Origin of the sequence: Pseudomonas sp. SWRI179 (assembly GCF_014268705.1) — a bacterium.
GTDB classification, from domain to species: Bacteria; Pseudomonadota; Gammaproteobacteria; order Pseudomonadales; family Pseudomonadaceae; genus Aquipseudomonas; species Aquipseudomonas zanjanensis.
In genome coordinates this window covers 57,672-113,540 of sequence record NZ_JABWRA010000010.1, presented here as the reverse complement: position 1 = coordinate 113,540, position 55,869 = coordinate 57,672, and the positions used below count along the sequence as shown (strand labels likewise).

The following is a 55,869-nucleotide window of genomic DNA, read 5'->3' as shown; positions in this document are numbered from 1 at the left end:
CCAAGTCGACTTCGCTGCGCTGGGCAAAGGGCGAGTCGGCCGGCGTGGCGAGGAAGATGTCATCGGAAAACAGCGCGATCTGCTCGCAATCCGGGTCGTTGACGCTGTCGTCCAGGGACACCAGGATCGCATCGACTTCCATGTTCTTGAGCTTGTACAGCAGGTCGATGTTGGAACCCATGATCAGGTCGATATTGAGTTCGCTGCGGCGGATCTTCAGGCCCATGATCAACTGCGGCACGGTCTTGACCGTCAGCGAATACAGCGAGCCAAGCTTGAAGCGCTCGGCGGAGAAGCCGGCGGCCTCACGGGTCAGGCGCACACTGTCGACCACGTCCTGGATCAGCTTCTGCGCCCGTTCCTCCAGCACATAGGCGCTTTCCAACGGCGTGAGGTTGCGGCCTTCGTGCTTGAACAGCGGGCAGCGCAAGGCGCTTTCCAGCGAGTGAATGGCCCGGTGCACGCTGACGTTGCTGGTCTGCAACTCGGCCGCCGCCCGCGCCAGGTTGCCGGTGCGCATGAAGGCCAGGAACACCTCGAGTTTCTTCAGGGTCAATTCTTCGTCGATCAGCATGGGCGCGGACTCTTATTCGTATGGCTCGATTGTGCCCCATGTCTTCCTGGCGACGCGATTTATGTGGCTGGAGAGCCTTTGTGGCGAGGGAGCTTGCTCCCGCTGGGTGGCGAAGCCGCCCCAAGAATCTTGTGAGCGCTGCGCACTCAAGCGGGAGCAAGCTCCCTCGCCACGGGTTTGTGTCTAGCACGGGTACAAACCATTGCACTTTCAAGCGCCAAGCCTGAGCCTTGGCCCCTGTTTCTAAATGCGAGGTGGTATTGGATGTATCACGGGGAACGACTCAACGCCTGGACGCACCTGGTGGGGGCGGTGGCGGCGTTTATCGGCGCGGTGTGGTTGCTGGTGATCGCCGGAATGGCGGGCGATCCATGGAAGATCGTCAGCGTGGCGATCTACGGGTTCACCTTGCTGGTGCTGTATAGCGCTTCGACGGTCTATCACAGCGTGCGCGGGCGCAAAAAAGAAATCATGCAGAAGGTCGATCATTTCTCGATCTACCTGTTGATCGCCGGCAGCTACACCCCGTTCTGCCTGGTGACCCTGCGTGGGCCCTGGGGCTGGACATTGTTCGGGATCGTCTGGGGGCTGGCCGTGATTGGTATCTTGCAGGAAATCAAGCCGCGTTCCGAGGCGCGGATCCTGTCGATCGTGATCTACGCCGTGATGGGCTGGATCGTGCTGGTGGCGGTCAAGCCCTTGCTAGCGGCGTTGGGCAGCACAGGGTTCGCCTGGCTGGCCTCGGGCGGCGTGTTGTACACCGTCGGCATTATCTTTTTTGCCCTCGACCACCGGTTGCGCCACGCCCATGGCATCTGGCACCTGTTTGTCATGGCGGGCAGTTTGCTGCACTTCGTGGCGATTCTGTTCTACGTGCTTTGAGCCGCGGCGAACAGGCGATCCAGTTGTGCCTGGGCCTGGCTGGCAAAGATCTCCAGCAACGCGCCGAGGGTATGCACCGGCGCCTCGTTGGCCCGGGTCACGGCGTACAGGGAAATCGGCAGTGGGGGCGACAGCGGCCGAATGGCGGTGCGAGTGCTCGAAGCGCCGAGCGCGGTGAACGGGTCGATCACCGCCAGCCCAGCACCGGACTCGACCATGGCCCGGGCCAGTGAATAGGTTTGTACGGCGATGCTGATGCGCGGCGGCGGTTCCACGGCCTTGAGATAGCCGTCCAGCTTGGCGGAAAGCGGGTCGGCACTGGACAGGCCGATCAACGGTGCGCCGGCCAGGGCCTGCAACGGCATCGGCTGGCCCACCTGCGCTTCGGGCCAATGACCGCTCGGCGCCAGGGCGACCAATACGCCGCTGGCCAGGGCCTGGGCCTTGAGTCCTGGATGATCGGGCGGTTGCAGGGTCAGGGCCACATCGATTTCGCGCATCAGCAGGTTTTGCGTCAGTTCGCGGCTGTGGGCGCTGGACAACTCGCAGACGATGTCCGGGTAGCGTCGGGTCCATTGATGGATCGCCGCCGGCAATAGCGACAAGGCCAGGGCCGGTGTCGCGCCGATCCGCAAGCTGTGGCCCGGCTCGCGCCGCAGGCTCTGGGCGAGGCGCCGGACACCTTGCAGGCTCTCGCTGACCTTGTCGACTTCGCGCTCCAGCTCCAGCGCTTCGGGGGTGGCCTGCAACTTGCCGCGCACCCGCAGGAACAAGGCAAAGCCCAATTGCTGCTCGGCATGCTGCAGCACTTTGGTCACCGCCGGTTGCGAAACGTGCAGCAGTTGGGCCGCACCGCTGATGGAGCCGGTCTGGCGGACGGCCTGGAAAATCTCGATATGGCGAAGGCGCATGGCAAGCCCATAACCTTTGTTTATAGGGGGCCCATCTTTATTCATTGTTCGCGGCCTGTCACCTGGCCCTAACCTGAAGCCATTCAAAACAGATGTGAGACGGACATGGCTCAGCGGGTTTGCATCATCGGCGGTGGCGTGGTGGGGCTGGCGACGGCTTATGCGCTGGTGCGCGACGGCATCGACGTGACGGTGGTGGAGGCCCGGGAGACCGTGGGCAGCGAAACCAGTTTTGCCAACGGTGGCCAGCTGTCCTATCGCTATGTCGCCCCGCTGGCGGATGCCGGCGTGCCCTGGCAGGCCCTGGGCTGGATGCTGCGCGGTGACTCGCCGCTCAAGCTGCGGCCACGCCTGGACACGGCGCAGTGGCGCTGGATGGCTGCGTTCATTGGCGCCTGCCGGACTTCGGTCAATCGGCGCAACGGCGCCCACCTGTTGCGCCTGGCGCTATTGAGCCAGGCGACCTTGCAGGGCTGGCGCGAGCAGGACCACCTCGACGGCTTCGAATGGCGACGCAACGGCAAGCTGGTGACATTTCGCGACGCCGGGCATTTCCGGCGCGCGCGGCAGGGGTTGGCGGACAGTGCCTCTCAGCAGGTGCTTGGCCCCGCCGAGTGCGCGACCCTGGAACCGGCCCTGGCCGGCGTGCCGTATGTAGGCGGGATCTACACACCGGATGAGGAAGTCGCCGATTGCCATGGGTTTTGCCAGCAATTGGCGGCACGTTTGCGCGTTTCGGGGCGCTGCGAGTTCCTGTTGGGGCAGCCGGTCAGCGCCATCGAACACGCCAATGGCGCGGTGCAGGCCATCGTGCTGGACGGGCAGCGGCTGCCGGTGGAGCACCTGGTGATCGCTGCCGGCCACCGCAGCGCCGCGCTCGCCTTGCCCGGCGTGCGGATGCCGCTGTATCCGCTCAAGGGCTACAGCTTGACCGTGCCCATTGGTCCCGAGCATCAGGCGCCGGAGTTGAGCATCACCGACTACGACCGCAAGGTTGTCTATGCGCGGATCGGCGAACAATTGCGAATCGCGGCGATGGTCGACATCGTCGGCTTCGACCCGACGCCGGACCCCAAGCGCCTGGCCTTGATCAAGCGCCAGGCCCTGGAAACTTTTCCCCAGGCTGGGGATTATTCCCGTGCTATCGAATGGGCCGGCATGCGCCCGGCCACCCCCAGCGGCGTGCCGCTGATCGGCGCCACCGGCTACCGTAACCTGTGGCTCAACCTGGGCCATGGGGCCTTGGGTTTTACCCTGGCGTGTGGCAGTGCTCGCGTGCTCAGCGAGCTGATCCGCCAGCACACACCTTCCATCGACTTGCAGGGCCTGACGCCCCGCGCCGCCTGACTCACCCAACGGAGAATAACAATGCAAAAAATCACGTTGATCGGCTGCACCCTGAGCCTGCTATTGAGCGCCGCGGCTTTTGCCAATGAGGCGCCAACGGCGGGCACGCTGGGCAAGATCGCTAGCAGCAAGACCATCACCCTGGGCTATCGCGACGCCTCGGTGCCGTTTTCCTATGTCGCGGATAACAGCGGCAAACCGATGGGGTATTCGGTGGAACTGGCGGGCAAGATTGTCGAGCGCATCAAGCAGCAACTGGCGTTACCGCAACTGAATGTGAAGTACAACCTGGTTACCTCCCAGACCCGCATTCCACTGGTGCAGAACGGCACCGTGGACCTGGAGTGTGGCTCCACCGGGGTGACGGCCGAGCGGCAGAAGCAAGTGGCGTTTTCCTATGGTTTTATCTACGTGAAGGGCCAGTTGCTGACGGCCAGGGACAGCGGTATTCACAGCTTCGCCGACCTGCGTGGCAAGAACGTGGTGACCACCGCCGGCACCACCAATGAACGCTTCCTGAAAAGCTACAACCAGGACAACAAGGCCGACATGTTCATCATCAGCGCCAAGGACCACGGCGAGTCCTTCCAGATGCTCGAGACCGGCCGGGCGGCGGCGTTCTACATGGACGATGCGCTGCTCTACGGCGAACGGGCCAAGGCCCGCGACCCGCACAAGTGGGTGGTGGTGGGGCAGGAGCAATCGCGGGAAATCTACAGCTGCATGGTGCGCAAGGACGATCCGCAATTTCTGGCATTGGTCAACGCGACCCTGGCCGATTTGTACAAGTCGGGGGAGATCAACGAGATCTACGACCGCTGGTTCCAGAAACCGATTCCACCCAAGGGCCTGAACCTGGAGTTTCCGATGACCAGCGAGTTGAAGGCGATCATTGCCAAGCCGACGAGTGAGCCGGTGCAGTAAGTGTCATGCACCGCTGAGCCCTTGTGGGAGCGGGCTTGCTCGCGAAGGCGGTGTGTCAGTCAAGATTGATGCTGGCTGACACACCGCCTTCGCGAGCAAGCCCGCTCCCACATTAATTGGCATCTTCAATGGGGCGGAGCCTTAGAAATCCCCCCACAACTGCTGCGCCACCGCCAACGCCACCACCGGCGCGGTTTCGGTGCGCAGCACGCGGGGGCCGAGGCGGGCGGCGTGGTAGCCGGCGGCTTTGGCCTGCTCGACCTCGGCATCCGACAAGCCGCCCTCGGGGCCGATCAGGAAGGCCAGTGTGGACGGTTTGTCATGGCTGACCAGCGGCTCGGCCACCGGGTGCAGTACCAGTTTCAGTTCGGCCTCGGCCTGCTTCAACCAGTCCGCCAGCAACAGCGGCGGGTGGATCACCGGCACGGTCGAGCGTCCGCACTGTTCGCAGGCGCTGATCGCCACCTGGCGCCAGTGCAGCAAGCGTTTGTCGGCGCGCTCGTCCTTGAGGCGCACTTCGCAGCGCTCGCTGAAAATCGGTGTGATCTCGCTGACCCCCAATTCCGTGGCCTTCTGGATCGCCCAGTCCATGCGCTCGCCCCGGGACAGGCCCTGGCCGAGGTGAATACGCAGCGACGATTCAGGCTGTCCGGCGAACTGTTCGTCCAGTTGCACCCGCACGCGTTTCTTGCCGACTTCGGCCAGGGTGCCGCGAAACTCCTGGCCGGAACCGTCGAACACCTGCACCGCATCGCCCTCGGCCATGCGCAGCACCCGGCCTATGTAGTGGGCCTGGGCTTCAGGCAGTTCGTGGTCGCCGAGGCCCAGGGGGGCGTCGATGAAGAAGCGGGACAGTCTCATGTTTTGTTCTCTATTGAATCTGAATTCGACATTGCTGCGAGGGAGCTTTTGTGGCGAGGGAGCTTGCTCCCGCTCGATTGCGCAGCAATCGCCAAGAGGGGCCGCTTCGCCCGAAGCGTCGGACCGGCCCAGCGGGAGCAAGCTCCCTCGCCACAGAGAAATTTGTCGTCAGCCCGGATCGCGATAACCCGGGTGAAAGTCCTTCGGCACCGCCACGCTGACCTTGTCCCGGGTGGCGATGTCGATGCCTTCGCTGGCCACTTCGGCGAGGAAGTCGATCTGCTCGGGGGTGATGACATACGGCGGCAGGAAATACACCACGCTGCCCAGCGGTCGCAACAATGCACCGCGCTCCAGGGCATGCTGGAACACGGCGAGGCCGCGGCGTTCCTGCCATGGATAAGCGGTCTTGCTGGCCTTGTCCTTGACCATCTCGATGGCCAGCACCATGCCGGTCTGGCGCACCTCGGCGACGTTCGGATGGTCGGCCAGGTGGGCGGTCGCGCTGGCCATGCGTTGGGCCAGGGCTCGGTTGTTTTCGATGACGTTGTCTTCTTCGAAGATATCCAGCGTCGCCAGGGCCGCCGCGCAGGCCAGCGGGTTGCCCGTGTAGCTGTGGGAATGCAGGAAGGCGCGCAAGGTCGGGTAGTCGTCGTAGAACGCGCTGTAGACCTCGTCGGTGGTCACGCACGCCGCCAGCGGCAGGTAACCGCCGGTCAGGGCCTTGGACAGGCAGAGGAAGTCCGGGGTGATGCCGGCCTGTTCACAGGCAAACATCGTCCCGGTACGGCCGAAGCCGACGGCGATTTCGTCGTGGATCAGGTGCACGCCGTAGCGGTCGCAGGCCTCGCGCAGCAGTTTCAGGTACACCGGGTGGTACATGCGCATGCCGCCGGCGCCCTGGATCAGCGGCTCGACGATCACTGCCGCCACCGTGTCGTGGTGCTCGGCCAGGGTCTGCTCCATGGCGGCGAACATATTCCGCGAATGCTCCTCCCAACCCATGCCTTCGGGGCGGTGGTAACAGTCGGGGCTCGGCACCTTGATCGTGTCCAGCAGCAACGCCTTGTAGGTTTCCGTGAACAACGGCACGTCGCCCACCGACATCGCCGCGATGGTTTCGCCGTGGTAACTGTTGCTCAGGGTGACGAAGCGCTTCTTGTCCGGCCGACCGCGATTGATCCAGTAGTGGAAGCTCATCTTCATCGCCACTTCGATGCAGGACGAACCGTTATCGGCGTAGAAGCACCGGGTCAGGCCTTCGGGCGTCATTTTTACCAGGCGCTCGGACAGCTCGATCACCGGCTGGTGGCTGAAACCGGCAAGGATCACATGCTCCAGTTGATCGACCTGGTCCTTGATGCGCTGGTTGATGCGCGGGTTGGCGTGGCCGAACACGTTGACCCACCAGGAACTGACGGCATCGAGGTAGCGCTTGCCTTCGAAATCTTCCAGCCACACGCCTTCACCGCGCTTGATGGGGATCAGCGGCAGCTGTTCGTGATCTTTCATCTGGGTGCAGGGATGCCACAGCACCGCGAGGTCGCGTTGCATCCACTGGTTATTCAGGCCCATGTACAGTCTCCTCGAGGCGGCTCGCGGCGGGCGCGGGCAAAACAATCGCGCAAGCCTATGCAATGGCGGCCGTGGGGACAACCCATTGTGTCATTCGCGCTACTTTGAGCCAGGCGATAGACGTCGCTGGCGGCGTTTTGATGGCTGACGTATTCTTCGCCGTTCCCTGGGCCGACTGGCCCGAAGCTGAAATTTCCTAGGTTTTAATCCGGAGTTCGTTGAATGTCTGCTGGTTGGCTGCGCGCCTGTGCGCTGGTGATGATAGGGCTGTTCAGCGTTTCGGCGCTGGCCAAGGACAAGCAACCGACGGCCATCGTCATCGGCGGCGGGTTGGCCGGACTGACGGCAGCCTACGAGCTGCAAAACAAGGGCTGGGCCGTGACCCTGCTGGAAGCCAAGCCGAGCCTGGGTGGCCGTTCGGGCATGGCCACCAGCGAGTGGATCGGCAACGAAAAGACCCAGCCGGTGCTGAACAAGTACGTCTCCACCTTCAAGCTGAGCACTACGCCGGCCCCGGAATTCGTGCGGACCCCCAGCTACCTGATCGACGGGACGTATTTCACCGCCGCGGACCTGGCGACCAAGCAGCCGGCCACCGCCGAAGCCCTCAAGCGCTACGAAACCACCCTGGACGACCTGGCGCGCTCCATCGATGACCCGCAGAACCCCGCGGCCACCAACACCTTGCATGCGCTGGACCAGATCACCGTGTCCAACTGGCTCGACCGCCTGCAATTGCCGGCTACGGCGCGGCAGTTGGTGAACCAGGAAATCCGCACCCGTTATGACGAGCCATCGCGCCTGTCGCTGCTGTATTTCGCTCAGCAGAACCGCGTCTATCGCGGCGTGTCCGACCGCGACCTGCGGGCCTCGCGCTTGCTCGGTGGCAGTCCGGTCCTGGCCCAGGCGTTCGTCAAGCAACTGAAAACCATCAAGACCAACTCGCCCGTGTCGGCCATCTCCCAGGACAAGGACGGCGTGACCGTCAAGGTCGGCAGCGTCGGCTACCAGGCTGACTACGTGGTGCTGGCGGTGCCATTGCGGGCCCTGAACAAGATCCAGCTGACCCCGGCCCTGGATGCCCAGCATCAAGGTGCGATCAAAGGCACCAACTACGGCTGGCGCGACCAGATCATGCTCAAGTTCAAGACCCCGGTCTGGGACAGCAAGGCGCGCATGTCGGGTGAGATCTACAGCAACACCGGCCTGGGCATGATGTGGATCGAGCCGGCCATGAAGGGCGGCGCCAACGTGGTCATCAACCTGTCCGGCGACAACGCCCGGGTGATGCAGGCCTTCGGCGACAAGCAGATGGTCGATCAGGTGCTGATCCGCCTGCACGCGTTCTATCCACAGGCCCGTGGCGCGTTCACCGGCTATGAGATCCGCCGCTACAGCACCGACCCGTCCATGGGCGGCGCCTACCTGGCCTTTGGCCCCGGTCAGATCAGCAAGTACTGGCGCCTGTGGGAAAAGCCGTTGCAGCGCGTAGCCTTTGCCGGTGAACACACCGACACCTTGTACCCAGGCACCCTGGAAGGCGCGTTGCGCAGCGGCGAGCGGGCAGCCAGTCAGGTTCAAGATCTGGCGGCCGGCAAGTCGTTCGAACCGGCCAAGGTGGCACCGGTTGCCGCAGCGGCGGCCGGTGCGGTGGCGGCGAAGAAGGGCAACTTCTTCAGCAACCTGTTTGGCGGTTCGGATGACGACAAGAAGCCGGAGCCGGTGAAGGCGCCAGAGTCGGTAGCACCGCCGCCAGCGCCGACGCCTGCTCCCGCCCCAGCACCGGTCCCGGTGGAACCTCCCGCGCCGGCCCCGGCGAAGGTTGAGCCAGCGAAGAAAGCAGCGACCAAACCCGCGGCGAAAAAACCGGCTGCCAAGGCCCCAGCTAAAAAAGCCCCGGCCAAGGCTCCGGTGAAAAAGGCCGAGCCGGTGAAGAAGCCAGCCGTCAAACCGACGACGGCTACTGAGACCAAGGCTCAGTAACGGTCAGGTGGAAAGAGCGCGGCACAAAGGCCGAATGCTGTTCACTTAAGGCAGTCGACAAACCCGTGGCGAGGGAGCTTGCTCCCGCTGGGTCGCGAAGCGTCCCTGTTTTGGGGCTGCTGCGCAGCCCAGCGGGAGCAAGCTCCCTCGCCACGGCTTGCTGACGTCCTACACGCCTCGGCGATATATCAGAAACTTCCCACCCTTTAACCGGAAGCAGGCGATAGAGCGCGGCAAGCCGGGAATCTAGGCTCTCCTGAACACAGGAGCGCGCGTATGAAAATACTCATAGCAATGGTCGTATTGGTTTCGATGTATGGGTGTGTGTATGGAGAATACCGGGATCCTCTGATGACTCCGATGATTCCAAAACGAGACCCTCAGTTGGCGTACAGGTGCACGTTTGACCCCTACAAGCCTGAATGCTCGGTGAACTGATAATTCAAAGCTTTAAGCTCATAAAAGCTGGAGCGAACATGAAATTGATAACGGCTTTAATTTTATTGGCAGTGTTTGGTGTCGTTGGCTGCACTAACGGCGGTATGGTGCTGAAAAAGCACGACCCTCAATTAACTTATAGATGTGACATGGATCCTTACCGGCCTGAGTGCGTCAATAAGTAAGCAGACTCGCTACCAAACGATTGCAAGGTGTCAGCGTGCTGCCCCACGCTGGCTTTGTTAGGACGCAAGCCCGCTCGCGATGACGCCTTCCAGCCGAGCTGATCTCCTGGTTCCCGCTCGCCATTACGCAGTGCATTCGCTTTAATCTTTCCTTAACCCACCGCCTCCAGACTGATGATCGTATTTCTCGATATTTCAAAGCGAAATTTTCCGCTTTAAATCGATAGATAAGTCGCTAGTCTTGAGCGCAGTTTTTACAGGATATGAGCAATGCAGCTACGCAACTCTTCTTCTCGCTATGGTTGGGTCAGTATCGCTGTGCACTGGGCCGTTGCCCTGGCGGTGTACGGGTTGTTCGCCCTGGGCCTGTGGATGGTCGGCCTGGATTACTACAGCACCTGGCGCAAAGACGCACCGGACTTGCACAAGAGCATTGGCCTGGTGTTACTGGCGGTGATGGTGCTGCGAGTGATCTGGCGTTTTGTCAGCCCGCCGCCACCGACCCTGGAAACCTACGGACGCCTGACTCGCGTCAGTGCCAAGCTTGGCCATGGCGCACTGTATCTCGGGCTGTTCGCCGTGATGATTGCCGGTTACCTGATTTCCACCGCAGACGGTGTCGGGATTCCGGTGTTTGGCCTGTTTGAAGTACCCGCGCTGGTGTCCGGACTGCCCGATCAGGCAGACGTCGCCGGCCAGATCCATTTTTACCTGGCATGGGCGTTGGTAATTTTTTCCGGCCTTCATGCGTTGGCAGCATTGAAACACCACTTTATCGACCGTGACGCGACCCTCAAGCGAATGCTGGGGCGCGAAGCCTGATGTTCAACCTCGACTCCAAAGGAATAGAAAGCATGTTGAAAAAGACGCTCGCCGCCCTGGCAATCGGTTCTGCCCTGCTGTCCGCCGGCCAGGCCATGGCTGCCGACTACGTGGTCGACAAGGAAGGCCAGCACGCCTTCGTCGACTTCAAGATCAGCCACCTGGGCTATAGCTACATCACCGGTACCTTCAAGGACATCGACGGCAAGTTCAGCTTCGACGCCGCCAAGCCTGAAGCCAGCAAGATCGAGTTCAACGTCAACACCGCCAGCGTGTTCACCAATCACGCCGAGCGTGACAAGCACATCGCCAGCGCTGACTTCTTGAATGCGAGCAAATTCGGCAAGGCCACGTTCGTGTCCACCAGCGTCAAGTCCACCGGCGAAAACACGGCCGATGTGACCGGTGACCTGACCCTGCTGGGCGTGACCAAGCCGGTCGTGGTCAAGGCGACTTTCCTGGGCGAAGGCAAGGACCCATGGGGTGGCTACCGTGCCGGCTTCGAAGGCACCACTACCATCAAGCGTTCCGACTTCGGCAAGCAGAAAGACCTGGGGCCAAAATCCGACACGGTCGAACTGTACGTCTCGTTCGAAGGTGTCAAAGCGAAGTAACTTTCGCGCCTGACAAAAAAACGCCCCTGGTCTTGCGATCAGGGGCGTTTTTTGTTGCCACATGAAATCTGACAACAGCGCAGGATCCTTTGTGGGAGCGGGCTTGCTCGCGAATGCGGTGGGTCAGTCGATAAAGTATTGCCTGATAGACCGCATTCGCGAGCAAGCCCGCTCCCACATTTGGAATTGTGTTGGGCTAAAAAATGCCCCAGGTCGTGAGACATGGGGCATTTTTCAAGGCATGGAAAAACTCAGCGATTGCGTGTCAGCAAGGCCGGTTTTTCGCCCCGTGGGCGGCTTGGCAACTGGTCCAATTGCTCAGGCGTCGGGAAACGATCGGCTTTCGATTCCTTGTGCATGATCTTCGGTTGGTTGCCGCGCGGGTTCTGCACGGCGGGTTCCTGGCGAGGCTGGTCGTCACGGGCCGGGCGGCGCGGGCGGGTGTCGTCGCGGCGGGCCTGGCCGTCACGGGGGGCACCGTTGCGTGGACCGTTGCGCTTGGCCGGTGGCGTGCCGGTGGACGAGCCGTTGCTGTTGCGCGGACCGTTCTGGCGACCTTGTGGCGTGCCGGTGCGCGGAGCGCCTGCACCGGCGCCCTGTGCCGGGGCACCTGGGCGGCGACCGCGGCCTTGGGCCGGTTTCTGCTGCGGCACGTAGTCGACGCGGTTACCGAAGTTATCCACATCGTCATCCAGGAACTCGTCCGGAGCACGATCGGCTGCGGCACGCGGTGCTGGGCGCTGCTGTTCACGGGCCGGAGTGCCTTCGCGAGGCTTTTGCTCGCGGGCAGGGCGTTCGCCGCGGCCATTGCTGTTGCTGGCCGATTTTTCCTTGCCCTTGTCCTTGCCTTTGTCTTTGCGACCGCCGCCGCCACCGCCGCCATTCGGACCGTCGCCGCGTGGGCCACGGGCGTTGCGCGGATTGCGCACGTCCGGACGTTCGCGCACTTCAGGCTTCTCGGCCTCGATGGTGCTGGCATCAAAGCCCATCAGGTCGCCGTCGGCGATTTTCTGCTTGGTCATGCGCTCGATGCTTTTGAGCAGTTTTTCTTCGTCCGGCGCGACCAGGGAAATCGCCTCGCCGGAACGACCGGCCCGGCCGGTACGGCCGATACGGTGCACGTAATCTTCATCGACGTTCGGCAGCTCGAAGTTGACCACGTGGGGCAACTGGTCGATGTCCAGGCCTCGGGCCGCGATGTCGGTGGCCACGAGGATGCGCACTTCGCCGGCCTTGAAATCGGCCAGGGCCTTGGTGCGAGCGTTCTGGCTCTTGTTGCCATGGATCGCCACGGCCGGCAGGCCATGTTTGTCCAGGTACTCGGCCAGGCGGTTGGCGCCGTGCTTGGTGCGGGTGAAGACCAGGACCTGTTCCCAGGCGCCGGCGGTAATCAGGTGCGCCAGCAGGGCACGCTTGTGGCTTGCCGCCAGGCGGAACACGCGCTGCTCGATCCGCTCGACCGTGGTGTTCGGCGGCGTGACTTCGATGCGCTCCGGGTTGTGCAGCAGCTTGCCGGCCAGGTCGGTGATGTCCTTGGAGAACGTCGCCGAAAACAGCAGGTTCTGGCGCTTGGCAGGCAGGCGGGCGAGGACTTTCTTCACGTCATGGACAAAGCCCATGTCGAGCATGCGGTCGGCTTCGTCCAGCACGAGGATTTCGACGTGGGACAAATCGACGCTGCCCTGGCCGGCCAGGTCCAGCAGGCGACCGGGGCAGGCCACCAGTACATCGACGCCACGGGACATGGCCTGGACCTGGGGGTTCATGCCAACGCCGCCAAAAATGCAGGCGCTGACGAACTTCAGGTCGCGAGCATAGATCTTGAAGCTCTCGTGTACCTGGGCCGCCAGTTCGCGGGTGGGGGTCAGGACCAGTACGCGCGGTTGGCGCGGGCCATGACGCTGGGATTTGTCTGGGTGACCGTTAGGAAACAACCGCTCCAGGATCGGAAGGGCGAAACCGCCGGTTTTGCCAGTACCTGTCTGCGCCGCGACCATCAGGTCGCGACCTTGCAACACGGCGGGAATGGCCCGCTGTTGCACCGGGGTAGGCTGGGTATAGCCGGCGGCTTCGATGGCGCCGACTAAAGCCTCGGAGAGACCGAGGGAAGCAAAGGACATGAGTAATCCTGTTTTAGTGAGGGCTTGGCCCAATGGGATAGTCTTGCCGGGCGCGAATGACGTTCAACCAAAAGACGTCATCCCGTCCGGTCCTGCCGGGCCTCGAAGGCGGGTCCGGACAAGGCTCGCGCGGGCTGTAGGCTGCGCTGTAGCGGTGTCGGGATGCCTTTTGCAAGACCGGGCGTCCGGGCGTGAGCCTGGCGGGAAGGCCGGAGTATAACAGAGCAAACGCCGCGCGCCGCTTTCCTGCTGCTCAACGGTTTATTTCAGCACTGGACTGGCTGGGTGAGTGGTCTTCGCCAGGGGGCCGGCGCCATAGCGGGCGCTCAGTTCGGCATAGGCCGGTTCGCGCTTGAAACGCTTGAGTTCGGCACCGAAGCGTTGCACCAGCAAATCCATGCCGGCGTTGCGCCGTACCGCCAGGTATTGGCTTTGACGGCTCACCACCATAGGGTTTTCGGTGATCTGGTCGCCCAGTTGCATTTGTTCGAGCACATGCCGACCGACCCTGCGGTCGGTGATAAGCAGGTCGATCCTACCCAGTTGCAACTTGCCGAAGTTGGCTTCGTGGGTGGGCGCCGCTTCACGTTTGAACCGGGGCGACTCACTGAAGGCCTGGCTGTACAGGTAGCCGGGCGAGGTACCAACCGTCAGGCCGGCCAGGTCATCGAGCGTGCGAAATGGGTGGGGCCGGGCGTTGGCGTAGAACATCACAAATTCCACGTCCGACAGCGGTTCGCTGGGATAAAGCAGCGTCGCATCGCGTTCATTGCTGTGGAAAATGTCCAGCGCGCCGTCCGCCAACCCCTGTTCGAGCATCGCCAGGCAACGCTTCCAGGGCAGGAACTGCCATTCCACGTCGATGCCCAGGCGCTTGAACACAATGGCCGTGGCTTCGTAGTCCAGGCCGAGCATCTTGCCGTTCTCTTCGTAGACATACGGGGCCCAGGGCTCGGTGACAATGCGCAACTTCTCGGCCTGAGCGGTCATGCTCAGGCACAAGAGAAAAAAGGAGGTCAGCAGCTGGACAATGACGGGCATGGCCTGAGGTTACGACGAGAACTCATCAAATAGCTAGAGCGCTCTGGCCTGCGCCTTGGTTGCCTTTTGCTTGCCTTTGGTGCTCATTGAGGCCTCGTGGCATTCATCCGATGCGAACGCATTTGCTTGAGGCTGAGGAGCGCTGAATGGAAAAGGCCTTGGTTTTCGCCAAGGCCTCTTTGTACAACCGCATCAAGTCATTCAACGCGGCAGCTTGAGGTTGTTCCATACCGCGAGGCTGGGCTCGGCCTGGTTAAGGGTATAGAAATGCAGCCCCGGTGCGCCGCCTTGCAACAAACGTTCGCACATTTGCGTGATGACGTCCTCGCCGAAGCGTTGGATGCTTGAGGAATCATCGCCATAGGCCTCCAGTTGCTTGCGAATCCAGCGTGGGATTTCCGCACCGCATGCGTCGGAGAAACGCGCCAGCTTGCTGTAGTTGGTGATCGGCATGATGCCCGGCACGACCGGAATATCGACGCCCAGCTTGCGGATACGTTCGACAAAGTAGAAGTAACTGTCGGCGTTAAAGAAGTATTGGGTAATCGCGCTGTTGGCGCCGGCATTGGCCTTGCGGACGAAATTGTTGAGATCGTCTTCAAAGTTACGCGCTTGCGGGTGCATCTCCGGGTACGCAGCCACTTCAATGTGGAAGTGATCGCCGGTTTCTTCTCGGATGAAGTTCACCAATTCGTTGGCGTGGCGCAGCTCGCCGCTGGCCATGCCCATGCCCGACGGCAGGTCGCCACGCAGGGCAACGATGCGCTTGATGCCAGCGGCCTTGTACTGGGTCAACAGGCTGCGCAGGTCGTCCTTGCTGTCGCCGACGCAGGACAGGTGCGGAGCGGCCGGGACTTTGACTTCGCCTTCGAGCTGCAACACGGTGTTCAGGGTGCGGTCACGGGTCGAGCCGCCGGCGCCATAGGTGCAGGAGAAGAAGTCGGGGTTGTAGCGGGCCAACTGACGGGCAGTGGCGATCAGTTTTTCATGCCCAGCATCGGTCTTCGTCGGGAAGAACTCGAAGCTGTAGCGACGGTCTTGGGACATGGTCATATCCTTGGAAACTCGTAAGCCTGGACGCCTTGCGCATCACAATATGGGAGCGGGCTGTGTGGGAGCAAAGCTTGCTCGCGATCCAGGCGCTGCGGTCCTCGAGAGACCGCGGCGTTTTCATCGCGGGCAAGCCTTGCTCCCACACAGCCCGCTCCCACAGGGAGAGCAGGCAATAGCGCCGATCAGTAGCGGTAAGCGTGCGGCTTGAACGGGCCTTCGACGGTGACGCCGATGTAGTCAGCCTGTTGCTTGGTCAGCTTGGTGACCACGCCGCCGAAGCCGCGGACCATTTCCAGGGCCACTTCTTCGTCGAGTTTCTTCGGCAACACTTCCACGGTCAGGCGCTCGGCTTTCTGGGCTGGCGACAGGTCGGCGTATTTCTGGCCGAACAGGAAGATCTGGGCCAGGACCTGGTTGGCGAACGAGCCGTCCATGATGCGGCTTGGGTGACCGGTGGCATTGCCCAGGTTCACCAGGCGGCCTTCGGCCAACAGGATCAGGTAGTCATCGTTCTGTGGATCGAAGCTGCCAGTGCCGGTGCGGTGCACCTTGTGGACCTGCGGCTTCACTTCTTCCCATGCCCAGTTCTTGCGCATGAAAGCGGTGTCGATTTCATTGTCGAAGTGGCCGATGTTGCAGACCACGGCGCGCTTCTTCAGGGCCTTGAGCATGTTGGCATCGCAGACATTGACGTTGCCGGTGGTGGTCACGATCAGGTCGATCTTGCCCAGCAGTGCCTTGTCGATGCTGGCTTCGGTGCCGTCGTTGATCCCGTCGATGAACGGCGAAACCAGCTCGAAACCGTCCATGCAGGCTTGCATGGCGCAGATCGGGTCGACTTCAGAGACCTTGACGATCATGCCTTCCTGGCGCAGGGACTGGGCCGAACCCTTGCCCACGTCACCGTAGCCGATCACCAGGGCCTGCTTGCCGGACAGCAAGTGGTCGGTGCCGCGCTTGATGGCGTCGTTGAGGCTGTGACGGCAGCCGTACTTGTTGTCGTTCTTGCTCTTGGTCACCGAGTCGTTGACGTTGATGGCCGGGATCTTCAGCTCGCCCTTGGCCAGCATGTCCAGCAGGCGGTGCACGCCGGTGGTGGTTTCTTCGGTCACGCCGTGGACCTTGTCCAGCACGGCCGGGTATTTCTTGTGCAGCAGTTCGGTCAGGTCGCCGCCGTCGTCGAGGATCATGTTGGTGTCCCACGGCTGGCCATCCTTGAGGATGGTCTGCTCCAGGCACCACTCGTACTCTTGCTCGGTCTCGCCTTTCCAGGCGAATACCGGGATGCCAGCGGCGGCGATGGCGGCAGCGGCCTGGTCCTGGGTCGAGAAGATGTTGCAGGACGACCAGCGCACTTCGGCACCCAGGGCAACCAGGGTTTCGATCAGCACGGCGGTCTGGATGGTCATGTGGATGCAGCCGAGGATTTTTGCGCCCTTCAATGGCTGTTCGCCAGAGTACTTGCGGCGCAGACCCATCAGGGCTGGCATTTCGGATTCGGCGATGATGATTTCGCGACGGCCCCAGGCAGCCAGGGACATGTCGGCGACTTTGTAGTCGGTAAAAGCAGCAGGCGTGATAACAGCGCTCATGAAGAGCCTCCATTCGTAATGTATGCGAATGGGCGCCGTTGTGCGTTTAGTGTCCGTGCGGGTAGCCCCGTACAAACAACGCCCCATCCGAGCCTGACAGGTCGAGCCTGCTGCAGCGCCCCTCGGACAGGTGGCGGGAACGGTCCAAAGCGTGGACCGAGGTAAAACGGTGGCGATTATAACGGGCTAATCGGATCTTCCAAAAGGGTTTCTGTCGGCAAATCGAAATTGCCGATGACCGTCATAGGGCCCACGACGTAGAGCCTGGCCGTGGGGTCTGCCATGATGCAGCAATCCAACGGCCAGACACTCAGGAGTGATCATGAATTTCCACACCCGCAAATGGGTCAAGCCCGAAGACCTCAACCCCAACGGCACGCTGTTCGGCGGCAGCCTGTTGCGCTGGATCGACGAGGAGGCGGCGATCTATGCCATCGTCCAGCTCGGCAACCAGCGCGTGGTCACCAAGTACATCTCGGAAATCAATTTCGTCAGCGCTTCGCGCCAGGGCGACATCATCGAGCTGGGTATCACCGCCACCGAGTTTGGCCGCACGTCCATCACCCTGACCTGCGAGGTGCGCAACAAAATCACCCGCAAGAGCATCCTGACCGTGGAGAAAATGGTCTTCGTCAACCTCGGCGAAGACGGCCTGCCTGCGCCTCATGGGCGGACCGAGATCAAGTACGTCAAGGATCAGTTCAAGGATGATGTCGTCGAGTGAGTTCGGCGGCGCTGCTATCGCGAGCAGGCTCGCTCCCACAAGGGGCCCGGGTTGATCACCCGATTTGTGTTCCCCTTGTGGGAGCGGGCTTGCTCGCGAAGGCGGCTGCACATTCAGCCCCGATGCAAGCTGACTCGGCGCTTTCGCGAGCGAGCCCGCTCCCACATTATTTTGGGGGTGATCACGGGATTTGTGTTCACCGCCGTCCCCCTGTGGGAGCGAGCCTGCTCGCGATAGCGGTTTCAGGCTGAGGTAACTGAACAGCGCTGGACGCCGCGTGTCGTAGGTACATCACGCCACGGCTTCAGGAGCTGTATGGACACCCACAAAGAAGGCAAGACCCCGGACCTTTCGGCTCAGGAGCAGCACGAAGTCGACCGTAACCAGCCGCCGCGGGCGGCCGTGCTGCATGAAATCATCCGCACCCAAGGCAATCTGGAGCTGGAGCGTAGCGTCGCCGCGCTGTGGTGGTCGGCGCTGGCGGCCGGGCTGACCATGGGCCTGTCCCTGATGGCGATGGGCTTGCTCAATTCTCGATTACCGGATCACGAAGGTTTCAAAGTGATCGCCAGTTTCGGTTACTGCGCAGGCTTTCTAGCGGTGATTCTCGCGCGCCAGCAATTGTTCACCGAAAACACCCTGACCGCCGTGCTGCCGATCATGAGCAAGCCGACTTTGGGCAATTTCGGTCGATTGTTCCGGTTATGGGGCGTGGTGCTGGTGGGCAACCTGTGCGGCACCTTGTTGGTGGCGTATGTGATGCTGCATCTGCCGATTTTTGACCGGCGCACCGATCTGGCCTTCCTGGAAATCGGTCGCAAGGTCATGGAGAACGACACTGGCCAGATGTTCGCCAAGGGCATCATTTCCGGTTGGATGATCGCCACCATGGTGTGGATGATTCCGTCCATGGAGAGCGCCAAGATGTGGATCATCATCCTGATCACCTACCTCATGGCGCTCGGGGACTTCACCCACATCGTCGTCGGCTCGGCCGAAGTGTCCTACCTGGTGTTTGCCGGCCAGTTGTCCTGGGAGGATTTCTGGATGGTGTTTGCCGGGCCGACGCTGGCGGGCAATATCGTCGGTGGAAGTTTTATCTTTGCGTTGATCAGCCATGCACAGATTCGCAGCGAAGTGGGCCCGCCGAAAGATAAGCACCCCGATAAGCCTGCACAGCGCATTGACTCGGAGTAGGCGGTTATTTGAATAGCATGTTGCGCAAGATCTTGAGGGTTGTTGACTTTGGATCAAGCATCCCGGTGTAGCGCGACCTGTAGTTCGCGATAACCCGTTCAAGTGAATTGTTGAATGCGATCTTCTGCTCAAGGGAGTTTTTGGATGTTTTTGGATCTTGCAGTTCCTGCAGGTCCCGGATGACTCCTCTTATCAACTTGATGTTCGCATCGGGTTGGCCGCCGAGAAAGCATGCGGGATTCAGCACATGTTGCACGACGTTAGATATACGGGTGGCAATGTCCTGCAGGTGCATTTTCTCGACGGCGTGACCGGTCACTTCGGAAATGGCGCTGGGCGCGCCTCTGTCCCACTCGGCGGCGGCCTGGAGGAATTGCATGAAGTCCGGGTCATTGCCGTGATTGAGGCGTTTTGCCAGCCATTCCAGCCTGCCGGACTGGTCCGCAAGCTGATCGAGGGTCCAGATGGCCATGCGCATCTGTGGAGTGGGTTCAAGTTTGGTGGATGCCTTGTTGGCCTCTTGGATCGCTTCCTTCAATTGCGTCAACGCCCGTTGTGCGTGGTGCCTGAAGGTGATCGCCTCGGCGCAGGTTTCGTCGTCTTCCAGCTCTATGCTCAGTTGCTCGAATTCCTTGTCACCCAACGCCAACAGCGCATCCTCGATTGAGTCAAACCAAAAGGTTTGTCGAGTCGCGTTGTGCTCGTCCAGATGGGTTTGGACTTTCTTGCGCAGTTCTTCCTGGAGATGATCCTTGATCCCCTTCGACATGCCGAAGTTGACTGTCCCGCTTAACAGGCCGCGGTAATCACCTTTATTGGATTTCAGCGGCACGACGACGGTCTGGTCGGCAAAGCGCTTCAGTTGTTCGGCATTCCATACAGAGCTGGCCGTATGGGGTGCATTGAGAAATCTGTCGATCAGGGCCGTGATGCCAGTCCCTCGCTGGTTTTTCTGGTTCGATTCTTCCGCCTCGAATACCAGGATCAAAGACTCGTTGTCCGGGATCGGGCTCATGGAGGTCGCCGGATTATAGATGTCAGGTACCGGCGTGTTGTTAAGGATGCCGCCATCGGCAAACGCCGTGGTTTCAGTGCGTTTCTCATCATTCTGTTGGAAGGGTAGTCCTTGCTGGGTCAGCTTGCTGAACATCACCGGCAGTGACGCGGAAATATGCGCGGCCACGGCGATGTCCATGTCAGGCGTGGTCTTCTCGCTGAACACCAGCAATTGCGTGCCTTCCTCGAACATGGCGGTGCCGGTAATTTCCGCAGTCTTGATCTGTGGGATTTCTTTGCTCAGGACGGCCAGGTCGGCGAAGGTGACGTATTCGTTCTTTATCACATTGGCAACGGCTTGTTGCGCTTTTTTGGAAAGAGGTTCCGGGTGATCCTTGCAGCGTTGTAGAAGCGCCTTGCAGGATTCCTCCCGGATCAAATTCTCCAGCGGCATCCCCTTGGAACCCAGGCGTGGCAACAGATCACACAGCAATTGCGCCAGCGGAACGCTTTTCAGTTTTTCGCCCAACTTCGACCAGGCGTTCTGGAGTGTTTTAACGATACCGTTGGTGCTGTCGAGCAAGGACGAGAGGGGAATATCGTCAAGGATCTGGTCGAAACGCGCATGACTTATGCCGCTGGCGAGTACGGCGGCCGATATGGCTCCCGCAGAAGAGCCTGAAATGGTTCTGATATCGTCCAGGAGACCGTTGGCTTCGAGGGCTTTGATGAGCCCGGAATAGGCCACTCCCTTGGCGCCACCACCACTTAGGATCAGGTCGCTAATGGTCGGGCTATTCATAATGACTTTGACCCTACCGTCGCCATATTGAATGATAGAGATAGACCGGTCTGTAGCGCGGTCTACCAGTAGGCGGGCATCTCCGGGATTCGCCTGTTTTACGGTCTGGTCGCTGTTCTTGAAAAAGCTAAGGGGGAGGGATTGTTGCGAGATTAGGGCTAGCATTCTGGTCGTCCTTGTACCTGGGGACCGAACTCTAAGCAAAATCTACCGGCTGATGGCCTTGCGACTCAAATAGACATACATCCGCCGGTTGCAAACTGCCCTCGGCGGATTTTAATGGCAGGCACTCTGGAACAAGGCTTTTGGAGGACAGCTAAAAACAGCCTGCACGAATGGGGAAACATTCTTACTGAAAGCGTCGCCCATTCGCTCAGGAGCAGCGCCGATTTCCCAGGCCCTCAAACAGCGACGGCCGCCAAGCGTCGCTGGCGATGGATAAAAAACAAGGCGGTCAATACCGTGAGGCCGCCGACAGCCGCCCCGGTCCACGGCAGATCCGCCAGGTCGGCACCGCTGGCGACGACCAATCCACCCATCCAGGCCCCGGCCGCGTTGCCCAGGTTGAACGCACTCTGATTCAGCGTAGAGCCGAGGTTCGGCGCCTCAAAGGCCTGGTCGATGATCAGCAATTGCAGGATCGGGCACAGGGCGAAGGCGAAGACGCCCCACAACACCAGCGTGATCGCCGCCGGGATCACCGACCGGCTGGTCTGGCTGAACGCGGCCAGTACCAGCACCACAGCCAAGGCCATGCCCACCAGAGCAGGCAGCAAGCGCCGGTCCGCCAGGCGTCCGCCGAGGAAGCTGCCGGCCGTGAGGCCGACGCCGAACAACAGCAGCATGATGGTGATGCCATGGGGGCTGACACCGGTGATGTCCTGCAGGATCGGCGCGATGTAGGTGAACACGCTGAATAGACTGGTGGAGGCCAGCACGCTCATGCCCAGGGCGAGCAACACGTTGACCTTGCCCAGGACCTTGAATTCGCTGGCCAGGTTGGCCTTGTCCATGGGGATTTCCTTGGGCAGCCAGACCCATTGGGCAACGGCGGCGATCACGCCGATGATCGAGACCGCCCAGAACGTCGAGCGCCAGCCGGCGTATTGACCCAGGGCCGTGCCCAACGGGACGCCCAGCACATTGGCCAGGGTCAAGCCGGTGAACATCATGGCAATCGCCTGGGCCCGTTTGTTCGGCGCCACCAGCCCGGCCGCCACCACCGATCCAATGCCAAAGAACGCGCCGTGGCACAACGCAGTGATGACCCGGGCGGCCATCAGCGTGGTGTAGTTCGGCGCCAGGGCGCAGAGCACGTTGCCAAGGATAAACATCAGGGTCATGCCCAGCAGCGTGGCCTTGCGCGGCATGTTGGCGGTGCCGATCGCCAGGATCGGCGCGCCGAACACCACGCCCAGGGCGTAGCCGGTGATCAGCAGCCCGGCCTGGGGAATACTCACGGCCAGGTCCCGGGCGACATCGGGCAACAGGCCCATGATGACGAATTCAGTCGTGCCGATGCCAAAAGCGGCAACGGCCAAAGCAAGCAAGGCGAGTGGCATGCGCAAGGTCTCTGTCTGTAGTCTTGACGCCCGGATCAGGCATACGCATGCCGGCGCCCCGGTTCGAGTGAACGGGACAACAGCAAAATTATTGGTATTGGTGTATGCGCAACTGAGTGCGGCGTGATCGGTTTGCAGTATAAACGATAGCGAATCAATTCATGAGCCTTACTGGTGTAGGAGCTGACGAGTGCAACGAGGCTGCGATCTTTCCGCCGACAATTGAGTCTGAAGCGAAAGATCAAAAGATCGCAGCCTTCGGCAGCTCCTACGGGCGGTGGGATAAGACAAGGAGCGTGCCGTGCTTGCGACGGCCTTGGTGTTGGTAGCGGCACTGTTGCATGCGGCATGGAATACGCTGATCAAGTTCAGTGGCGAGCGTTTGTTGGTGGTGGCATGCATGGACAGCGTCGCCCTGCTGTTCGTCGCGTTGGCCCTGGGTTTCGTGGCATGGCCGCCATTGGAAATCTGGCCGAGGATCCTGGCGTCGGCGGCGTTCGAGCTGTTGTACCGTTATTTGCTGATCCAGGCTTATCGGGTCGGAGACCTGGGGTTGGTCTATCCCCTGATGCGCGGCCTGTCGCCGCTGGTAGTGCTGGCCCTGACGTTTATTTTCGCCGGTGAAGCCCTGACGACCCAGCAGGTCATCGGTATCTTGCTGATCCCGTTCGGCATGCTTTGCCTGTTGTGGCAAGGCGGTGGCGGCGACCGGCTGCCTTGGTCGATGCTGCCGGTGGTGGCGCTGATCGGCCTGTGCATCGGCTGCTACACCTTTATCGACGGGCATGCTTTGCGGCGTTGGTCCCATCCGCTGGATTACCTGGTCTGGGTCACGCTGCTCAGCGCCTGGCCTTTCCCATTACTGGCGCTGGTGGGCAAGCGGCCGGCGTTCATGCGGTTCTGGCGCGAACAGTGGCGACTGGGGTTGGCGGTCGGGTTCTGCGTATTGTTCAGCTACGCTCTGGTGCTGTGGGCCATGCAACTGGGCTCGATCGCCGAAGCGGCGGCGCTGCGGGAGATCAGCGTGATCCTGGTTGTGCTCTTTGGCATGCGCTACCTTAAAGAACCTTTTGGCCGGCCACGGCTCTTAGCCTGCGGGCTGGTGCTGATTGGCATGCTGGTGATGAAATCCTGACCGGCGCCTGATGCTCGATTCTATATAAAACTCAAAAAGGAAAACGCGGTATGACGGTTGCCCTGTGGTGTGTGTTGATTGCTTTTCTCCTGCCTTACCTGTGTGTCGGGATCGCCAAGGCTGGTGGCAGATACCGGTTGCAGGATAACCATGACCCACGGGATTTTCTGGATTCCCTCGAAGGCGCGCCCCGACGTGCCTTCGCCGCGCAACTGAACAGCTTTGAAATCAGCCCGTTCTTTGCCGCCGCCGTGATCGTCGCTCACCTGGCCGGGAATGCCGAACTGGTTACCATCAACGTGTTGGCGGTGCTGTTCATCACCAGTCGCTTGCTCTACATCATTTGCTATCTGGCGGACTGGGCGATTCTGCGGTCGCTGGTGTGGTTCGTGGGGGTGGGGTTGGTCCTGAGTTTCTTCTTTGTTTCGGTCTGAGCCTGGTTCTTAAATCAAGGCGCCTGTACTGGCCTCTTCGCGAGCAAGCCCGCTCCCACATTTTATCTTCAGTGAATCACAACACTTGTGAGCACCCGAAATCCGTGTGGGAGCGGGCTTGCTCGCGAAAGGGCCCGCCCAGTGAACCCAGTCCTCAGGGATTGGCGGTTACTGCATTCGCCACCTGCGGCACTGACGGCAACGCCATGCCCTTGGGCCAGAGCATCCAGATCTGTCCCTGTTGCTTCATGTCCCCGGCCAACTGTCCGGCCGCCTCGCCCGTGCCCCAGAACAGGTCCGCCCGCACTTCGCCGGTGATTGCACCGCCGGTGTCCTGGGCGGCGACGGGCCGGTTCAGGACGCTGCCGTCGGGGCGCGTAGTGGATAGCCACAACAGGCTGCCCAGTGGAATCACCTTGCGATCCACCGCCACGCTGTAGCCGGCGGTCAGCGGCACATTCAGCGAACCTCGGGGGCCTTCATTGCTGTCGGGGTTGCGGTTGAAGAACACGTAGCTGGGGTTGCTGCCGAGCAATTCTGGAATGCGGTTCGGGTTGGCCTTGGCCCAGGCACTGATAGTGCCCATGGTCACGTCTTCCTTCTTCAGCTCACCCTGTTCGACCAGCCAGCGGCCGATGGGGCGGTAAGGGTGGCCGTTCTGGTCGGCATAACCGATGCGCAGTTGGCGGCCATCAGCGAGCTGAATGCGCCCTGAACCTTGGATTTGCAGGAACTGCAGGTTCATGGGGTCGGTCAGCCAGGCAATGACCGGTGCCTTCACCCCGTTGGTTTCGATGGTGGCTGCATCGTCGTACGGCTTGAGCACCCGGCCTTCGAGGCGTCCGCGCAGGCGTTTACCCTTGAGCTCAGGGTAGATGCTGTCCAGCGACACAATGATCATGTCTTCCGGCACGCCGTAAACCGGGATATTCGCCGTGGCGGTCTGGGTGAGGCTGCCGGGGTAGACCGGTTCGTAATAGCCGGTAATCAGGCCGTTGGGGCTGTTGTCTCCCGAGCGCAGGCCATAGACGTCCAGGTTTTGTTTCAGGAAACTGCGTACCGCCACAGCCGTCTGCGGCACGTTGGCCGCCGCCGCGCAGGTCGCGCCCCACACCGCGTCGGCCTTGAGCCGGGTGCATGCGCTACGCCAGGAACCGAAACCGGCCAGCAGGTCTGCATCGGACACCGTTGGCAACGCCTCCCAGGGGGCGCTGACGTAGGTGGCGAGCGCATGGGTCTGCGGTTCCTCGACCTTTTCACCGCGATTGCAACCGGCCAACAGGGCGATCAGCGGTAGGGTCAATGCCAGGCCTTTGTGCCAGGGCTTGATGCGGCTGTTCATGAAGATTTCCTTTGCAGCCATTCGAACACTGTCAGGTGCTCGAACAACCCGTATTGTTGATAGGGGCATTGGTCTTTACCGGTGATCCGAGGATACTAATCGCCGTTTCCTGCCCCGAGGCCAAGATGTTTGTAAAACGATTTTCCATGGCCATGCTGGCCTGTCTGATGTTGTCCGCCTGTGGCGGTGTCGATCCCAATTCTCCCCTGGGCCAGCGCAAGACGATCTTCAAGCAGATGCTCAAGACCAACGAGGAATTGGGCGGTATGTTGCGTGGCCGAGTACCGTTTGACGGCGTACGTTTCGCCGAGGGTGCGGCACAACTGGATCAATTGTCCCATGAGCCGTGGAAACATTTCCCGCAAGTACGCGAGCAAGACCACACCAGCGCCCGGGATGAAGTCTGGCAAAAACAGGCGCGCTTCCAGGAGCTGGCCCGCAACCTTGAAGCAGCCACCGGTGAGTTGGTGATCGTCAGCAAGGTCCAGCCCTACCGGGCCAGCAACCTGGGGCCCGCGGTGCAGAAGGTCGAGGATGCGTGCAGTGCCTGTCATAAAGAGTTTCGGGATTATTGATGGTGGAGCAGTTGCAAGCTTCAAGCTGAAAGCTGCAAGCGTGGCGCTTTGAACTTGCAGCTTGCAGCTAGAAACTTGCAGCTAGAACCTACTTATCCAACTCATCCACCGCTTCCTGCAGCTCCTTGCGGGAGGCCGCCAGCTTGTCCTTGCGTTTGTTGATCCGCTCGGCATCGCCTTTCTTCATGGCCTTTTCCAGGTCGGCCTGGCGCCGGCTGACCTCGTGCTTGGCATCGAGCACCTTGTTTTCCCGCTCCTTGCGCAAGGAAGCATCGGTGCAATGGGTGGTGACTTCGTTCAGGGCCGTTTCCAGGCCAGCCTGCTGATCCTGGTTGCCACGGGACTTGGCCAGTTCGATCTGGTTGATGATGCCCTGGCGCTTGGCCGCGCAACCGGTGAGTTCCGGGGTTTGCTCGTCCGCCATCAAAGGGGCGGCCATGGCGCTGCACAAGAGCAGCAGGGCAGCGGGGGACAGGAAATTCATAGCAACTCCGTAAAAAATCGCGAGCGGTCGGTGCAGATGCGCTGTTGGAACGCATGCTTGCCCCTTGGGTTCAACCGCACGGGCGTCGGATTAAAAACCGTCGACCCCGGCGGTGCGTAATTCGTCACTCAAGGCCAGTACCTGCGGGTCGCGAAAAAAGGCGCTCAATTGCGCGGCGCGTCCCGGTCCGATGCCGGCTTCGGCTTGCCATTGTTCGGTACTGCGTTCGGCCAGCTTCTGCCACGGCCCTTCCAGTCGTGCCTGACCGCTGGGCGGCAGGCCCAAGGCCTTGAGCCATTGTCCGAAAGGGCGTTGTCGGGCGCTGTCCAGGCTGGCGAGCAGGCGGGCGCTACTGCGCTCGCCGAAGCCGCCAATGTTAGCAAGCTCGGCGGCGTCGAGGGTCAACCAATCCAGTAATCCGTTGAGTCGACCGGCAGCCAGGAGTTTTTCCCAGGTGCCGGGGCCGACATGGGGCAGGGCAAGCCCGTGCTTACCGCTGAGCCAGTTCAGGCGTGCGAGGAATTGGCTTTCACAACCGGGCGTCGCTTGCCAGCAACTCAAGAAGTGATGATCGCTCGCCGTGGGGGCATTGACGTCCTGGCGTTCGAGGCTGCGCAGTACCACCTCGTCTAGGCGTGGGATGGTCAGCCCGGCCAGGCTGATGGCGACCCGGTCGCCGGGACGGATGTCCATCTCCTCCCAGCGCTTGAGAGAGCTGACGCTCACCCGGCGAATCCACCGGTCGTCGAGCCGGATGCGTTCAAGCTCCAATACGGGGGTGATACGCCCGGTACGACCGACCTTGAAGTGCACCTTGCGCACTTCGGCCAAAGCCTGGGCATACGGGTATTTCCAGGCCACGCTCCAGAACGGCGCCCTGGCCTGCCAGCGGTCGGCAGGTGGGCGGCGGCTCTGGCGCAGAACGATTCCGTCGCTGGCGAAGGGCAACGGTGTGCGATACCAGTGGTCGCGCCACTGCTGGGCATCGGCCAATGCCCGGACGGGCTGGTGGTAGTCGCGGGTGTCGGCGAAACCCAACTTGTGCAGCGCGGCCATCCGCTCGGGCAAGGTGTCCGGTCCTTCAGGCCATTCCCAGATAAACAGGCCGATATAGATTCCGTCTTGCACAGTCAGGCTATCGCGCGCCATCAAACCCGCCATGGTGCCGCGGGCGTTCACGCTGCCGCTGTTGGCTTGGACATGGTCCAGCAGCCGCCAGTACAGCTCGCCCTGGACGACCAGGTCTATGGGCTGGTGCAGTTGTTGCGGGATGGCGCCGATCTTGCGCGCATTTGTGGTCCAGTCATGCCCCTGGAGACCATCGCCGCGGCTGATCGCCTGGTGCAGGCGGCCCTTGCGGTAAACCAGGGAGACCGCCACGCCATCGATCTTCGGCTGCGCCCAGACATCCTCCCGACCCTGCAGCCAAGCCTCCACGGCGTCGGCGTCCTTGAGTTTTTCCAGGCCGGTATGGACGATGGGGTGTGGCACCTTTCCGCCCGCCGAGCGCAGGGGATCATCGGGCGCCGCGAGGTGGAAGCAACCGCGCCATTGGCCCAACTGGTTGCGGGACTGGTCATAAAGCTCATCGGCCACCAGCGTCTGGCCGAGGCGGTGGTAACTGTCGTCCCAGGTGTCGATCTGCTGTTGCAGTGCGGCGATCTCGGCCTGGGCACGTTCAACAGGCCAGTCGGGACAGGGCGCAGCAACCGCGGGAATAGCGATGAAGACGAGACAGGCGAGGGCATGCAGGTACGGTGGCATCGAAGCATCCTTGCTTGGTTGAGTACCTCAAGGCTAGTCAGTGTCTTGATCGTTGCGAGGCCCGGAGCGTTACCGGATTTTGCGGCGTCTGATGGCTAAATCGCGGCGGTACAGTCCGACGCGATTTAGCCGCGCAACTGTCCCTTGAACCCCTCGATGACCGGTGCAGAATGAACCTTCGATCCGCCTCCACCTGGAACGCTCGAATGGACCTGTCGACCCTCGCTGTTTTCATTCCGGCCTGCTTTGCGCTGAACATGGCGCCAGGGCCGAACAACCTGCTCTCCATCAGTAACGCATCGCGTTATGGCTTCGTCCGGGCGTGCGGCGGCGGTGTCGGTCGGTTGCTGGCGTTTGCAATCATGATCGCCCTGGCGGCGGTGGGGCTCACCGCTGTGCTGCACACCTCGGAGTTGCTGTTCCTGGGGATCAAGCTCGTCGGTGCCGGTTACCTGTTCTACCTGGCCGTGCAGTTGTGGCGGGCCCAGCCTGAGGCCGACAACGAAGCCGGGCTCGCCTCGATGAGCCGAGCCGGCCTGGCACGCCAGGAGTTCCTGGTGGCGATCGGGAATCCGAAGGCGATCCTGTTGTTTACTGCGTTCCTGCCGCAATTCGTCGACCGTACCGGCACCGTTACCCAACAATTCGCCGTGCTGGGTGGCTTGTTCCTGGTGCTGGAGTGCATCGCCATCGGGCTGTATTGCTACATGGGCATTTACGCGCGACGGCTGTTTGCCCGGCCCAGCGGTAAGCGCCTGTTTAACCGGATGTGTGCAGGGCTGCTCGCCAGCGCGGCTTCGTTTTTGCTGGTGGCACGGCGATCGTGAATATTGCGCTAAGCCTTTGTGGCGAGGGAGCTTGCTCCCGCTGGGGTGCGAAGCGCCCCCTCTAACCATCAGGCGCACTGGTTTCCCCGGAGGACTGATTGGGGCTGCTGCGCAGCCCAGCGGGAGCAAGCTCCCTCGCCACAAAAGCATGAAAAACCCTAAGGCATGAAAAAGCCCCTGGCGACCGAGTCGCCAGGGGCTTTTTTACAGGCGGGTGTTACAGGCCGGCAGCGGCGCGCAGGGCGTCGGCGCGGTCGGTTTTTTCCCAGGTGAACGTGGTGAAGGTGTCGTCACCCACGGTCTTGGTCTGTGGCGTGCGACCGAAGTGGCCGTAGGCAGCAGTGTCCTGGTACATCGGGTGCAGCAGGTCGAGCATCTTGGTGATGGCGTACGGACGCAGGTCGAACACTTCACGGACCAGGTTGATGATCTTGTCATCGCCGATCTTGCCGGTGCCGAAGGTGTTCAGCGAGATCGACGTAGGCTGGGCCACGCCAATGGCGTAGGACACCTGGATCTCGCAACGCTCGGCCAGGCCGGCGGCTACGATGTTCTTGGCGACATAACGACCGGCGTAGGCGGCCGAACGGTCCACCTTGGACGGGTCCTTGCCGGAGAACGCGCCGCCGCCGTGACGGGCCATGCCGCCGTAGCTGTCGACGATGATCTTGCGACCGGTCAGGCCGCAGTCGCCCACCGGGCCGCCGATGATGAACTGGCCGGTCGGGTTGATGTGGAACTGGGTGTCCTTGGACAGCAACTCGGCAGGCAGCACGTGCTTGACGATCAGTTCCATCACGCCTTCGCGCAGGTCTTTGTAGGACACATCAGGGTTGTGCTGGGTCGACAGGACGACAGCGTCGATGCCAACCACCTTGCCGCCTTCGTAACGGCAGGTCACTTGGGACTTGGCGTCCGGGCGCAACCACGGCAGCAGGCCGGATTTACGGGCCTCGGCCTGGCGCTGGACCAACTGGTGCGAGAACGTGATCGGGGCCGGCATCAGCACGTCGGTCTCGTTGCTGGCGTAGCCGAACATCAGGCCCTGGTCGCCGGCGCCCTGGTCTTCTGGCTTGGCCCGATCAACGCCCTGGTTGATGTCGGGGGACTGCTTGCCGATGATGTTCATCACGCCGCAGGTCGCGCCGTCGAAGCCGACGTCGGAGCTGTCGTAGCCAATGCCCAGGATGACGTCGCGGACGATCTGTTCCAGGTCGACCCAGGCCGAGGTGGTGACTTCGCCGGCGATGATCGCCACGCCCGTTTTCACCAGAGTCTCGCACGCCACGCGGGCGAACTTGTCTTCAGCAATGATGGCGTCCAGCACCGCATCAGAAATCTGGTCGGCGATTTTGTCCGGATGCCCTTCAGACACGGACTCGGAGGTGAAAAGGGAGTATTCGCTCATCTCGATGTTTTCCTACAAGTTACCGTTGGTGAGTGTCGCCAGTGGCCGCTGAAAGTGGCGAACCTGGATCTGGAAACCATTACGTAAGCCTATATAGAGGCTTTCCCCGGGCACGAGGCCCGCTGTGGTGGCCCAGCGGGCCAGGTCGTCTTGTTCAAAGCCGAGCCAGAGATCGCCGCAGGCTTCCCTGGCCCAACTCTGGTTGTGGCTGCATAACTCGGTCACCAGCAGGCTGCCGCCCGGTTGCAGCAGGCCGGCCATGTGCTTGAGTGCCTCGGCCGGCGCGGCGAAATGATGCAGCACCATATTCAATACAACGCAGTCAGCCTGCTTGTTCATGCCATCCAATGCATCGGCCAGTTGCAGGCGGACGTTAGCCAGGGCCTCGCGCTCACAGACCTGGCGCGCCAGTTCGAGCATGGCCGGGCTGTTGTCCAGCGCCGTCACTTGGCTGAAGCGTCGCGCCAGCTCCGGCAGGAACGCACCGTCGCCGGGGCCGACTTCGATCGCCGTGGCCGTGGGCTCGAAGCTCAATTTATCGAGCAGTGCCACGACGCTTTCGCGGTATTGCGGCAGTCCGGCGATCAGGTCTTGCTGGGCGCGAAACTTCTCGGCGACCCGTGCGAAGAAGTCCTGGCTGGCAGCGGCCCGTTGGCCGTGGACCTGGGCGATGCGAGCCTGTACGTCGCTCGGCAGGGCCAGCGCGTCCACTTCGTCCAGCAGCGCTGCGTGCAGCTTGCCGCCCAACAGGTCGGTGTGGGGCAGGGCGCGGCGATAGAAGATGGCGTTGCCTTCCCGGCGAGTCGCCACCAGGTCGGCCTGGGCCAGGACCTTGAGGTGGTGGCTCATGCCGGACTGACCGATGCCGAAGATCTGCGCCAGTTCCAGCACGCCGAACGAGTCGTTGGCCAGGGCGCGCAATACATTGAGCCGCAACGGATCGCCGCCGGCCTTGCAAAGGGCCGCCAGCTCATCGCAGTCGTCATGGCGAATGGTGGGCGCGGGTAAGTTCATGAGCGGCAGTCTAGTGAGGGGTTTGGATCGCCGCAAGGTCAATATCAAAAAGTTTTGATATTGGTGGATAAATGGCACTTCCCAACCCGTGCTTGACTCTACAACCCATCAGCGGAAAGGTTTCACCTGGCGAATGCGACTTTATCCACCGGAAAAACGCTCATGGATGACTATCTGTCATTGCCCCGGGGCGGGTGGGTGAGGGAAAATGCTCGCCTTTTTCAGTTTCGTTTTATTCATTCTCGATTCAATACCCGCAGGAGAACAGCGATGCCCAGCCGTCGTGAGCGTGCCAATGCCATTCGTGCCCTCAGCATGGATGCCGTGCAGAAAGCCAACAGCGGCCATCCCGGTGCCCCCATGGGTATGGCGGATATCGCCGAGGTGCTTTGGCGCGACTACCTCAAGCACAGCCCGAGCAACCCAGCCTTCGCCGACCGTGACCGTTTCGTACTGTCCAACGGTCACGGCTCGATGTTGATCTACTCGCTGCTGCACCTGACCGGCTATGACCTGTCGATCGATGACCTGAAGAACTTCCGCCAGTTGCATAGCCGCACCCCGGGCCACCCGGAATACGGCTACACCCCGGGCGTGGAAACCACCACTGGTCCATTGGGCCAGGGCCTGGCCAACGCCGTGGGTTTTGCCCTGGCGGAAAAAGTCCTGGCCGCGCAGTTCAACCGCCCGGGTCATAACGTCGTCGATCACCACACCTACGTGTTTCTGGGTGATGGCTGCATGATGGAAGGCATTTCCCATGAAGTCGCCTCCTTGGCCGGCACCCTGGGCCTGGACAAGCTGATCGCGTTCTACGACGACAACGGCATCTCCATCGACGGCGAAGTCGAAGGCTGGTTTACCGACGACACCCCCAAGCGCTTCGAAGCCTACAACTGGCTGGTGATCCGCAACGTCGACGGTCACGATCCGGAAGAGATCAAGATCGCCATCGAGACGGCTCGCAAGAGCTCCCAGCCGACCCTGATCTGCTGCAAGACCACCATCGGTTTCGGCTCGCCGAACAAGCAGGGCAAGGAAGACTGCCACGGCGCGCCACTGGGCGCCGAGGAAATCGCCCTGACCCGCGCTGCGCTGAAGTGGAACCATGGCCCGTTCGAAATCCCGGCCGACATCTATGCCGAATGGGATGCCAAGGAAAAAGGCCGCGCCCTCGAAGCCGAGTGGGACCAGCGTTTCGCTGCCTATTCCGCTGAATTCCCTGAGCTGGCCAACGAGCTGGTGCGTCGCCTCAGCGGCGAGTTGCCGGCCGATTTCGCCGAAAAAGCCTCGGCGTACATCGCAGAAGTCGCCGCCAAGGGCGAAACCATTGCCAGCCGCAAGGCCAGCCAGAACACCCTGAACGCCTTCGGCCCGTTGCTGCCGGAACTGCTGGGCGGTTCGGCCGACCTGGCCGGTTCCAACCTGACCCTGTGGAAAGGCTGCAAAGGCGTCAGCGCCGAAGACGCCAGCGGCAACTACATGTACTACGGCGTTCGTGAGTTCGGCATGAGCGCGATCATGAACGGCGTCGCGCTGCACGGCGGCCTGGTGCCTTACGGCGCGACCTTCCTGATGTTCATGGAATACGCCCGCAACGCCGTGCGCATGTCGGCGTTGATGAAAAAACGCATCCTGTATGTGTTCACCCATGACTCCATCGGCTTGGGCGAAGACGGCCCGACGCACCAGCCGATCGAGCAACTGGCGAGCCTGCGTTGCACGCCGAACCTGGACACCTGGCGTCCTTGCGATGCCGTGGAATCGGCGGTGGCCTGGAAATACGCCCTCGAGCGTAACGACGGCCCGTCGGCACTGATCTTTTCGCGCCAGAACCTGCAGCACCAGAACCGCGGTGCCGACCAGATCGGCGACATCGCGCGCGGCGGCTACGTGCTCAAGGATTGCATTGGCGAGCCTGAGCTGATCCTGATTGCCACCGGTTCCGAAGTCGGCCTGGCCGTCCAGGCCTATGACAAGCTGACCGAGCAGGGCCGCAACGTACGCGTGGTGTCCATGCCGTGCACCAGCGTGTTCGACGCCCAGGATGCCGGTTACAAGCAAGCGGTATTGCCGCTGCAGGTCAGCGCGCGGATCGCCATCGAGGCTGCCCATGCCGATTACTGGTACAAGTACGTGGGCCTGGAAGGCCGCGTGATCGGCATGACCACCTACGGCGAATCGGCACCTGCGCCGGCGCTGTTCGAGGAGTTTGGCTTCACCCTGGAAAACATCCTGGGTCAGGCGGAAGAGCTGCTGGAAGACTGATCCGAAAGTTGCGTCGTCTGGGCTGACGCCTTCGCGAGCAAGCCCGCTCCCACATTTGGAATGCAATCTCATGTGGGAGCGGGCTTGCTCGCGAAGGCGGTGGCTCAGGCAACACTGAGCTGAAGGATTCACCACGCCAATCGAGAACCCCATGCCCCAACCGCGTCCCTACAAAGTTGCACTCAACGGCTACGGCCGGATTGGTCGTTGCGTCTTGCGTGCGTTGTTCGAGCGAGGGGCCAAGGCCGGTTTCGAAATCGTGGCGATCAACGACCTGGCCGACATGGCCAGCATCGAATACCTGACACGCTTTGACTCCACCCATGGCCGGTTCCCCGGCGAAGTGCGGGTCGAGGGCGATTGTCTGCATATCAATGGTGATTGCGTGAAAGTCCTGCGCAGCGCCACCCCCGAAGGCATCGATTGGGCGTCCCTGGGCGTCGATCTGGTGCTTGAATGCTCCGGCGCCTATAACACTCGCGACGATGGCCTGCGCTTCATCGCCGCCGGCGCGCCACGGGTATTGTTTTCCCAGCCGATGGCCAGCGAAGCGGACGTCGACGCCACCATCGTCTATGGCGTGAACCAGGATTGCCTGAGCGGCGAAGAGCTGCTGGTGTCCAACGCGTCCTGCACCACCAACTGCGGTGTGCCGCTGTTGCGCCTGCTGGATCAGGCCATCGGCCTGGAATATGTATCGATCACCACCATCCACTCGGCGATGAACGACCAGCCGGTGATCGATGCCTATCACCACGAGGACTTGCGCCGCACCCGTTCGGCGTTCCAATCGGTGATTCCGGTGTCCACTGGTCTGGCGCGCGGCATCGAACGGCTGCTGCCGGAACTTGCCGGGCGAATTCAGGCCAAAGCCGTGCGGGTGCCGACGGTCAACGTGTCCTGCCTCGACATTACGATGCAGACCGTGAGCGATACCGACGCCACCGAGGTCAACCGAATCCTGCGCGAAGCCGCCACCAGCGGCCCGCTCAAAGGCCTTCTGGCCTATACCGAGTTGCCTCACGCCAGCTGTGATTTTAATCATGACCCCCATTCGGCCATTGTCGATGCCAGCCAGACCCGTGTATCCGGGCCGCGGCTTGTGAACATCCTGGCCTGGTTCGACAACGAATGGGGGTTCGCCAACCGAATGCTGGACGTTGCCGAGCATTACCTGCAAACCGCTTTGAAAAAACCTGCTCTCTAAACAGTTACCCAGGAATTGCGACCCATGACCGTGTTGAAGATGTCCGACCTCGATCTGCAAGGTAAGCGCGTACTGATCCGCGAAGACCTCAACGTCCCCGTCAAGGACGGTGTTGTCACCAGCGACGCGCGTATCCTGGCTTCGCTGCCGACCATCAAGCTGGCCTTGGAAAAAGGCGCGGCCGTGATGGTTTGCTCCCACCTGGGCCGTCCGACCGAAGGCGAGTTCTCGGCGGAAAACAGCCTCAAGCCTGTGGCTGACTACCTGAGCAAGGCCTTGGGCCGCGAAGTGCCGCTAGTAGCCGATTACCTGGGCGGCGTCGACGTCAAGGCCGGCGACGTGGTGCTGTTCGAAAACGTGCGCTTCAACAAGGGCGAGAAAAAGAACGCCGACGAGTTGGCCCAGCAATACGCCGCCCTGTGCGACGTATTCGTGATGGACGCCTTTGGCACCGCTCACCGCGCCGAAGGCTCGACCCATGGCGTGGCGAAGTTCGCCAAAGTCGCCGCCGCGGGTCCCTTGCTGGCCGCCGAACTGGACGCATTGGGCAAGGCCCTGGGTTCGCCGGCCCAGCCAATGGCTGCCATTGTGGCCGGCTCCAAGGTTTCCACCAAACTGGACGTGCTCAATAGCCTGAGCCAGGTCTGCAACCAGTTGATCGTGGGTGGCGGCATCGCCAACACCTTCCTGGCTGCTGCCGGTCACCCGGTTGGCAAATCCCTGTACGAGCCAGACCTGCTGGACACTGCCCGGGAAATCGCCGCCAAGGTCAGCGTACCGTTGCCGGTGGACGTGGTCGTGGCCAAGGAGTTCGCTGAAAGCGCCACCGCCACCGTCAAGCTGATCGCCGACGTGGCCGACGATGACATGATTCTCGACATCGGCCCGCAAACCGCAGCCAACTTCGCCGAACTGCTGAAATCCTCCCAGACGATCCTGTGGAACGGTCCGGTTGGCGTGTTCGAGTTCGACCAGTTCGGCAACGGCACCAAGGTGCTGGCCCAAGCCATCGCCGAAAGCGCGGCGTTCTCCATCGCCGGTGGCGGCGATACCCTGGCGGCCATCGATAAATATGGCGTGGCCGCACAGATCTCCTACATTTCCACCGGTGGCGGCGCATTCCTCGAATTCGTCGAAGGTAAAGTGCTGCCTGCCGTGGAAGTCCTGGAAAGCCGGGCCAAGGCCTGACGCTGCGTTGACCAGGCAAAGGTGTGTTCTGATGGTCAAGACGTTCACGTTGCTGCTGGCGGCGACGATGCTGGTGGCTTGCTCAAGCAGCCCGGAGGCCCCGGCCCCGCAAACCGGCACGCCGACGCCCGAAGAAGGCTGTTACCAGGCCGACTGGCAAGCCGAGACCAATCCGGTGCTGAACAAGCGTTCCGGACCGGACGGCCTGGACAAATACGAGACGCAAACCCCGGCCAAGGAACATGGTTGTCCTTGACGGGTCTGACACTTAACTCATGGCGGGCGGCAGGTGCCGTCCGTCGAGGAACACGGATGAAAGGCTTGATCGCCGTCGTGGCGTTGGCATTGCTGGCCGGTTGTTCGCAACTGGGTTTTTTGCAGTCGTCCGAACCTGTTTCAGAGGGCTGGACAAGCTGGAGCTGTGACAGCGAGGCCAAAGTGCTCTGGCGCTACACCGATGCCGCACGCAAGGAAGTCGATGTACGCCTGGGCGGCGCCGATAAGGTGTATCGCCTCGCGCTGGAGCCGGGTGGCGAAGGTTCGCTGTACAGCGACGACATGCTGGCGTTCCACGTCAAGGGTGAGGAAGGCCTGGTGTACTGGGTCGCCACCAATGACTTGATTGGGCGTGGCTGCAAGGCTGATTGATCCACTGAGATTCAATGTGGGAGCGGGCTTGCTCGCGAATGCGGCGGGTCAGCTTGCATCTTTGCTGAATGTGAAACCGCATTCGCGAGCAAGCCCGCTCCCACAGGGACCTCTATACGTTTTGAGATTTTGCTTCACCGAACACGCAGGCCGGGGCCAACCCCCGATCCGCAATGACTTGAATAGCCGCCGCCGCTCCGGCAGGCTGGCACGATTAACGACCCTCGACCGGGAGAGAGACACAATGGCACTTATCAGCATGCGTCAGATGCTGGACCACGCAGCCGAGTTCGGCTACGGCGTTCCAGCCTTTAACGTCAACAACCTTGAGCAGATGCGCGCCATCATGGAAGCCGCTGACAAGACTGACTCCCCGGTGATCGTCCAGGCTTCGGCCGGTGCCCGCAAATACGCCGGCGCGCCGTTCCTGCGTCACCTGATCCTGGCGGCGATCGAAGAATTCCCGCACATCCCGGTGTGCATGCACCAGGACCACGGCACCAGCCCGGACGTCTGCCAGCGCTCGATCCAACTGGGCTTCAGCTCGGTGATGATGGACGGTTCCCTTGGCGAAGACGGCAAGACCCCGACCGACTACGAATACAACGTACGCGTCACCCAGCAAACCGTCGCCATGGCCCATGCCTGCGGCGTCTCGGTGGAAGGTGAGCTGGGTTGCCTGGGTTCACTGGAAACCGGCATGGCCGGTGAAGAAGACGGTATCGGCGCCGAAGGCGTGCTCGACCACAGCCAAATGCTGACCGACCCGGAAGAAGCCGCGGATTTCGTCAAGAAAACCCAGGTCGACGCCCTGGCCATCGCCATTGGCACCAGCCACGGCGCCTACAAGTTCACCAAGCCGCCTACCGGTGACGTGCTGGCCATCGACCGCATCAAGGAAATCCACAAGCGCATTCCCAACACTCACTTGGTGATGCACGGTTCTTCTTCGGTGCCGCAAGAATGGCTGGCGATCATCAACCAGTACGGTGGCGACATCAAGGAAACCTACGGTGTGCCGGTTGAGGAGATCGTCGAAGGTATCAAGTACGGCGTGCGCAAGGTCAACATCGATACTGACCTGCGCCTGGCTTCCACCGGTGCGATGCGTCGGTTGATGGCGACCAACCCGAGCGAGTTTGATCCGCGTAAGTTCTTTGGTGCGACTGTGACGGCCATGCGTGATGTGTGTATTGCGCGTTATGAGGCGTTTGGTACGGCGGGGAATGCTTCCAAGATCAAGCCGATCTCTTTGGAGGCTATGTATCAGCGGTATTTGAAGGGTGAGTTGAACGCTAAGGTTAATTGATGGTTTAGCGTTGTTAGAAAACCCGCAGTGATGCGGGTTTTTTTATGGGTGGGGTTTCTTGTTTTGTGTGTATATCCGTTTTTGGGTAACGGCTACTTATGGTTCCGCTCTTTGCAAGCGAGCTTGCGTCAATCGCCCAGATCACTCTGCAACGCACCCTCAAAATCCTGTCCGCCGTAAAAAATGCCCAAAATGAAAACCTGCTCGGCCTCAACGGCAAAGGCAATCACTGTCCGCTTACGGTAGTTTGTGATGCGCAAACCCAGCCGTATATCGTCTCTCGGGTTCCCTCGGTGCGGGAACGTCTGTAGTTCTTCACAATAGGTCACGATGGCGTCGGTATACCGATGGGCAATTTCTGGCGAAGCCTCTGTGGCAATGTAGCGATAGAGCGCAGCTAACTGCTCAAGGGCTTGCGGTGCAAACTCGACGGTATAGGTCATTACGATTTTACAGTGGCGTTCTGGTGCTCAGCAGCCAATCGGGAGCGCACCTCATCAACGCTTAGCGCACACGAGGGATCAGCTTTCAAGGCATCGTAAGCTGGGGTTACTTGGCCTACGAGCCAGTTTTCCAAAGCCCGATCACGAGCCAGCAGCGCCCTGAGGCCATCACGAATGACTTCACTTTCAGTGGCGTACTCGCCGGCAGCCACCTTGGCTTTCACTACGTCGGCCATCTGGTTAGGCAGCGTGATGCTGAACTGTTGAGTGCTACGCATGATGAGCCTCCGGGATAAGATAGGATTTAATCCTACTCTGCCCAAAAGATTATGCACATGACCTCCTGTCATTCTCGATGACTTTGCTGGTGGATTTAGAGGTGAGCTTGCTCGCGCTGTGTCAGTGGACATCCATGCAGATGATCCACCGCATCGCGAGCAGGCTCGCTCCCACAGGGGATCGTCTCCCGCCAGGAGGGCTTTATTGCTCTTCGAGGCCGCGTTGTTCGATGACGCCGAACACGTCGGTGACATCCTGGACCAGGATCCGGGCAACGTTGGTGAGGGTGTTCAAATCACTGGCGGCCGAATCGCGCAAGGTGGCGCAGGCCATGAGCGTCAAGTAATCGAGGGTAGCGTGCAGGCGTTCGCTGGCGCAGGCGTGAAGCTCGGTTAGTGGGACGGATCTATCGATGAACAGCACGGGTTGGGTGGTGGCGATTGGAGTGAGAGGGGTGAAGCGGCCAAGTGATTGAGTCGTCGTCATAAGGTTTGGGCTCTATTAATAAAAATTGATCGCCACCTTCTTGCTGCGAAACAAATGGGTGGCAGTTGCGCGCGGGTTCGCAGACCGAGATAGAGACCAAACCCGGCAGACCCGAAGGTCTCCCGCACGCAACCGCCATAAAACGAACGCAGGCGAGTTTGCCTGAATTTTCATTTGACGGTGCAAAGTCTCTGTTCTGTCAGTGGGCTGCGAAACCCCTGCCCACCGACCAAAGCCAGCAGACCCACCGAACTATAGAGCAGATTCCCAAGGCCAAAATCGGCCCTGTAGGACGCACCGGCCCCCTGTGGCGAGGGAGCTTGCTCCCGCTCGGGGGCGCAGCCGCCGTAAAACCTGCAAATGCGGTAGGTCTGGAGGAAAGAGGGGCCGCTTCGCAGCCCAGCGGGGATAAATCCCCTCGCCACAACAGACGGTTTCCTACGAGATTTTCAGAAGCAAAGTTTCTGTAGTGTGATCAACTGTCAGCATGTCGAACGTTGTCTCTCGCTTGCAAAAAACTGGCGGTCGAAAGCCCCTTGAAATGTCCGCTATAAAGGACATAATCAGCTTTCGTTTGTAAAAAGTCCCTTATGGTGGACATTATGCTGATACTCAATCCTTCCGCTTTAGGCGAAAGAATGCGCACGCTACGCCGTGCAAAAGGCTATAGCCAACAGCTGCTCGCCGAAAAAGCCAATTGCAATCGCAAAACGATCATCGACCTTGAAGCCGGCGAAAACGTGGCCGTGTACACCCTGTTTCGGGTCGTGTCGGCATTGGGGATGGCTCTGGAAATCGTCGATAAACGCATCGACCTCAAATCCCTGGCGGAACTGGTGGAACATGATGAGTAGGGTCAAGCTGCTCAATGTCATGACACCACAAGGCTATAGCGGCGACTTGTCCAAAGGTTCGCAGTTCTCGTTTGCCTATGCCAGTGCCGAGGCGCCTCGGGAGGTTTCGCTGGTCATGCCCTATGACCCTACGCCCTCAGTTAGCAATATCCTTCATCCGATATTCGACATGAATGTGCCTGAGGGTTTTCTGGCGGACCAGATCAAGCGTCGGATGGCCAGGCATATGCAGGTCGATCAAGATGAACAAGGTAAAAACATATCCGGATCGCAAGCAGTTGATCGAGTTTGGTCGCAAGCATTACAAAGTTGATAAGCCCGCTTTGATCATCGAGCGAATCGCCGATGCAATGAGCCAGGCGCTGGCGAGCAGTGGGCATCGAATTGATGGAGGACTGCTTGAGGGTATGCGAGGGGAGTGGGACGCGGGTCGGTTTGCCGCTCTTTATGATTCGGAACCGTTGCGGCTCAGGAACAAACCGCTGGTCCAGAAATGAATTCGACTTGAGTGTGCCGGCCCGTGAAAAGCCGGCGCATACGGTAAAGCCGACGAAAGAAGGGGCCGCTTCGCAGCCCAGCGGGAGCAAGCTCCCTCGCCACAGGGTGTAAATTCCTACGAGATTTTAGGACGTGAAAACTCAGGTGTTGTGATCGATATCCAGCACGCTGAACGTCACTTTCCCACCTTCACTGGTATAGCCCGTGTTGTCCTGCACATACACCCCGGCCTTGAAGTACAACGGCTTGTCGCGCCACGCCGCGCCGACAGTGGTGTACCAGCTATTACCGGCAGCGGTAATGCCCAGGTCGCCGGTACGATCCAGATGAATCCGGTAAGAGAAGGAGCGATTGAGCTTCACCCCAGTGGCCACGGTAATCACCCTGCCTTCGCTGTCATCGGGCCGCATGCGGACCTTGGCGACGATGTTCCCGGTGGCGCTGTCTTCCTTGTACTGGTATTCCAGCTTGACCATGGGCTTGCTGCTGTCCTTGGCATGGATCTGGCCGATCACGATCTTGCCGCTGCTGGGCACCTGGTTGACCACCAAGCTTGCTCGTAGCTGGTTGTCGGCGTCGGGATAAACCCAGTTGCGCAAGGTGCCGTCCCGGTAGGTCTCGCGTAATTCGCTGCGGGGGTAGATGGCGTTTTCAGTCTTGGTGCCGGTGACCGGAGACCAGAAATACACCGTGCTGCCTTCGGAGTTGAAATATTTGTCCTGGAACCCATCCACCAGTCGAGGGGTTTCGATGGTTTTCGGCGGGCTGCCTTCAGGGATGCTCAGGTTCCAGGTTGCAAGGTCGACCATGTTCGGATCCTTTCTACTGCAAAAGAAATGATTCACGCCATCGCCGGAGGCTCTAGGACGCACTTTTGCTGAGGCCAAGAAGGGGCGCGGACGGGAATTTGGCGCATTCGTCCGGCGGAGGGTTGGCGTCAGCAGACCGTCAGAGTGGTGTTTTCCGGATTTGTGCCCGAGATAATCAACCGTTGGTCGGGTGCCGGGCTTTTTCTTGGAACCATTACGCGATGGCTATTTGGCAGCTATTTAGGGCAGGGCAAAAAAAAGCACCCAAGCCGGATAATGCCGACAGTTAAGCGAAATAGAGCCCGGCAGTAACCCTGTGGCGAGGGAGCTTGCTCCCGCTGGGTCGCGAAGCGGCCCTGTTTTTGGGGCTGCTACGCCCGAGGCGTCGGACCGGCCCAGCGGGAGCAAGCTCCCTCGCCACGGTTGTGTGTTTGCCCGTGCTATCCACTTAACTGACAGGCATTACCCAAGCCGGATGCTTTCTAAGGAGGGGCGCCGATAGCAGCGTTCCGTGCCGCTATTACGACGCAGCAGGTTGCACTCAAAGCGTGGTGTGTTTGATTTCCAGCAGGCTGAACGTCACTTTCCCACCTTCGGTGACGTAGCCGGTATTGTCCTGCACATACACACCCGCCTTGAAATAGAGCGGTTTGACTTTCCAGCTCGGATCAACGGTGGTTCGCCAGTTGTAGCCCGCCGCCGTGATGCCGAGTGCGCCCTTCGGGCTCAGGTGGATCATGTAGGAAAAACTCCGGTTGAGGGTCACGCCCGTGGCGATGGTAATGACCTGGCCCGTCGCGTCGTCCGGACGAAGACGCACCTTGGCGACGATATTTCCGGTGGAGCTGTAGGTTTTGTATTGGTATTCCAGTTTCACCATCGGACTGGTGCTGTCTTTGGTGTGAATCTGGCCGATCACGATCTTGCCGGTGCTGGGCACCTGGTTGACGGTGACGGTTGCGCGCAAGGTGTTGTCCGCCGACGGGTAAAGCCAATTGCGCAAGGTGCCGTCGCTATTGGTTTCGCGCAGTTCGCTGCGTGGGTAAATAGCATTGGCCGTCGTGGCGCCTGTCACGGGGGCCCAGAAAAACACCGTGCCGGTTTCTGAGTTGAAGTACTGGTTCTTGAAGCCTTGAACCAGTTGTGAGGTTTCAATGGTTGCCGGAGGGGCGCCCTCGGGGATGCTCAAGTTCCAGGTTGCGAGATCGATCATGTCCAGGTCCTGCGTATCAAAGGTGTGAAGGTGAATGCCGTAGCGGGAGGCTTTAAACCGCCCTTTTGAAGCGTTCGGAACGCTGGACTTGGGCTTTTCTTGTAGACCGTTCGGCGGATGTTTGACGTCAATTGTTCGTCGATGAGGTCTTTGCAGTTTCTGTGCCTGGGGAGGGTGACCGTTAGTCGGCTATTTCGGGCTTTGTCTGGATGATGGCGCGTTGACACCTACTGCTTTTCAAAATCACGGTCTAGAGTGAGGGGACAGTATTTGTCCGCTTTGCTACGTAAAAACGGACGTGGCGCCCGATAAGAGAAGCAGCATGGAACGCGCGCAACCAACGCCCGGCGAAGACAGCTCTGTCCTTTTGATTGTTGATGATTACCCTGAAAACCTGCTCAGCATGCGGGCCTTGCTGCAGCGTCAGGATTGGCGGGTGATGACTGCGTCCTCGGGGGTCGAGGCGCTTAATCTGCTGCTCGAGCACGACATCGACCTGGTGCTGCTGGATGTGCAGATGCCCGACATGGACGGGTTCGAAGTGGCGCGCCTGATGCGTGGCAGCCAGCGCACGCGGCTCACGCCGATCATTTTCCTGACCGCCAACGAGCAGTCCCAGGACGCGGTCATCAAGGGCTACGCCAGTGGCGCGGTGGACTACCTGTTCAAGCCCTTCGATCCGCAAATCCTCAAGCCCAAGGTCCAGGCGTTGCTCGAGCACCAGCGCAATCGCCGGGCCTTGCAGCGCCTGAGCCAGGATCTCGAAGCGGCCAGGGCGTTCAATGCCTCGGTGCTGGACAACGCCGCCGAAGGCATCCTGGTGGTGGATGAGAACGGTTGCATCCGCTTCGCCAACCCGTCCACCTGCCGCTTGCTCAATGCCACCGCCGAGCAGTTGCAGGACATGCCATTCCTGGATTTCCTGCAAAAACCGCACATCCCCGAATGGATCGGTTCCGATATCCACAACGCTTATCAGCGTGGTGAAACCTGGCGATTGCATGACGCAGTGCTGCGCACGGCACCCGGCCAGCAGGTGTCGGTGGCCTTGTCCTGCGCCCCGTTGCCGTCGGAGCAGAAGGCGATGGTGGTGACGCTCCAGGACATGTCGGTGGTGCGCCATTTGCACCAGCAACTCGAATACCAGGCCGTCACGGACCCGTTGACCGGCTTGCTCAACCGCCGGGGTTTCTACCAGACCGCGGAAAACCTGTTGATGCGCAGCGAGCGCCTGGAAAGCAACTGGGTGTTGCTGTACTTGGATCTCGACGGCTTCAAGCGGGTCAACGACTCACTGGGGCACGACGCCGGGGACCGGGTTTTGCGCTGGGTGTCGGAGCAGTTGAAGGCGTGCCTGCGCCCCTTCGATATCCTGGCGCGGCTGGGTGGGGACGAGTTCACGGCGCTGCTGGACCTGGAGTTTCCCGAGCAGGCGGCGAAGATCGCGGAGAAGCTCATCGAGCGCGTCGCGATCTGCCAGCAGATCGAAGGCATGGACGTGGCGCTCGGCGCCAGCATCGGCATTGCGACCTACCCCGACTGTGGCGCCAACCTCGATGGGCTGCTGCGGGCGTCCGACATCGCCATGTACGAAGCCAAGCGTGCCGGCCGCCAGCAATACCGTTTCTACGATCATGAAATGAACGGTCGGGCCCGTTCACGGCTGATGCTGGAAGAGAGCGTGCGCTCGGCCATCGAGAACCGTGATTTCAATATGGTCTACCAGCCGCAGGTGAGTATCGTCGACGGGCGGATCCGCGGATTCGAGGCGCTGTTGCGCTGGCAGCACCCGAGCGTCGGCGATGTGCCGCCGGGGCTGTTCCTGCCGTTGCTGGAAGAGGCGCGGTTGATCAGTCGGCTGGGCAGTTGGATTTATCATCGCAGCGCGGCCCAGCGCAAAGTCTGGGAGCGTTTGTTCGCGGACGACCTGGTGTTGGGCGTGAGCCTGAGCAGCACTCAATTCGGCATGCCGAACCTGGTGACCGAGTTGCGCCAGGTCCTGGAACGCCATGCCTTGAAGCCTCGGCAACTGGAGGTCGAGGTGACCGAGGATGCGCTGATGCGCAACCCCGATGAAACCCAAAAGCAATTGCGTCTGCTGCGCCAACTGGGCGTGCGGGTGGCCTTGGATGACTTTGGTTCGGGGCCTTGTTCGCTGGCGCATCTGCGCGACCTTGAACTCGATACCCTCAAGCTTGATCGGCACTTGATCGCCCGTTTGCCAGGGTCGCCCCGGGATGCGGCGTTGGCGGCCTCGGTGATCGACCTGTGTACGCAGTTGGGCTTGCGGGTGATCGCCGAAGGGGTGGAAACCCGCGAGCAGTATCAGTGGCTGCAGGCCCATGGCTGCGAGTACGTGCAAGGGTTCCTCGTGGCGCGACCGTTGATGGCCGAAGACACCAATGCCTTCGCCACGCCCTTCGACTGGAGCGCGGTGCAGGCCTGAATTCGCTACACTGGCGGCCTCTTGTGACTGTGTTGCCCTCTTGATGACCGCACTCAAATACCTCCAGGCCTATCCTGCCGCCCTGCAAGCCCAAGTGCAGCAATTGATCGCCCAGGACCGCCTGGGCGAATACCTGCAACAGCGCTATCCGGGTCGGCATCCGATCCAGAGCGACAAGGCCCTGTACGGATATGCGCTGGACCTCAAGCAGCAATACCTGCGTAACGCACCGGCCATCGACAAGGTGTTGTTCGACAGTCGCCTGGACCTGACCCACCGCGCCCTCGGCCTGCACACCGCGGTGTCGCGGGTGCAGGGCGGCAAGCTCAAGGCCAAGAAGGAGATCCGCATCGCGGCGCTGTTCAAGGACGCAGCGCCCGAGTTCCTGAAGATGATCGTTGTGCACGAGCTGGCGCACTTCAAGGAGTCAGACCACAACAAGGCCTTCTACCAACTCTGCGAACACATGCTGCCGGGCTATCACCAGTTGGAATTCGACCTGCGGGTGTACCTGACCTGGCGGGACCTGCAACCTCACAAGGAATGACCGGATGGACGTGAGCAAGACCAAGACCAGTTTCTATCGTCGCCTGTACGTGGCTTACCTGATCGACAGCGGCCTGGCCAGCAACGTCCCGGCGCTCACCGAAGCCACCGGCATGCCCCGGCGTACCGCCCAGGACACCATCGCCGCGCTGGCGGACCTGGATATCGTGTGTGAGTTCGAGCAAGAGGACGGCGCGCGCAACCATGCCGGGCGGTATCGGATCCGCGATTGGGGGGCGATCGATCGGGGGTGGATCGAGGGGAATTTGCCGCGGATCAAGGCGGTGCTTGAGTATCCCTGAATACTGGTTGTGTCTGGGCTGACGCCTTCGCGAGCAAGCCCGCTCCCACAGTGTGGTCTTCTGTGGGCACAAAATCTGTGTCCACCTCGGAACCCTTGTGGGAGCGGGCTTGCTCGCGAAGGGGATCTTAAGGACGATGCATGCCGATGTGTGGAATCCCATCCTCCATATACTCCACCCCCACCACTTCAAACCCATACCGCCCGTAATACCCCTGCAAATGCGCCTGGGCCGACAACGAGATCGATACGCCGGGCCAATGCTTCTCGGCCTGCTTGAGGGCCTTTTCCATCAGCGTATGGCCCAGCCCCTGGCCGCGTGCCTGTGGCGCGATGATCACGCGCCCGATCACCACGTCGCTGTTTTGCGAGTGCGGGTCGAGCAGGCGCAGGTAAGCCACCAAGTGGTTGTCGTGCCAGGCCATCAAGTGGCAGGTGTCGCCCTCCAGGTCCAGGCCGTCAACGTCCGGGTAGGCGCAGTTCTGCTCGACGACGAACACCTCGGCGCGCAGCTTGAGGACGGCATACAGCTGCTCCTTGCTCAGGTCAGTGTGATGTTTGCAGACCCATTCGATATCCATTTTTTGAATTTCCTGAAGAACCTGATGCCGATAGTAAGCGTGCTTGGCTCGGAAGTCTCTTGCTTGCACGACCCGAAAATCTGTGACAAAGACCAAAATGCCATCATTCCTTTGTCGCGGGACTGTCGTCTTTGTGTAATCTTCATGGCAGCGCTGCGCAGCGGTTCCAATGAGCTAATGTTAGGACCGGGTGTCCGAGGATGCCCGTTGGGTTTGGGCTAAAAACAAACCGGGCTTTGAACCCGTCAAGGATGTTTGGCATGCCGCGATTGCATCGAGCTCTTGCATTGATCGGGTTGCTGTTGCTGAGCTACGAGGCCTGTGCGCAGAAGTTGCGCCTGGTTGCCGATGCCTGGCCGCCCTTTACCGATTCCACCCTGGTCAATGGCGGCCTGGCGACCGACATCGTCAGCACGGCCCTGGCGCGGGCCGGTTATGCCACGGACTTCGAACAAGTGCCCTGGGCCCGGGCGATGCTGGGTATCGGCGAGGGCCGCTATGATGTGCTGATCAATGCCTGGTACAGCGAGGAGCGCACGCACATAGGCCGGTTCTCGGCCGAATACCTGCTCAACCGCGTGCGCTTCATCAAGCGCAAGGACGAAGCGATCCAGTTTGATAGCCTGCCCCAGTTGCGTGCGTATCCCATCGCCGTGGTGCGCGGTTACGCCTATTCCAAGGCGTTCGACGAAGACCCGAAAATGCAGAAAGTGCCGGTGCACAATTTCGCCATGGCGGTGCGCATGCTGGCGGCCGACCGGGTGAAGTTGACCCTGGAAGACGAGTACGTCGCCCGCTATTACCTGGCCCGTGAATCGCCCACGGTGCGCAGCGCCGTGGAGTTCCTGCCCAAGCCCTTGAGCGAAAACAGCCTGCACATCCTGGTCAGCCTGAAGAACCCGGAGCATGAGCAGATCGTGGCCGGGTTCGATCGGGCGATCGCGGCGATGAAGGCGGATGGGAGTTATGACCGGTTGCTCAAGCAACATGGTATGTGAGCTTAAATGTTGATTTGCCTGGACTGGCCTCTTCGCGAGCAAGCCCGCTCCCACATTTGGAATGCGTACTCCTGTGGGAGCGGGCTTGCTCGCGAAGGGGGCGGCCCATTCACCACAACCCTCAAGCCTCGCCAGTATCCTTGATCAGATGCGCCGCCAACGTGCGCAACGGCCCCAACTGCCGACAGATCAACCCCAATTGCGTCTGCACCAACCGCTGTCCTTCGTCGATCTCATCGGGCATCTGCTCCAACTCACTGGCCAGGGCTTCCTCTTCATCGCTCTGGATCGCGATCGGCTGTTTGCTTGCCAGGCCTTGTGCGATTTCGTCGATGCTCGCCGCCAGTTTCACCCCGGCACCGTCGATCAATTGTTCGCGTACTTGCGTCGGCAACTCGGTGCCGCGATGGGCGCCCAGGCCTGACAGGTAGCTGAGCAGGGTGTGGGACAGCACCAGGAAGCGGAAGCCCACGTCGGCTTCCTTGCGGAAGTGCCCCGGCTCCATCAGCATGTTGGCCAGCGTGGTGGACAGCGCGGCATCGGCGTTGTGGGCGTTGCGTCGGGCCAGGCGATAAGCCAGGTCGTCGCTTTTGCCGGCGGCGTATTGCTGCATGATCTGGCGCAGGTAAATGCTGTTGCAGGTCAGCGTGTTGGCCAACACCTTGTTCAGCCGCCGACCTTGCCAGTCGGGCAGGAACAGGAACACCGCCAGCCCGGCGATCAGGCTGCCCAGCAAGGTATCGAACAACCGTGGCAGCAGCAGCCCGTAGCCGTCGCCCACCTGGTTGAAGCAGAACAGCACCATGACGGTGATCGCCGCCGTCGCCAGGGTGTAGCGGGTGGTGCGGTTGGTAAAGAACACCACCCCGGCGGCAATGGCGAAGCACGATTGCACCAGCGGATTGGGAAACAGATCGAACAGCGCCCAGGCCACGGTCAGGCCGATGGCGGTGCCGATGATCCGCTGGCCGAGCTTGCGCCGGGTGGCGCCATAGTTGGGTTGGCAGACGAACAGCGTGGTGAGGATGATCCAATAGCCCTGGGACGGGTGGATCAGGTGCACCATGGCGTAGCCCACGCTCAGGGCCAGGGGCAAGCGCAGGGCATGGCGGAACAGCAGCGAGGTGGGCGTGAGCTGCGTACGCAAGCGCAGCCAGACGTCCTTGAGATTGCGCGGCGAGCGGTCCAGCAGGCTGCTGTCGGTGGCGTCGGCCAGGGCGTCGGGGTTGCTCGCGTCGCTGAGCAGGCGGTCCATGGTGCCCAGGTTCACCGACAGGGCTCGCAACGACCGCAGCAAGCCGCGCCAGGCCGGGTTGCTCTGGATGCGCAGGTGTTCGAGGGACGCGTGCAGGTCGTTGAGGGCTTCGGCAAAAGTATCGTCGTAGATGAATGGCTGGCGCAGTTGGATCGATTCGGCCAGCGCCTGGCAGGCCTTGCCTTGCTGGCGCAGCAGGCGTTGGCAGCGGAACAGCACGTCGCTGTGGAAGAACGCCTCGGCCAGGGCGTTGTAGGGATAGTGGGACGAGCTGGCCCGTTCGTGGATGTCCTGGGCCAGGAAGTACAGCTTCAGGTAGCGGCTGACCTTCGAGCCGGGCCGGCCATTGCCGACGCGGTGCAGGATGATTTCCTTCGCGCTGTTGAGCGCAGCGACCACCCGACCGTTTTGCTGGGCCAGCTCCAGGCGGCGTGCTTCGATGTCCAGTTGGCGGATCGGCTCCAGGAGCGATGATTTGAGCTTGAGGTAGCGTCCCAGTTCGCGAAACAGCCGCGCCAGGCTTTGCTGCACCGGCTGGTTGGAAAACAATGCCTGCCACACGACCGACAGCACGCCGTACCACGCGGCACCGGCGACCAATAGCAGGGGTTCGTGCCAGAAATCGTTGACGGCGACGCCGCGCTGGTCCACGCCGATCATGGTGTAGACCGAAAGAATCAGGGTGGCCGAGGCAATTGCGCCATAACGTTCGCCCAAGGCGCCAAGCATGGTCAGGCCGAATGCCGCCAGGGCCAGGGCGACGATGAACAGGATGGGGTACGGAAACAGCAACTCCACCGACAGCGCTGCGGTGCTGAAACACAGCAGCGTGACTGCCAGCGCATTGAGGCGGCCCTGCCAACTGTCGTCGGTCTCGGCCAGGGCGCTGGCGATGATGCCCAGGAACAAGGGAATCAGCAGCGCCATCTCGTCCAGGTACCAACACAACCCCATGCTGCCGGTCAGGGCGATGAAGACCCGCACGCTATAACTGAACTTATCCAACGCCCAAAGGCGACGCAAAGACTGGCTAAACGAGTTCGCTGACATGAAGTGCACGGGCCTGACGGGCAATGACGCTAAATTGAGGCAGTAATGACGCCGACGCAATGGCGGCGATCACATCTGGCAGCAAAAAGTGTTCCGATGTCCGCCGCCGAGCTACTGTGGGAGCGGGCTTGCTCGCGAAAGCGGTGTGTCAGCCGCTATTGAATTGCCTGATACACCGCCTTCGCGAGCAAGCCCGCTCCCACAGGGTTTATTACCCACATTCGAGTCGTGTCGGCTCAGACGTACTGCGCCGCCGCATACCCGGAAGCCCAGGCCCACTGGAAGTTGAACCCGCCCAGGTGCCCGGTGACGTCCAGCACTTCGCCGATGAAATACAGGCCCGGGCTTTTCAGCGACTCCATGGTCTTGGACGAGACTTCCCGGGTGTCGACGCCGCCGAGTGTGACTTCGGCGGTGCGGTAGCCTTCGGTGCCGGCAGGAACGACATTCCAGCTCGCCAGTTTCTCGGCGATGTCCGCCAGCTCCGCGTGGGTGTATTGCTTCATGGGTTTGGACACGAACCAAGTGTCGGCCAGCAGGTTGGCCATTTTCTTGGTGAACAATTCGCCCAGCAGGGTCTTGAGTTCGCTGTTGGGGCGTTCGGCCTGTTGCTGTTGCAGCCATTGCGGCACATCGTGGTCGGGCAGCAGGTTGATCTGCACCGTGTCCCCTGGTTCCCAGAACGAGGAAATCTGCAGGATCGCCGGGCCGCTCAGGCCGCGATGGGTGAACAGGATATTCTCGCGAAAACTCTGGTCGTTACAGCTCACCAGGCAATCTACCGAGGTGCCCGAGAGTTCAGTGCACAGGGCCTTGAGCTGATCGGTGATGGTGAACGGCACCAGGCCGGCGCGGGTCGGCAGCAGTTCGTGGCCAAACTGTTTTGCCACCTGGTAACCGAAGCCGGTTGCCCCGAGCGTGGGGATCGACAGCCCGCCCGTGGCGATCACCAGGGATTGGCAGGCGAGGGCGCCGAGGGTGGTTTGCAGCCGGTAGCCGTCGTCGGTTTTTTCGATCTGCGTGATCGAGGTGTCCAGGTGCAGGCTGACGCCGGCCTGGTCGCATTCATCCAACAGCAGGCCGAGGATGTCGCTGGACTTGTTATCGCAGAACAACTGGCCGAGCTTTTTTTCGTGATAAGGCACGCCGTGCTTGGCCACCAGCGCGATGAAATCCCACTGGGTGTAGCGGGCCAGGGCCGACTTGCAGAAGTGCGGGTTCTGCGACAGGAAATTGGCCGGCTCGGTGTACATGTTGGTGAAATTGCAGCGCCCGCCGCCCGACATGAGGATTTTCTTGCCGGCCTTGTTGGCGTGGTCCAGCAACATCACCTGCCGCCCGCGCGCGGCCGCGGTCAGCGCGCACATCAACCCTGCGGCGCCAGCGCCAATGATCACGACTTCGGTAGAGCGCAAAACGGTGTCCTCAATTTCGATGGTCGGCTGAGTATGGAGCTTTTGTGGCGAGGGAGCTTGCTCCCGCTCGACCGCGAAGCGGTCGCAAAACCAACGAATGCGAACTGTCTGAAGGCGCGCGTTGATTGCTCTTAGGGCTGCTGCGCAGCCCAGCGGGAGCAAGCTCCCTCGCCACAGAGTGAATCAACTGGAATCAGAGGATCCGCACCCGCAACGAGCGGCCCTTGATCTTGCCATCGTTCAAGCGCTGCAAGGCCTGTTTGGCGATGCCGCGTTCCACGGCCACGTAGGCCTGGAAATCGAAGATCGCGATCTTGCCGACCTGGGCGCCAGGGATGCCGGCGTCGCCGGTCAGGGCGCCGAGGATATCGCCAGGGCGGACTTTGTCCTTGCGCCCGGCGCCGATGCACAGGGTGCTCATGGCCGGCAGCAGCGGGCCGCCACCCTGGGGCTTGAGGTTGTCCAATTGGTCCCAGCTCAGCGGTGACTTCTGCAGTTGCTCGATGGCCTGGGCGCGGTGGGCTTCGGACGGCGCCACCAGGCTGATGGCGATGCCTTTCTCACCGGCGCGACCGGTGCGGCCGACACGGTGGATGTGGATTTCCGAATCCCGGGCCAGCTCGACGTTGATCACCATGTCTAGGGCGTCAATGTCGAGGCCGCGGGCCGCTACGTCGGTGGCCACCAGCACCGAGGTGCTGCGGTTGGCGAACATCGCCAGCACCTGGTCGCGGTCGCGCTGTTCCAGGTCGCCGTGCAGGCCGACGGCCGAGATGCCCTTGGCCGTCAGGTGGTCGACGGTTTCCTGGACTTGCTGCTTGGTGAAGCAGAACGCCACGCAGGAGGCCGGCCGGAAATGCGCCAGGACCTTGACCACCGCGTCCATGCGCTCCTCGGGGGAGATCTCATAGAAGCGCTGCTCGATCTGCGCATCGGAGTGCAGCGCCTCGGCCTTTACTTGCTGCGGGTTGCGCATGAACTTGGACGACAGTTGCTTGATGCCCACCGGGTAGGTGGCGGAGAACAGCAGCGTCTGGCGGCGTTCCGGGGTCTGCTGAATGATATCTTCGATGGCGTCGTAGAAGCCCATGTCGAGCATGCGGTCGGCTTCGTCGAGGATCAGCGTGTTGAGGCCGTCGAGCACCAGCGAACCCTTGCGCAGGTGCTGCTGGATGCGCCCCGGCGTGCCGACGATGATGTGGGCGCCGTGTTCGAGGGAGGCGATCTGCGGGCCGAAGGACACGCCGCCGCACAGGGTCAGGACCTTGATGTTGTCTTCGGCGCGGGCCAGGCGACGGATTTCCTTGGCGACCTGGTCGGCCAGCTCGCGGGTCGGGCACATCACCAGAGCCTGGCAGCCGAAGAAGCGCGGGTTGATCGGGTTCAGCAGGCCGATGCCGAAGGCGGCGGTCTTGCCGCTGCCGGTCTTGGCCTGGGCGATCAGGTCCATGCCCTTGAGGATCACCGGCAAGCTTTGCGCCTGGATCGGCGTCATCTGGGCATAACCGAGTGATTCGAGGTTAGCCAGCATGGCGGCGGACAGCGGCAAAGTATTAAAAGCGGTGGCAATGGTGGTCACGGGACTGGCCTGCAAAACAAAATGTCGCGCAGTGTAGCAGCCTCGTGCCACTTTCTTCGAAAGTTCTGGACGAGCTGTGGCGCAGTTCTGAAGTGGGCGAATTCCCTGTGGCGAGGGAGCTTGCTCCCGCTGGGGCGCGAAGCGGCCCCAAACCGGCCAACACGGTGCCCCTGGAAGTTCGCGTCGCCTGGATTGCGTCTGCTGCGCAGCCGAGCGGGAGCAAGCTCCCTCGCCACAAAAGCCCTGAAGCCTTAAAACCGTCCGAGTCCTACCTAGTGCTCGATATGCTCATCCGGCCGCTTGTCCCGCCGCCCATCCTGCTTCGACAACTGGGAAAAGATCGTCGCCGCCAGCATCGCCATGATCCCCACCGTCACGAACGTCAGTTGGAATGCGCCCAGCACCGTCTCCACCCCATCGTTGCCCACTTGGGCGGTAAAGCCGCCCAGCAGCGCGCCGGCGCAGGCCACGCCGAGGCTCAGGGACAGTTGCGCCACCACCGACAACAGGCTGTTGCCGCTGCTGGCGCTGGCGTCGTCCAGGTCGATCAGGGTCACGGTGTTCATCGCGGTGAATTGCAGCGAGTTGATCGCCCCCAGCACCGCCAGTTGCGCCAGCAGCAGCCAGTACGGCGTCTGTTCGCTGACCAGGCCCATGCTCGCCAGCATCAGGCCCAGGGCCAGGGTGTTGCTGGTCAACACGGCGCGGTAGCCAAAGCGTTCGATCAGCGGTCGGGCCACGGATTTGGCGACCATGGCCGCCGCCGCCAGGGGCAGCATGCTCATGCCGGCCTGGGACGGTGAATAACCCAGGGCGACTTGCAGCAGCAACGGCACCAGGAACGGCAAGGCACCGCTGCCCAGGCGCGCGAAGAGGTTGCCGAGAATACCGACGGCGAAGGTCCGGGTCTTGAACAACGACGGTGGAAACAGCGCATTTTCGACGTGCCCGGCCCGCAGCCAATAGGCCGCCAGGCAGGCCATGCCGCCGAACAGCAGCAACATCACCCGTAGGTGCGGCAAGTGCAGTTCACCCAGGCCTTCCATGGCGATGGTAATCAGCACCATCGCCGCGCCGAACAGCAGGAACCCCAGCCCATCGAACCGCGTGCGCTCGCTGCCACGCAGGTCGGGGATGAATTTCCACACCGCGTAGCAGCCGATCACGCCCACCGGCAGGTTGATGATGAAGATCCAGTGCCAGGTCAGGTATTCCACCATCCAGCCGCCCATGGTCGGGCCGATCAGTGGGCCGAGCAGGCCAGGGATCGTGATGAAACCCATGATCCGCACCAGTTCCGAGCGCGGATACGCCCGCAGCACCACCAGCCTGCCCACCGGCAGCATCAGCGCACCGCCCAGGCCTTGGACGACCCGGGCGCCGATCAGCATGCTCAACGAATTGGACAAGGCGCACAGCAGTGAGCCGAAGCTGAACAGCAGGATCGCCCCGAAGAAAATCTTCTTGGTGCCGAAGCGGTCGGCGATCCAGCCCGACGCCGGGATCAGCAACGCCACGGTGAGCATGTAGGCAATGATCACGCCTTGCATGCGCAGCGGGTTTTCCGCCAGGTCGCTGGCCATGGCGGGCAGGGCGGTGTTGAGGATGGTCCCGTCCAGGGACTGCATGAAGAAGGCAATCGCCACGACCCACGGAAGCCAGCGGGCGGTGACGGCGTCGAGCGGGGCGCGGTTGGGCATGGGACCTCTTGTATGAAAAGTGAACAATTACCTGGGGCGAGGGGATCTTTTAAAAAATGAACAGTTACCTGTGGCAAGGAAGCTCTTGTGGCGAGGGAGCTTGCTCCCGCTGGGGGGCGAAGCACCCCCAAAACCGGCCAACACGGTGTGCCCGAAAGATCGCGTCGCCTGGATTACGACTGCTTCGCAGCCGAGCGGGAGCAAGCTCCCTCGCCACAGGAGGTGGAAGCCACCTTCTTGATGCTACAGCGTCAAGGTCAACCGCTTCACCAACGCCCCCGGCAACAACATCGAGGCCGTGGCCCGCTGGCTGTAGGTGCTGGCCGAGAGCAGAAGTTCCCGCTCTCGGGTCAGCGCTTCGAGTTGCGAGCCCAGCAGGCTGTAGACGCTGTCGTCGAAACGCATCGTGCTGACCGGTGCCTGGATCTGGCCGTTCTCGACCCAGAACGTGGCGAAACGGGTCATGCCGGTCAGGCGTGCCGCCGGTTGGTCCGAGTAGTTCAGGTACCAGAGGTTGCTGATGTACAACCCTGTGCCAAGTGCTTCAAGGATGTACTTCTGCTCCAGTTGCCCGCCCTGCATGTCCAGCGCCGTGGGGTATTCGTAGCGGCTGGCGCCGTTGGCCGCGAGGCCGTATTCGGCGGCGCTGCGGGAGTTGACCAATTGTGCGTTGGCCATGCCCTTGGCGATCAGCCCCAGGTCGTCGCGGGGATAACCTTCGTCGGAAAACGCCGGGCTCAGGGAGCCGCTGACCTGCTCCGTGAGCCACACGTTGGGACTGAAGTGGGCTTCGCCAGCATAGAACTTCTGCAGCGGGCTCTGTTTGCTGGCAATGGCCTGGGCCGAGAACCCGCCCCAACTGAGCATGCCCATGATCTCTTCCAGGGCGGCCGGCGCCAGATAGGCGCGGTATTCGCCGGGCGGCAACGTGCGCAGCGGGCGGCCGAGAAACGCCAGTTGCTCGCGGGCCTGCTCGAAACGTTGGGCAAATCCTTCGCTGCTCCACACATGCCCGGCGTAGCTGGCTTTCACTGCCTGGCCGTTGTCATGGAACAGGCTGAAATCGAAGTTGAAGCTGTTGGCCTGATGCCAGCCGAACGCGCCCGAAGAACTGGCGAAACCTCGGCTGATGGGCCCGGCGGCGTAGAAGCCCACCAGGTCCAGGCCTTCGGCGGCGCGGGTGATTTCGGCAACGGCCTGCTCCGTCTCGGGCAGCGGATGGTCCTGCACATTGTTGCTCTGCCAGTGATGATGGTTGAGCAGCAGGTACGGATCGCGGGGCAGCAGCGGCAAGGTTTCGCGCAGTTGCTGCAAGCCTTCGGACAGGCGTTGCACATCGGCCTCGGGGTCGCCGGACAGCGTAATCTGCAAGTCGGCGTGGCGACCGTCGTCGATCAATTTGAAGCTGATATTGGCCTGCTGCACCTGCCCGGCCTGGCGGACCTTGCCGTGGTTGAAACGCACGAAGGCCGAGGATTCGGCGGCGTAGCCGAGGGTGAACTGTTCAGGCGTACGCAGGGCGCCGCGCAGCCAGTCGACCAGAACCTTGAATGCCTCGGCCTGATTATTGGTGGTGCTCATCAGGCATCTCCCCCAAACACATCAACATT

The 55,869-nt window shown here is 61.3% G+C and carries 51 protein-coding genes, 1 pseudogene and 1 riboswitch (2 of these 53 running past the window's edge); of the genes and pseudogenes, 25 read left to right on the top strand and 27 right to left on the bottom strand.

The genetic code is table 11. The features are described from left to right. Window positions 1–574, bottom strand: the 5' portion of a protein-coding gene (locus tag HU767_RS08225) for a LysR substrate-binding domain-containing protein (protein ID WP_186707073.1). The gene continues 341 nt to the left of window position 1, outside the view; the window shows 574 of its 915 coding nt (coding positions 1–574); the start codon lies at window positions 572–574; its stop codon lies off the left edge, out of view. A gap of 264 nt (window positions 575–838) precedes the next feature. On the opposite strand from HU767_RS08225, the gene HU767_RS08220 reads away from it, so the two are divergent. Further along, entirely contained in the window at window positions 839–1,456 is a 618-nt protein-coding gene (locus HU767_RS08220; protein WP_122567374.1) for a hemolysin III family protein, read from the top strand. Here the strand turns inward: HU767_RS08220 and HU767_RS08215 are convergent. Then, window positions 1,444–2,367: a LysR substrate-binding domain-containing protein gene (locus HU767_RS08215; RefSeq protein WP_186729215.1), complete on the bottom strand. Its 924-nt coding sequence runs from the start codon at window positions 2,365–2,367 to the stop codon at window positions 1,444–1,446. The two genes, HU767_RS08220 and HU767_RS08215, sit on opposite strands and share 13 nt — an antisense overlap. A gap of 105 nt (window positions 2,368–2,472) precedes the next feature. Here HU767_RS08215 and HU767_RS08210 point away from each other — a divergent pair, with 105 nt between their 5' ends. Then, complete coding sequence (locus HU767_RS08210) at window positions 2,473–3,714, top strand: D-amino acid dehydrogenase (RefSeq protein WP_186729213.1); 1,242 nt, start codon at window positions 2,473–2,475, stop codon at window positions 3,712–3,714. 21 nt (window positions 3,715–3,735) lie between these two features. Further along, a complete protein-coding gene (locus HU767_RS08205; protein ID WP_186729211.1) occupies window positions 3,736–4,638 on the top strand; it encodes a transporter substrate-binding domain-containing protein in 903 nt (300 codons plus the stop codon). Between the two features lie 141 nt (window positions 4,639–4,779). On the opposite strand, the gene HU767_RS08200 is transcribed toward HU767_RS08205, so the two are convergent. Next, window positions 4,780–5,499 (bottom strand): 16S rRNA (uracil(1498)-N(3))-methyltransferase, encoded by a 720-nt coding sequence (locus HU767_RS08200; RefSeq protein WP_186707077.1) that lies wholly within the window; start codon window positions 5,497–5,499, stop codon window positions 4,780–4,782. A gap of 168 nt (window positions 5,500–5,667) precedes the next feature. Then, window positions 5,668–7,074, bottom strand: coding sequence for an adenosylmethionine--8-amino-7-oxononanoate transaminase (locus HU767_RS08195; protein WP_186707078.1), 1,407 nt, complete (start codon window positions 7,072–7,074; stop codon window positions 5,668–5,670). Window positions 7,075–7,296: 222 nt separating this feature from the next. Between HU767_RS08195 and HU767_RS08190 the strand changes: the two genes are divergently transcribed. The 3 genes from HU767_RS08190 to HU767_RS08180 all read left to right on the top strand — a co-directional run bounded on the left by HU767_RS08190 (window position 7,297) and on the right by HU767_RS08180 (window position 11,116). After that, a complete protein-coding gene (locus HU767_RS08190) occupies window positions 7,297–9,057 on the top strand; it encodes a flavin monoamine oxidase family protein (protein ID WP_186729208.1) in 1,761 nt (586 codons plus the stop codon). 893 nt (window positions 9,058–9,950) lie between these two features. Next, window positions 9,951–10,502, top strand: a complete 552-nt coding sequence (locus HU767_RS08185) for a cytochrome b (protein ID WP_186729206.1) — start codon at window positions 9,951–9,953, stop codon at window positions 10,500–10,502. A 32-nt stretch (window positions 10,503–10,534) separates the two neighbouring features. Continuing rightward, complete coding sequence (locus tag HU767_RS08180; protein ID WP_186707081.1) at window positions 10,535–11,116, top strand: YceI family protein; 582 nt, start codon at window positions 10,535–10,537, stop codon at window positions 11,114–11,116. A 251-nt stretch (window positions 11,117–11,367) separates the two neighbouring features. Here HU767_RS08180 and HU767_RS08175 read toward each other — a convergent pair whose 3' ends face one another. The 4 genes from HU767_RS08175 to ahcY form a co-directional block, all read right to left on the bottom strand. Then, a complete protein-coding gene (locus HU767_RS08175; protein ID WP_186729204.1) occupies window positions 11,368–13,236 on the bottom strand; it encodes a DEAD/DEAH box helicase in 1,869 nt (622 codons plus the stop codon). A gap of 261 nt (window positions 13,237–13,497) precedes the next feature. Continuing rightward, the gene (locus tag HU767_RS08170) at window positions 13,498–14,277 is read right to left on the bottom strand and encodes a transporter substrate-binding domain-containing protein (RefSeq protein WP_186729202.1); all 780 of its coding nucleotides are present in this window, start codon (window positions 14,275–14,277) and stop codon (window positions 13,498–13,500) included. A 201-nt stretch (window positions 14,278–14,478) separates the two neighbouring features. Further along, entirely contained in the window at window positions 14,479–15,324 is an 846-nt protein-coding gene (gene metF, locus HU767_RS08165) for a methylenetetrahydrofolate reductase [NAD(P)H] (protein WP_186707084.1), read from the bottom strand. A gap of 188 nt (window positions 15,325–15,512) precedes the next feature. Further along, the gene (ahcY, locus tag HU767_RS08160) at window positions 15,513–16,922 is read right to left on the bottom strand and encodes an adenosylhomocysteinase (RefSeq protein WP_186729200.1); all 1,410 of its coding nucleotides are present in this window, start codon (window positions 16,920–16,922) and stop codon (window positions 15,513–15,515) included. Between the two features lie 23 nt (window positions 16,923–16,945). After that, a riboswitch (S-adenosyl-L-homocysteine riboswitch) is annotated at window positions 16,946–17,052 on the bottom strand. A gap of 192 nt (window positions 17,053–17,244) precedes the next feature. On the opposite strand from ahcY, the gene HU767_RS08155 reads away from it, so the two are divergent. After that, window positions 17,245–17,646, top strand: coding sequence for a hotdog domain-containing protein (locus HU767_RS08155; RefSeq protein ID WP_072346269.1), 402 nt, complete (start codon window positions 17,245–17,247; stop codon window positions 17,644–17,646). Window positions 17,647–17,961: 315 nt separating this feature from the next. Continuing rightward, window positions 17,962–18,843: a formate/nitrite transporter family protein gene (locus HU767_RS08150; RefSeq protein WP_186729198.1), complete on the top strand. Its 882-nt coding sequence runs from the start codon at window positions 17,962–17,964 to the stop codon at window positions 18,841–18,843. A 4-nt stretch (window positions 18,844–18,847) separates the two neighbouring features. Here HU767_RS08150 and HU767_RS08145 read toward each other — a convergent pair whose 3' ends face one another. Continuing rightward, window positions 18,848–20,806: a patatin-like phospholipase family protein gene (locus HU767_RS08145; RefSeq protein ID WP_238349431.1), complete on the bottom strand. Its 1,959-nt coding sequence runs from the start codon at window positions 20,804–20,806 to the stop codon at window positions 18,848–18,850. Between the two features lie 236 nt (window positions 20,807–21,042). After that, window positions 21,043–22,203, bottom strand: a complete 1,161-nt coding sequence (locus tag HU767_RS08140) for an MFS transporter (protein ID WP_186707087.1) — start codon at window positions 22,201–22,203, stop codon at window positions 21,043–21,045. Window positions 22,204–22,504: 301 nt separating this feature from the next. Between HU767_RS08140 and HU767_RS08135 the strand changes: the two genes are divergently transcribed. Then, window positions 22,505–23,338, top strand: coding sequence for an EamA family transporter (locus HU767_RS08135; RefSeq protein WP_186729196.1), 834 nt, complete (start codon window positions 22,505–22,507; stop codon window positions 23,336–23,338). A 50-nt stretch (window positions 23,339–23,388) separates the two neighbouring features. Then, window positions 23,389–23,772: an MAPEG family protein gene (locus HU767_RS08130; RefSeq protein ID WP_186707089.1), complete on the top strand. Its 384-nt coding sequence runs from the start codon at window positions 23,389–23,391 to the stop codon at window positions 23,770–23,772. A gap of 154 nt (window positions 23,773–23,926) precedes the next feature. On the opposite strand, the gene HU767_RS08125 is transcribed toward HU767_RS08130, so the two are convergent. Continuing rightward, window positions 23,927–25,114, bottom strand: a complete 1,188-nt coding sequence (locus HU767_RS08125; RefSeq protein ID WP_186707090.1) for a murein transglycosylase A — start codon at window positions 25,112–25,114, stop codon at window positions 23,927–23,929. A gap of 125 nt (window positions 25,115–25,239) precedes the next feature. On the opposite strand from HU767_RS08125, the gene HU767_RS08120 reads away from it, so the two are divergent. Further along, a complete protein-coding gene (locus tag HU767_RS08120; RefSeq protein ID WP_186707091.1) occupies window positions 25,240–25,689 on the top strand; it encodes a cytochrome c in 450 nt (149 codons plus the stop codon). A gap of 88 nt (window positions 25,690–25,777) precedes the next feature. Here the strand turns inward: HU767_RS08120 and HU767_RS08115 are convergent, their stop codons facing one another. Next, complete coding sequence (locus HU767_RS08115) at window positions 25,778–26,173, bottom strand: DUF1090 domain-containing protein (RefSeq protein WP_186707092.1); 396 nt, start codon at window positions 26,171–26,173, stop codon at window positions 25,778–25,780. Window positions 26,174–26,263: 90 nt separating this feature from the next. After that, window positions 26,264–27,937 carry an NAD-dependent DNA ligase LigB gene (gene ligB, locus HU767_RS08110; protein ID WP_186729194.1) on the bottom strand — a complete coding sequence of 558 codons (1,674 nt, stop codon included), beginning with the start codon at window positions 27,935–27,937 and terminating at the stop codon, window positions 26,264–26,266. A gap of 206 nt (window positions 27,938–28,143) precedes the next feature. Between ligB and HU767_RS08105 the strand changes: the two genes are divergently transcribed. Further along, window positions 28,144–28,764 carry a LysE family translocator gene (locus tag HU767_RS08105; RefSeq protein WP_186707094.1) on the top strand — a complete coding sequence of 207 codons (621 nt, stop codon included), beginning with the start codon at window positions 28,144–28,146 and terminating at the stop codon, window positions 28,762–28,764. A gap of 217 nt (window positions 28,765–28,981) precedes the next feature. On the opposite strand, the gene metK is transcribed toward HU767_RS08105, so the two are convergent. Together metK and HU767_RS08095 are read right to left on the bottom strand one after the other, a co-directional pair. After that, complete coding sequence (gene metK, locus HU767_RS08100; RefSeq protein ID WP_186729192.1) at window positions 28,982–30,172, bottom strand: methionine adenosyltransferase; 1,191 nt, start codon at window positions 30,170–30,172, stop codon at window positions 28,982–28,984. A gap of 19 nt (window positions 30,173–30,191) precedes the next feature. Next, window positions 30,192–31,186, bottom strand: a pseudogene (locus HU767_RS08095) (metalloregulator ArsR/SmtB family transcription factor). A 270-nt stretch (window positions 31,187–31,456) separates the two neighbouring features. Between HU767_RS08095 and tkt the strand changes: the two are divergent. The 6 genes from tkt to fba all read left to right on the top strand — a co-directional run bounded on the left by tkt (window position 31,457) and on the right by fba (window position 37,806). Next, window positions 31,457–33,454 (top strand): transketolase, encoded by a 1,998-nt coding sequence (tkt, locus tag HU767_RS08090; protein WP_186707097.1) that lies wholly within the window; start codon window positions 31,457–31,459, stop codon window positions 33,452–33,454. A gap of 151 nt (window positions 33,455–33,605) precedes the next feature. Next, window positions 33,606–34,661 (top strand): erythrose-4-phosphate dehydrogenase, encoded by a 1,056-nt coding sequence (epd, locus tag HU767_RS08085; RefSeq protein ID WP_186707098.1) that lies wholly within the window; start codon window positions 33,606–33,608, stop codon window positions 34,659–34,661. A 24-nt stretch (window positions 34,662–34,685) separates the two neighbouring features. Next, window positions 34,686–35,849, top strand: coding sequence for a phosphoglycerate kinase (locus HU767_RS08080; protein WP_186729190.1), 1,164 nt, complete (start codon window positions 34,686–34,688; stop codon window positions 35,847–35,849). 31 nt (window positions 35,850–35,880) lie between these two features. Continuing rightward, a complete protein-coding gene (locus HU767_RS08075; RefSeq protein WP_122566574.1) occupies window positions 35,881–36,105 on the top strand; it encodes a hypothetical protein in 225 nt (74 codons plus the stop codon). Window positions 36,106–36,161: 56 nt separating this feature from the next. After that, window positions 36,162–36,497, top strand: coding sequence for an MliC family protein (locus HU767_RS08070; RefSeq protein WP_186707100.1), 336 nt, complete (start codon window positions 36,162–36,164; stop codon window positions 36,495–36,497). 244 nt (window positions 36,498–36,741) lie between these two features. Beyond that, a complete protein-coding gene (gene fba, locus HU767_RS08065) occupies window positions 36,742–37,806 on the top strand; it encodes a class II fructose-bisphosphate aldolase (protein WP_003177554.1) in 1,065 nt (354 codons plus the stop codon). 128 nt (window positions 37,807–37,934) lie between these two features. Here fba and HU767_RS08060 read toward each other — a convergent pair whose 3' ends face one another. From HU767_RS08060 to HU767_RS08050, 3 genes are all read right to left on the bottom strand, one after another. Further along, a complete protein-coding gene (locus tag HU767_RS08060; RefSeq protein ID WP_186729188.1) occupies window positions 37,935–38,249 on the bottom strand; it encodes a type II toxin-antitoxin system RelE/ParE family toxin in 315 nt (104 codons plus the stop codon). After that, on the bottom strand, window positions 38,249–38,527 hold the full coding sequence (locus tag HU767_RS08055; protein WP_186707102.1) for a type II toxin-antitoxin system ParD family antitoxin: 279 nt from the start codon (window positions 38,525–38,527) through the stop codon (window positions 38,249–38,251). The genes HU767_RS08060 and HU767_RS08055 overlap by 1 nt, the downstream gene beginning before the upstream one ends. A gap of 202 nt (window positions 38,528–38,729) precedes the next feature. After that, window positions 38,730–39,014, bottom strand: coding sequence for a fructose-bisphosphate aldolase (locus tag HU767_RS08050; protein WP_186729186.1), 285 nt, complete (start codon window positions 39,012–39,014; stop codon window positions 38,730–38,732). A 602-nt stretch (window positions 39,015–39,616) separates the two neighbouring features. On the opposite strand from HU767_RS08050, the gene HU767_RS08045 reads away from it, so the two are divergent. From HU767_RS08045 to HU767_RS28765, 3 genes are read left to right on the top strand one after another with little or no spacing between them, the layout of a single operon-like run. Next, on the top strand, window positions 39,617–39,868 hold the full coding sequence (locus tag HU767_RS08045) for a helix-turn-helix domain-containing protein (RefSeq protein WP_186707104.1): 252 nt from the start codon (window positions 39,617–39,619) through the stop codon (window positions 39,866–39,868). Continuing rightward, complete coding sequence (locus HU767_RS28770; RefSeq protein WP_346343457.1) at window positions 39,858–40,181, top strand: HipA N-terminal domain-containing protein; 324 nt, start codon at window positions 39,858–39,860, stop codon at window positions 40,179–40,181. Before HU767_RS08045 ends, HU767_RS28770 begins: the two co-directional genes overlap by 11 nt. Continuing rightward, entirely contained in the window at window positions 40,111–40,365 is a 255-nt protein-coding gene (locus tag HU767_RS28765) for a hypothetical protein (RefSeq protein WP_238349435.1), read from the top strand. Before HU767_RS28770 ends, HU767_RS28765 begins: the two co-directional genes overlap by 71 nt. A 141-nt stretch (window positions 40,366–40,506) precedes the next feature. On the opposite strand, the gene HU767_RS08035 is transcribed toward HU767_RS28765, so the two are convergent. Both HU767_RS08035 and HU767_RS08030 read right to left on the bottom strand, forming a co-directional pair. Further along, window positions 40,507–41,175, bottom strand: coding sequence for a polysaccharide lyase family 7 protein (locus HU767_RS08035; protein WP_053126121.1), 669 nt, complete (start codon window positions 41,173–41,175; stop codon window positions 40,507–40,509). Window positions 41,176–41,716: 541 nt separating this feature from the next. Further along, a complete protein-coding gene (locus HU767_RS08030; RefSeq protein ID WP_186707106.1) occupies window positions 41,717–42,388 on the bottom strand; it encodes a polysaccharide lyase family 7 protein in 672 nt (223 codons plus the stop codon). A 322-nt stretch (window positions 42,389–42,710) separates the two neighbouring features. On the opposite strand from HU767_RS08030, the gene HU767_RS08025 reads away from it, so the two are divergent. From HU767_RS08025 to HU767_RS08015, 3 genes are read left to right on the top strand one after another with little or no spacing between them, the layout of a single operon-like run. Continuing rightward, window positions 42,711–44,834 (top strand): EAL domain-containing protein, encoded by a 2,124-nt coding sequence (locus tag HU767_RS08025; protein WP_186707107.1) that lies wholly within the window; start codon window positions 42,711–42,713, stop codon window positions 44,832–44,834. Between the two features lie 43 nt (window positions 44,835–44,877). Beyond that, complete coding sequence (locus tag HU767_RS08020) at window positions 44,878–45,381, top strand: M48 family metallopeptidase (protein ID WP_186707108.1); 504 nt, start codon at window positions 44,878–44,880, stop codon at window positions 45,379–45,381. Between the two features lie 4 nt (window positions 45,382–45,385). Then, window positions 45,386–45,682: a winged helix-turn-helix domain-containing protein gene (locus HU767_RS08015; RefSeq protein ID WP_186707109.1), complete on the top strand. Its 297-nt coding sequence runs from the start codon at window positions 45,386–45,388 to the stop codon at window positions 45,680–45,682. A 127-nt stretch (window positions 45,683–45,809) separates the two neighbouring features. Here the strand turns inward: HU767_RS08015 and HU767_RS08010 are convergent, their stop codons facing one another. Continuing rightward, window positions 45,810–46,262, bottom strand: coding sequence for a GNAT family N-acetyltransferase (locus tag HU767_RS08010; protein WP_186707110.1), 453 nt, complete (start codon window positions 46,260–46,262; stop codon window positions 45,810–45,812). Between the two features lie 260 nt (window positions 46,263–46,522). Here HU767_RS08010 and HU767_RS08005 point away from each other — a divergent pair, with 260 nt between their 5' ends. Continuing rightward, entirely contained in the window at window positions 46,523–47,260 is a 738-nt protein-coding gene (locus HU767_RS08005; RefSeq protein WP_186729184.1) for a transporter substrate-binding domain-containing protein, read from the top strand. Between the two features lie 121 nt (window positions 47,261–47,381). On the opposite strand, the gene yccS is transcribed toward HU767_RS08005, so the two are convergent. From yccS to HU767_RS07975, 6 genes are all read right to left on the bottom strand, one after another. Next, complete coding sequence (yccS, locus tag HU767_RS08000; RefSeq protein ID WP_186707112.1) at window positions 47,382–49,565, bottom strand: YccS family putative transporter; 2,184 nt, start codon at window positions 49,563–49,565, stop codon at window positions 47,382–47,384. A gap of 236 nt (window positions 49,566–49,801) precedes the next feature. Beyond that, window positions 49,802–50,980, bottom strand: a complete 1,179-nt coding sequence (locus tag HU767_RS07995) for an NAD(P)/FAD-dependent oxidoreductase (RefSeq protein WP_186729182.1) — start codon at window positions 50,978–50,980, stop codon at window positions 49,802–49,804. 193 nt (window positions 50,981–51,173) lie between these two features. After that, window positions 51,174–52,511 carry an ATP-dependent RNA helicase DbpA gene (dbpA, locus tag HU767_RS07990; protein WP_238349432.1) on the bottom strand — a complete coding sequence of 446 codons (1,338 nt, stop codon included), beginning with the start codon at window positions 52,509–52,511 and terminating at the stop codon, window positions 51,174–51,176. A gap of 320 nt (window positions 52,512–52,831) precedes the next feature. Beyond that, window positions 52,832–54,259: a multidrug transporter subunit MdtD gene (mdtD, locus tag HU767_RS07985; protein WP_186707115.1), complete on the bottom strand. Its 1,428-nt coding sequence runs from the start codon at window positions 54,257–54,259 to the stop codon at window positions 52,832–52,834. Between the two features lie 243 nt (window positions 54,260–54,502). Beyond that, window positions 54,503–55,840 (bottom strand): TldD/PmbA family protein, encoded by a 1,338-nt coding sequence (locus tag HU767_RS07980; protein ID WP_186707116.1) that lies wholly within the window; start codon window positions 55,838–55,840, stop codon window positions 54,503–54,505. Then, on the bottom strand, window positions 55,840–55,869 hold the end of the coding sequence (locus HU767_RS07975; protein ID WP_186729178.1) for a TldD/PmbA family protein. Its footprint extends 1,413 nt past the window's final position; the window shows 30 of its 1,443 coding nt (coding positions 1,414–1,443); the start codon falls outside the window, past its right edge; it ends in the stop codon at window positions 55,840–55,842. The genes HU767_RS07980 and HU767_RS07975 overlap by 1 nt, the downstream gene beginning before the upstream one ends.

Bases quoted from the DNA above. Each gene is read 5' to 3' on its own strand.
- HU767_RS08205 (WP_186729211.1), top strand. From the start codon at position 3,736: ATGCAAAAAATCACGTTGATCGGCTGCACCCTGAGCCTGCTATTGAGC.
- HU767_RS08080 (WP_186729190.1), top strand. From the start codon at position 34,686: ATGACCGTGTTGAAGATGTCCGACCTCGATCTGCAAGGTAAGCGCGTA.
- HU767_RS08075 (WP_122566574.1), top strand. From the start codon at position 35,881: ATGGTCAAGACGTTCACGTTGCTGCTGGCGGCGACGATGCTGGTGGCT.
- HU767_RS08150 (WP_186729198.1), top strand. From the start codon at position 17,962: ATGGACACCCACAAAGAAGGCAAGACCCCGGACCTTTCGGCTCAGGAG.
- HU767_RS08070 (WP_186707100.1), top strand. From the start codon at position 36,162: ATGAAAGGCTTGATCGCCGTCGTGGCGTTGGCATTGCTGGCCGGTTGT.
- dbpA (WP_238349432.1), bottom strand. From the start codon at position 52,511: ATGCTGGCTAACCTCGAATCACTCGGTTATGCCCAGATGACGCCGATC.
- HU767_RS08145 (WP_238349431.1), bottom strand. From the start codon at position 20,806: ATGCTAGCCCTAATCTCGCAACAATCCCTCCCCCTTAGCTTTTTCAAG.
- yccS (WP_186707112.1), bottom strand. From the start codon at position 49,565: ATGTCAGCGAACTCGTTTAGCCAGTCTTTGCGTCGCCTTTGGGCGTTG.
- HU767_RS08050 (WP_186729186.1), bottom strand. From the start codon at position 39,014: ATGACGACGACTCAATCACTTGGCCGCTTCACCCCTCTCACTCCAATC.
- HU767_RS08025 (WP_186707107.1), top strand. From the start codon at position 42,711: ATGGAACGCGCGCAACCAACGCCCGGCGAAGACAGCTCTGTCCTTTTG.
- HU767_RS08190 (WP_186729208.1), top strand. From the start codon at position 7,297: ATGTCTGCTGGTTGGCTGCGCGCCTGTGCGCTGGTGATGATAGGGCTG.
- HU767_RS08155 (WP_072346269.1), top strand. From the start codon at position 17,245: ATGAATTTCCACACCCGCAAATGGGTCAAGCCCGAAGACCTCAACCCC.
- HU767_RS08010 (WP_186707110.1), bottom strand. From the start codon at position 46,262: ATGGATATCGAATGGGTCTGCAAACATCACACTGACCTGAGCAAGGAG.
- HU767_RS08215 (WP_186729215.1), bottom strand. From the start codon at position 2,367: ATGCGCCTTCGCCATATCGAGATTTTCCAGGCCGTCCGCCAGACCGGC.
- HU767_RS08210 (WP_186729213.1), top strand. From the start codon at position 2,473: ATGGCTCAGCGGGTTTGCATCATCGGCGGTGGCGTGGTGGGGCTGGCG.
- HU767_RS08170 (WP_186729202.1), bottom strand. From the start codon at position 14,277: ATGCCCGTCATTGTCCAGCTGCTGACCTCCTTTTTTCTCTTGTGCCTG.
- HU767_RS08115 (WP_186707092.1), bottom strand. From the start codon at position 26,173: ATGAATTTCCTGTCCCCCGCTGCCCTGCTGCTCTTGTGCAGCGCCATG.
- fba (WP_003177554.1), top strand. From the start codon at position 36,742: ATGGCACTTATCAGCATGCGTCAGATGCTGGACCACGCAGCCGAGTTC.
- ligB (WP_186729194.1), bottom strand. From the start codon at position 27,937: ATGCCACCGTACCTGCATGCCCTCGCCTGTCTCGTCTTCATCGCTATT.
- mdtD (WP_186707115.1), bottom strand. From the start codon at position 54,259: ATGCCCAACCGCGCCCCGCTCGACGCCGTCACCGCCCGCTGGCTTCCG.
- HU767_RS08200 (WP_186707077.1), bottom strand. From the start codon at position 5,499: ATGAGACTGTCCCGCTTCTTCATCGACGCCCCCCTGGGCCTCGGCGAC.
- HU767_RS28770 (WP_346343457.1), top strand. From the start codon at position 39,858: ATGATGAGTAGGGTCAAGCTGCTCAATGTCATGACACCACAAGGCTAT.
- HU767_RS08005 (WP_186729184.1), top strand. From the start codon at position 46,523: ATGCCGCGATTGCATCGAGCTCTTGCATTGATCGGGTTGCTGTTGCTG.
- HU767_RS08220 (WP_122567374.1), top strand. From the start codon at position 839: ATGTATCACGGGGAACGACTCAACGCCTGGACGCACCTGGTGGGGGCG.
- HU767_RS08130 (WP_186707089.1), top strand. From the start codon at position 23,389: ATGACGGTTGCCCTGTGGTGTGTGTTGATTGCTTTTCTCCTGCCTTAC.
- metF (WP_186707084.1), bottom strand. From the start codon at position 15,324: ATGTCCCAAGACCGTCGCTACAGCTTCGAGTTCTTCCCGACGAAGACC.
- HU767_RS08055 (WP_186707102.1), bottom strand. From the start codon at position 38,527: ATGCGTAGCACTCAACAGTTCAGCATCACGCTGCCTAACCAGATGGCC.
- HU767_RS08180 (WP_186707081.1), top strand. From the start codon at position 10,535: ATGTTGAAAAAGACGCTCGCCGCCCTGGCAATCGGTTCTGCCCTGCTG.
- HU767_RS08030 (WP_186707106.1), bottom strand. From the start codon at position 42,388: ATGATCGATCTCGCAACCTGGAACTTGAGCATCCCCGAGGGCGCCCCT.
- HU767_RS08020 (WP_186707108.1), top strand. From the start codon at position 44,878: ATGACCGCACTCAAATACCTCCAGGCCTATCCTGCCGCCCTGCAAGCC.
- tkt (WP_186707097.1), top strand. From the start codon at position 31,457: ATGCCCAGCCGTCGTGAGCGTGCCAATGCCATTCGTGCCCTCAGCATG.
- HU767_RS08140 (WP_186707087.1), bottom strand. From the start codon at position 22,203: ATGCCACTCGCCTTGCTTGCTTTGGCCGTTGCCGCTTTTGGCATCGGC.
- metK (WP_186729192.1), bottom strand. From the start codon at position 30,172: ATGAGCGAATACTCCCTTTTCACCTCCGAGTCCGTGTCTGAAGGGCAT.
- HU767_RS08105 (WP_186707094.1), top strand. From the start codon at position 28,144: ATGGACCTGTCGACCCTCGCTGTTTTCATTCCGGCCTGCTTTGCGCTG.
- HU767_RS08185 (WP_186729206.1), top strand. From the start codon at position 9,951: ATGCAGCTACGCAACTCTTCTTCTCGCTATGGTTGGGTCAGTATCGCT.
- HU767_RS07980 (WP_186707116.1), bottom strand. From the start codon at position 55,840: ATGAGCACCACCAATAATCAGGCCGAGGCATTCAAGGTTCTGGTCGAC.
- HU767_RS08035 (WP_053126121.1), bottom strand. From the start codon at position 41,175: ATGGTCGACCTTGCAACCTGGAACCTGAGCATCCCTGAAGGCAGCCCG.
- HU767_RS08120 (WP_186707091.1), top strand. From the start codon at position 25,240: ATGTTTGTAAAACGATTTTCCATGGCCATGCTGGCCTGTCTGATGTTG.
- HU767_RS08195 (WP_186707078.1), bottom strand. From the start codon at position 7,074: ATGGGCCTGAATAACCAGTGGATGCAACGCGACCTCGCGGTGCTGTGG.
- HU767_RS08125 (WP_186707090.1), bottom strand. From the start codon at position 25,114: ATGAACAGCCGCATCAAGCCCTGGCACAAAGGCCTGGCATTGACCCTA.
- HU767_RS28765 (WP_238349435.1), top strand. From the start codon at position 40,111: ATGAACAAGGTAAAAACATATCCGGATCGCAAGCAGTTGATCGAGTTT.
- HU767_RS08175 (WP_186729204.1), bottom strand. From the start codon at position 13,236: ATGTCCTTTGCTTCCCTCGGTCTCTCCGAGGCTTTAGTCGGCGCCATC.
- HU767_RS08045 (WP_186707104.1), top strand. From the start codon at position 39,617: ATGCTGATACTCAATCCTTCCGCTTTAGGCGAAAGAATGCGCACGCTA.
- epd (WP_186707098.1), top strand. From the start codon at position 33,606: ATGCCCCAACCGCGTCCCTACAAAGTTGCACTCAACGGCTACGGCCGG.
- HU767_RS08015 (WP_186707109.1), top strand. From the start codon at position 45,386: ATGGACGTGAGCAAGACCAAGACCAGTTTCTATCGTCGCCTGTACGTG.
- ahcY (WP_186729200.1), bottom strand. From the start codon at position 16,922: ATGAGCGCTGTTATCACGCCTGCTGCTTTTACCGACTACAAAGTCGCC.
- HU767_RS08060 (WP_186729188.1), bottom strand. From the start codon at position 38,249: ATGACCTATACCGTCGAGTTTGCACCGCAAGCCCTTGAGCAGTTAGCT.